The following is a 57671-nucleotide window of genomic DNA, read 5'->3' on the forward strand; positions in this document are numbered from 1 at the left end:
GGGGTGGGCTCAGAAGACCGGGAGTCCGTCGATGCTGGCTGCGTTCTTGGTCGCGCGGTAGGTGACCAGATCCTCGGTGGTCCGTCGGGAGTGTGACGTGAGCAACAGGTCGCGGTCGCCGCGATAGTCCATCAGGGGCACCGCGTAGCCGCAGGAGTCGCTGACCCGTTGCACCGTGACCCCGATCACCGCGCGGACGGCGTGCACGTCGGGCGGCTCGGGGAAGTCGGCCAGCCGGGCCGCGAAGTCGGGGTCGGTGACCGGGGTGGCGACGCCCCGCCCGTGCAGTCGGACGATCTTCGGTGGGCCGTCGAAGGCGCAGAACATCAGCGTGATCCGGCCGTTTTCCCGCAGGTGGGCGATCGTCTCCGCGCCGCTGCCGTGGTAGTCGAGCCAGGCCACCCGGTGCGGGCCGAGCACGACGAAGGTGCCCCGCATGCCCTTGGGGGAGAGGTTGACGTGCCCGTCACCGCCGGTGGGCGCGGTGGCGACGAAGAACATCGGCTGCGCCTCGACGAACTCCCGCAGTCGCCCGTCCAGCGCCGGATATACGGTCCCCATGCTGCCATCCTCCCGCCGCCGACCGCATTTCGAGACAGATTTCCCACCTGGCAGGAAGCGTCAGCGGTCCCGGGCCGCCCTCACCAGGGCGGTAACCGGGCGCGGGTCGTCGTCGTTCTCCGGATGCCACTGCACCCCGAGCAGAAACCGTCGCGCCGGGTCCTCCACCGCCTCCACCACCTCGTCGTCGGCCCAGCCGGTGACCGTGAGCCGCCCCGGATCGGCCACCGCCTGGTGGTGGTACGAGTTGACCCGGTCCACCCCGGCCAGCACCGACGCCGTCCGGGTCCCCGACGCGAACCGCACCGGATGCGCCCCGTACACCCCCGGGGCGGGGCGGTGCCGGTCGTGACCCACCACGTCCGGCAGGTGCTGGTGCAACGACCCGCCGTACGCGACGGCCAGCAACTGCATGCCCCGGCACACCCCCAGCACCGGCAGGTCCACGGCGAGGGCGGCAGCCAGCAGGGCCGACTCCCCGGCGTCCCGGTCGGGGCGGGGCTCGGTACGCGGGTCCACCGGCTGGCCGTAGCGCTGCGGGCCGACGTCCGCGCCGCCGGCCAGCAGCAACCCGTCGAGCACGTCCACCACGTCGGCGTCCAGCTCGTCCGGGGGCAGCACCACGGCCCGCCCCCCGGCGGCGGTCACCGAGCGGACGTACGCCTGCGGGACCAACGACGCCGGCACGTCCCGCCAGACGGCCCAGCTCGCCGGCTCGACGTACCCGGTGATGCCGATCAGCGGACGCGCCCGCCGGCCGGTCTCCCGACGCCCGGCGGCACGGACCGCCGGGGCGGGCCGATCGGACCCGCTCACAGGGGGGTGACGTACGCGCCGGTGATGCCGCCGTCGACCACGAACTGCGCGGCGGTCATGAACGACGCGTCGTCGCTGGCCAGGAACGCCACCGCGGCGGCGATCTCCTCCGGTGCGCCGAACCGGCCCATCGGCACGTGCACCAGCCGACGGGCGGCCCGCTCCGGGTCGGCGGCGAACAGCTCCATCAGCAGCGGGGTCGCGACCGGGCCGGGGCAGAGCGCGTTGACCCGGATGCCCTCCCGGGCGAACTGCACGCCCAGCTCCCGGGTCATCGCCAGCACCCCGCCCTTGCTCGCGGTGTACGCGATCTGCGAGGTGGCCGCCCCCATCAGCGCCACGAACGAGGCGGTGTTGATGATCGAGCCCTTGCCCTGCCGGCGCATGTGCGCAATCGCGTACTTGCAGCACAGGTAGACGCTCGTGGTGTTGACCCGCAGCACCCGTTCCCAGGCGTCCAGGCCGGTGTCGAGGATGGAGTCGTCGTCGGGCGGGGAGATGCCGGCGTTGTTGAACGCCACGTCGAGGCGGCCGTGCCGCTGCACGACCCCGTCGAAGAGGTCCCGGACGGCCGCCTCGTCGGCGACGTCGGTGTGCACGTACTCGCCGCCGACCTCCTCGGCGGCCCGCCCGCCGGCCTCGTCGTCGATGTCGACGCAGACCACCCGGGCCCCCTCGGCGGCGAACCGCCGCACGGTGGCCAACCCGATCCCGCTGCCCGCCCCGGTCACCACGGCGACCCGGTCCTGTAGCCGACCCTGCACGCGCCTCACTCCTCTGTGCTGATGAAGACGTTCTTGACGTCGGTGAAGGCGTGCAGCGCGTCCGGTCCCAGCTCACGGCCGAGCCCGGAACGCTTCATCCCACCGAACGGGGTCCAGTAGCGCACCGAGGAGTGCGAGTTGACGCTCAGGTTGCCGGCCTGCACCGCGCGGGCCAGCCGCAGCGCCCGCCCGACGTCCCGGGTCCAGATCGAGCCGGACAGGCCGTACTCGGTGTCGTTGGCGAGCCGGACCGCGTCGGCCTCGTCGTCGAAGGGGAGCACCGAGACGACCGGCCCGAAGATCTCCTCCCGCCAGTGCCGGTCGGCCGGGGAGTCGGCGAGCAGCACCGTCGGCGCGTGCCAGAAGCCGGGGCCGTCGGGGCGGGTGCCGGTGAACGCGACAGTCGCGCCGTCGACGTAGCCGGCGACCCGGTCCCGGTGGGCTGCGGAGATCAGCGGGCCCATCTCGGCGGTCTCGGCGGCCGGGTCCTCCACCCGCAGCGCCTGCACCGCTGGTTCGAGCAACTCCAGGAACCGGTCGTAGACCGGGCGCTGAACCAGGATCCGGGAGCGGGCGCAGCAGTCCTGCCCGGCGTTGTCGAACACGGCGTACGGTGCGGTGGCCGCCGCCTTCTCCAGGTCGGCGTCGGCGAAGACCAGGTTGGCGCTCTTGCCGCCCAGCTCCAGGGTGACCCGCTTCACCTGGGCGGCGCAGCCGGCCATGATCCGGGTGCCCACCTCGGTCGAGCCGGTGAAGCAGACCTTCCGCACGGCCGGGTGGGTGACGAACCGTTCGCCGACCACGTCGCCGCGACCGGGCAGCACGGTGAACACGCCCTCCGGCAGGCCGGCTTCGCGCCCCAACTCCGCCAGCCGCAGCGCGGTCAGCGGGGTCAGCTCGGCGGGCTTGAGCACGACCGTGTTGCCGGCGGCCAGCGCGGGGGCGAAACCCCAGGCGGCGATCGGCATCGGGAAGTTCCACGGCACGATCACCCCGACCACGCCGAGCGGTTCGTGGAAGGTGACGTCCCAGCCGCCGGGCACCGGGATCTGCTGCCCGGTCAGCCGCTCCGGCGCCCCCGCGTAGTAGTCGAGCACGTCACGGACGTTGCCCGCCTCCCACCGCGCATTACCGATGGTGTGCCCGGAGTTACGCACCTCCAGCTGGGCCAACTCCTCCAGGTGCGCGTCCACCAGCCCGGCGAACCGCCGCAGAACCCGCCCCCGCTCCCCCGGCGCAACCTGACGCCACGCCTCGAACGCAACAGCCGCCCGCGAGATAGCCGCATCCACCTCCCCCGGCCCGGTGGCCGCCACCTCCCCCACCACATCCCCACTAGCCGGATCGACCACCTGCGTCACGCCCCACCCCTTTCCCCGTCGATCATGGAGTTGTGGTGCCCCGCACAGACCACATACCGCCACACATCGTCCACCACAACTCCAAGATCGACGCAGACAGGGGGTGGAGGTCAGAGGCGTTCGAAGCCACGGGTCAGTTCCCAGTCGGTTACGGCGGCGTCGAAGGCGGCCAGCTCGACCTGGGCCTGGTTGGCGTAGTGGGCGTGCACCTCGTCACCGAAGGCGGTGCGGGCGATGTCGGAGTTCTGCCAGAGGGTCAGGGCGTCGCGGAGGGTGGGTGGGACGCGTTCGGCGGCCGGGTCGTCGTAGGCGTTGCCGGTGCACTCGTCGGCCAGCTCCAGCTCCTGCTCGATGCCGTGCACCGCCCCCGCGACCAGGGCGGCGATCGCCAGGTACGGGTTCACGTCCGCGCCGGGCACCCGGTTCTCCACCCGCATCCCCTGCCCGTGCCCGACCAGCCGCAGCGCGCAGGTGCGGTTGTCGGTGCCCCAGCGCAGCGCGGTCGGCGCGAACGAGCCGGGCTGGTAACGCTTGTAGGAGTTGATGTTGGGGGCGAACAGCACGCTCATCTCCCGCATGGTGGCGAGCAGCCCCGCCAGCACCCGCTGCCCGGTGACGCTGAGCTGCGCCGGCCCGTCGCCGAGCATCGCCGAGCGGCCGTCGACGTCACGCAGCGAGAAGTGGATGTGGCAGGAGTTGCCCTCCCGGGCGTTGGGCTTGGCCATGAACGTGATCGACACGCCCTCCTGGGCGGCGATCTCCTTCGCCCCGTTCTTGTAGATCACGTGGTGGTCGGCGCAGGCCACCGCCTCGTCGTAACGGAAGGCGATCTCGTGCTGGCCGAGGTTGCACTCGCCCTTGGCGCTCTCCGGGGTCAGCCCCGCGCCGGCCATCTCGGTGCGGATGCGCCGCAGCAGCGGCTCCACCCGGGCGGTGCCCAGCAGCGAGTAGTCGACGTTGTACTGGTTGGCCGGGGTGAGGTCGCGGTAACCGCGCCGCCACGCCTCCTCGTACGAGTCGCGGTAGAGGACGAACTCCAGCTCGGTGCCGGCGTACGCGGTCAGCCCGTGGTCGGCCAGCCGGTCGAGCTGCCGGCGCAGGATCTGCCGGGGCGAGGCGACCACCGGGCCGGAACCGTCGAGCCACTCCAGGTCGGCCAGGAGCAGCACGCTGCCCGGCTGCCACGGCATCCGGCGCAGGGTGGACAGGTCTGGGCGCATGGCGAAGTCACCGTAGCCGCGTTCCCAGCTCGACATTGCGTACCCGTCGACGGTGTTCATGTCGACGTCCACGGCGAGCAGGTAGTTGCAGCCCTCGCTGCCGTTGGCGACCACCTGGTCGAGGAAGAACGGGGCGTGGAACCGTTTGCCCTGCAGGCGGCCCTGCATGTCGGTCAGGGCGAGCACTACCGTGTCGATCTCGCCATCGGCGACGGCGACCCGGAGCTGTTCCAGCGTGAGCGGGGCTTTCCTCATCCGTGCGCCTCCATCACCAAGGTCTACCGGGCCTAGCGGATCACCGTCAATGCCCCGTTCGGGCGTCCCGGCAAACCCCCGCCCCGGGGTCCGCCGACCGGTCCGGGTCCGGTCGTCGGCCGCACCCGGCGGGTGGCGGGGGGCGCACCCGGACGCACCGGTCCGGTGGGGGCGTTCCCGCCGACCCTCGTGTTCCCGCCCGCATCCCGACGCCAGGCGACCCGGGCGGGAATTGCAGCAGCACGCCACACCGGAAACAGTTCTTGCACGCGCGGGAAAGAACTGCGGCGACACGCCGGTCATCCGTTCGGACAAACCATCGACACAACTATCCGTAATCACGCAGTGACCTTGCGGGAGAGTCGCCGCGTTGCCAGAATCTGACCGATCGGGTGCGACGCTCGACACTTTCCCGAATGGCCCGTCCGTCTTTTCCGTCGACCACCTGCGCGGGTGCGCGCGATGCGCAGGTGCGTTCGTCGGGAAAACGGCTGGTCGGCGCACCGGTGACACCCGACGGTAATTCCGCACCGCCCGAACTGCTCCATCACGACGCACAAAGGACGCGTAATGACGAGAGTACGTCTGCGTGGCACGCCCCGCTCCTTCGCCGCCCTGGTGGCGATCGCCCTGTCCACCGTAATGCTCGCGGTGGCCGCCCCGGCCCAGGCAGCACCCGCCTCCGGTGCCGAGTCGACCGGCCACCTGATTCCCCTTTCCAGCGGATCCGCCGGCCGGTCGGCGAATTCCTACGGCACGCTCGCCTCGACCTCGATAACGGGAACCGTCGGTTCCATAACTGTCACCTGCACGCTGACGCCGAGCACCCCGTTCATCTACTACGGCGGCCTGTACGGTGGCGGCGAGGAGGGCCTCGCGACGGTCCGGTGCACCTACCCCGTCTACGCGGCCCAGGTCGAGGTCGCCCTGTTCCGCTACGGCACCCAGATCACGTACGGCACCCACACGAACTACAGCACCACCACCACGACCGCCGACACCGAATACCCTCGGTCCAGCGGCCAGTACCAGACGGGCGCGGACGCCTACATCACCTGGACCTACGGCGGGCCGACCAGCTTCATTCCGCTCACCTTCAGCAACAGCATCAACCTCTGACCTGCCCCGCACCGGCGGAAACGCCCGCAGGCGACCGGGCAGCCCCGGGCGGGACCCTCCTCGGAGGAGGTCCCCGCCCGGGGCTGCCCACCGTAAGACCCGGACGGTCGCGGTCAGGCCGGCCCGTCGGCCCGCGCGGCGTCCGCCGTCGCGTGCGGCCCCGGCCCGGGTACGTCTACGGTGCGGCGCGGGCCGGTGAACCACGTGCGGGCCGAGGCGTACCACCAGATGCCGACCCCGAGCAGCACCCCGCCGACGGCCAGCGGCGCGTAGTTCACCGCCGACCAGCTGAACTCCGGGTTGCCGGGCACCCCGGCCGGCACGATCGGCAGCACGAAGTAGACCGAGATGATCACGATCTCGACCACCGCGATCCAGCCGAACACCTTGTACTTGCGCCCGAGCGTCCACGGCCCCGGCTCGAACCGGTCGCCGAGGCGCAGCCGCAGCGCGATCGGGATGACGAAGGACAGGTAGAGCCCGATCACCGCCACCGACACCACCGCGTAGAAGGCGACCGGGACGCCGTCACGCTGGTAGAGCGCCGGCAGGGTGAGCACCAGGCCGGCCAGCGTCGCCCCGATGATCGCGTTGGCCGGGGTGCCGTTGCGGTCGACCTTCGACCACAGCCGCCAGCCGGGCACCGCGCGGTCGCGGCTGAAGGCGTACGTCATCCGGCTCATCGAGGTCACGCAGCTCATCCCGCAGAAGAACTGCCCGATGGTGGAGATGATGATGACCGTCTTGAAGAAGAACGGGGTCAACGCGGATTCGAAGATGGCGCCGGAGAACCCGTTGGCCGCGTTGATCGCGTCCACGTCGGTGGCGGCGAACAAAAACGCCAGCAGCAGGATCCACCCGCCCACCGCCGAATAGAAGATCGACCGCCACAGCCCCTTGGCCGCGGCCTGCGACGCGCCCCGGGTCTCCTCGGACACGTGCGCGCAGGCGTCGAATCCGGTGATCGTGTACTGGGTGAGCAGGAATCCCAGCGGCAGCACGTAGAACCAGAACGTCAACCCGCCGGTGTCGCCGTCACCGAACCCGGAGTTGTTGAACCGCTCGGTGAAGACGAACTGGAAACTCTGGTGCCGGTCGGGCACCAGCAGCAGGATGGCCACCACGGCGGCGGCGCCGGCCACGTGCCACCAGACCGACACGTTCTGGAGTACGTCGATGATCCGGTGCCCGAAGATGTTGATCAGCCCGTGCAGGGCCAGGATGATCACGAACAGGACGAATGCCTGCCGCAGCGTCCCCTCCCACCCGTCGAAGAGCGCCGACAGGGTCAGGTTGAGGAAGGTGGCGCAGCCGTAGTCCACCGACGCGGTGACCGCGACCAGGCCGATCAGGTTGAGCCAGCCGGTGAACCAGCCGTGCACCGGCCGGCCCATCTTCGCCGCCCACCAGTAGATCCCCCCGGCCGTCGGGTACGCCGACACCAGCTCGGCCAGGCAGAACCCGATGATCAGGATGAACAGCGAGATCAGCGGCCAGCCCCAGGAGATGGCGACCGGTCCGCCGTTGTTCCACGCCTGCCCGAAGGTGGTGAAACAGCCGGCCAGGATCGAGATGATCGAGAACGAGATGGCGAAGTTGGAGAAGCCGCTCCACGTGCGGTGCAACTCCTGCTGGTAGCCGAGTTCGGCGAGTCGTCGGGCGTCGTCGTCCGGCGCGTGCGGTTGCCCGACGGTCGGCGGTTGCCCGTTCCCGGCGGTCGGCGGTTGCCCGGTGGTCGGCGGGGGCGTTGTGGCCACAGCACACCTCCCTGAGGTGGTACCCGGTACTGCCCGGGTGGTCCCGGTGCGAGTGCGCCCGAGTCTCGTCCCGCCGATCACCACGGTCAATCCGTCGCCGGTGCCGAACTCGTTAATTCGCGTCATCCCTGGCGGGCGGTGGTCAGGTCGCCCGGGGGCGGTAATCGGGTTGCCCCGGGGCCGGCACCGACGGATGCTTGAGCCCGTGACCAGGCCCGATCGCGACGGGCCGACGCCGGGCGCTCGGCAGGAGCCCGGCACCACGGCGGCGCGGGGCGTCCACCTCTCTCTCACGTACGGCGTCGTGCCGTACCCGACGGGCGTCCCGCTCCGCCACCCACTCCCGCCCCGATCCACCCGCCTGGGTAGATGTTGCGGAATCCGCCGGGCATGGACGGCACAACTTCGGCCCAGACGAGTCGATCTTGCCGCCGACCGCCCCTGGTAGATCCCTCAGCCTCGGGCCCTGGCCCAGGAGAGGAAGCGTTCGGTCATGCCGGTGGGCGGGTGGGCCGGGTGGAGTTGGGTGAGCTGGTTGGTGGCCTCGTGCATCAGGGTGCCGAGATAGATCAGCAGGGACATCCGGTCGTTGCGGTACTCGGTGAGCAGCGCGAGCTTGGCCGGCTGGCAGGGCCACTGCCGGCCGCAGTTGCGGCAGCGCCACAGCGGACGCATCGCGACGTGCGGGACGGGCGGACGGACCACCACCATCACCGCCCCCACAGCGCAGCGGCCTGCGCCTCGTCGTCGATCAGGTCAGGCGACCACAGGAACCGCTTGACGCTCCCGAGCACCCGGCAGGGCGGCGTCCTCATGATCCTCCACCACATGACCGAACCCTTCATGTCGACCTCCTCGCGTGCCTGGGAAGGGGCCGCTCCCACTGGCCAGAAAGGGAGCGGCCCCCGCGAAGTCGGCCCCGACACCGTTCCGTCAGAGCCGACCCACCTGGGGCAACCTTGCCCAGAGCGACGGGATCAGTACACGACGTTAATCTATGCTCAGGGACGTTCGTGACATCCACGATGGAGGCGGGATGAACCACGCGCTTCAGGAGGCCATGGCCGAGGCCGGCGAGACAGCAGAGAGTCTTGCCGCTCAAACAGGAGTCGACCCCAAGACGGCAGCGCGGTGGATATCTCCGGGACGTGTGCCGCAACCGCGTCGACGGGTGACCGTGGCCGCGATCCTCGGCCGGGACGTTGGTGACCTATGGCCCGATGTCCTCAAGCGCCGCGAGCCACAGTGGCTGAGAAAATGGGTCGACTGGGAGCGTGAAGCCTTGGCCCTGCGCTGGTTTGAACACTGCTGGATACCTGGCCTACTCCAAACCGAGGCGTATGCGCGGGCCACTCTGGCACACAACCTGCTGCCTGCGGACGAGATCGAGGAGCGCGTGGCGTCCCGGCTTGAGCGCGGCTCCATTCTCACCAGCGGCAGACCCCCGCAACTCGTCGCCGTCATCGACATGGCGGCGTTACGTCGCCCGATGAAGAGTCACCCCGCCGCAATGAAGGAACAGCTCACCCACCTGGCCGATGTGGCTGAGCTACCGCACATACAGATCCTCGTGGTGAGTGAGGACACTGGGCTCTATCCTGGACTACAGGGCGGCTTCATTCTTGCCACCCTTGGTGACGGCTCAGTAGTGGCACATCTCGATCATCAAGTGCGAGCGCAGGTGGTGAATGAGGCCGATGACCTTGTTACCCTCCAGCAGACCTGGGAGATGATCAGAGGCGAAGCCTTCTCCCGCAGGCAGTCACTCAACCTCCTCAAGGAAGCGGCGAGCACATGGACCTGACCGGCGCACAATGGCACAAGAGCACCAGGAGCGGCAGCAACGGCGGCTCGTGTGTCGAGGTGGCCGACAACCTGACCGGCGTCGTCCTGGTGCGGGACACCAAGGACCGCGACGGCGGGACCCTGACCTTCGCGCCGGACAGCTGGCAGGCGTTCGTCGACCTGGCCAAGCAGATCGACCCGGCTGCCTGACCTGCCGCCCGACCACCACCGCCCCGCCCACGTGGGTGGTCAGGTGAAGAGGAGGCCGGCGACCCAGAGGGCGGCAATCACCAGGCCGGCCAGGAACTCCACCATCATCGACAGGCCGGCCGCCTTCAGCGCCTGCACCGTGGCCGGCCAGGCGAGCTGGTTGCTGCCCAACCGCAGCCGCTCGGCCCCCCACACCCCGCCGACGAAGCCGATCACCAGGCCGATCACCGGGATGACGAAGAACCCGACCAGCCCGAGCAGGCCCCCGACGAGCAGCGACGACGTCGGCACCCCGGTGCGCTTGAGGTTGCGCCCCGGCCAGGCGTACTTGATCACGGCACCGGCGGCGGCGACCACGGTGGCCGCGCCGAGCACCGCCCAGCGGCCCGGCCCGGCGTCGCCGAAGACCGCCCAGAGCAGCACCCCGCCCCAGCACAGCGGCAGCGCCGGCAGGCCGGGCACCACCACCCCGGCCAGTCCGGCCACGATCGCGATCGCCGCGACCACCGAGACCGCCGCCCCACCATCGGTCAGGCTCACCCCGCCACCTCTCCCCCGCCCGGTTCCGCCCCGGTCACCTCGTCACCATGCCAGAGCACCCGGCTCCCCGCCGGCCACCCGTACCCGACCGGCCGCTTCCGGCCGCCCCACCCCGAACGACCACGCCCCACCCCGAACGACCACACCTCGCCCGGCACCACCGCGCGCCGACGACGCCCCCGAACCGGCCGGGGAGCAGGTCACTCCGTCGTCGCCCCGCGCAGGCGGGCGGTGATCTGGTCCGCCGGGGCGGGTGGGCCGAACCAGCGGCCCTGCCCGGTGTCGCAGCGCAACGCCCGCAACCGCTCCGCCTGCTCCCCGGTCTCCACCGCCTCGGCGGTCACCCACAGCTCCAGCGCGTGCGCCAACCGGACCAGGGCGTCGACGATCCGTTCGTCGCGGTGGTCGGGCGGGGAGTCGTCGCCGCCCCGGATGCCCTCGACGAACGGGCCGGCCAGCTTCAGGCAGTGGATCGGCAGCCGCCGCAGGTAGACCAGGTTGGAGTAGCCGGTGCCGAAGTCGTCGATGGCCAGTCGTACGCCCAGGTCCGCCAGCCGGTGCAGCGACCGTAACGGCTCCCCGGCGGTGCCCATCACGGCGCTCTCCGTCAGCTCCAGCTGCAACAGCTCCGCCGGCAGGCCCGTGCGGCTCAGCGCGCTGGCGACGGTGTCCACGATGGCCGGGTCGTCGGCCTGCCGGGCGGCCAGGTTGACGCTGACCACCAGTTTCGCCTCGGGGAACTCGCGGTGCCAGGCTCGGGCGTCGCGGCACGCCTGGCGCAGCACCCACTCGCCGAGCCGGACGATCAGCCCGGTCTCCTCGGCCAGCCCGATGAAGCGGTCCGGGCCGACCAGGCCCAGCTCCGGATGGGCCCACCGGACCAGGGCCTCCACCGCGATCATCGAGCCGTCCAGCAGGGAGACGATCGGCTGGTAGTGGACCACGAACTCGCCCCGGTCCAGGGCCGCCGGCAGGCCGGCGGCCAACGCGGACCGGGCGATGTCGGCGGCGCTGCGCTCCGGGTCGTACACCGCCCAGCAGCCCCGGCCCTCGGCCTTGGCCCAGTACAGCGTGGTGTCGGCGGCCTTCATCAGCTCGGAGACGCTGGTCTCGCTGGCCGGGCACTCGACCACCCCGATGCTGGCCGAGACGGCGAGCTGGTGGTCGCCGACAAGCACCGGGGCGGCCACCGCGGCCAGCGCCAACTCGGCGACACCGACCGCGTCGTCGATGCCCTCGCCCTCGTTGACCAGGATGACGAACTCGTCGCCGCCCATCCGGGCCACCAGGTGCCCCTGACCGATGACACAGTCGGAGAGCCGTCGGGCGATGGTGATCAGCAGCCGGTCACCGAGGTCGTGGCCGAGGCTGTCGTTGACCGCCTTGAAGCCGTCGAGGTCCAGGAAACACACGCCGATCCGCTGCTCCGGCCCGGCGTCGGCGAAGACCTGACCGAGGGTCTCGAAGAACAACGTCCGGTTGGGCAGGCCGGTCAGCGGGTCGTGCAGCGCCTGGAAACGCAGCCGCTGCTGGAGTTCGTACCGCTGGGTGATGTCCTCGATCATCGCGACCGTGAACCGGGGGCGGCCGTCGTCGTGCCGGATCAGCGAGACGGCCAGGTCCGTCCACACGACGGTGCCGTCCTTGCGGTAGTAGCGCTTCTCCACCCGGGCGGTGTCGTGCTTGCCCTCGATCAGCTCCTGGTACAGCTCCCACATGCCGGCCGCGTCCTCGGCGTGGAACAGCGACGACACGTTGGTCTGCTGCAGCTCCTCCCGGCTGTAACCGAGCATGTCGGCGAACGACTGGTTGACGTCGATGATCTGGCCGTCGATGCCGGCGATGCCGATGCCGATGGCCGCGCCGGTGAAGACCGCCCGGAACCGGGCCTCGCTGTCACGTAGCGCCCGCTCAACCGCGTCCCGGGCCTGCCAGGCCGATCGGGCGATCCGCTCCTGCTGACTGAAGGTACGGTCGCGTAGGGCCCGACCGAATCCGGCGGCCAGCCCACCCTGCACCGCCGCCACCCGGGCGGGCAGATCGGGCGGCAGGTCCACCGGAGGCAGCACCCGCTGCGGCAACTGCTCGCCGAGCGCCCGCACCGACCAGTCGAGGATGCGCGGTTCGGTCAGGTGCGCCTCCACCAGCGCCCGGCCCACCTCCTCCGCCGGGGTGGCGGAGAACTCCTCGGCGAGCAGGGCCTGCGCCAGCCGTACGGTGTGCACGAGCAGCAGCCGCTCGGTCTCGTCCGCGCTCATCGGCACGAACCCGAGCCGGCGTACCGCCCGGGCCCAGTCGGCGGCGTAGCCCTGGGCACCCGGACGGGCCGCGTCGGTGCCGCCGGGGTCCGGAACGGCGGACATGGTCGACTCAGCCGGCTGTGCGGTCGTACCGGGCGACGCCGCCGAACGCCCCGAACCGCTCGGGGTGCTCGTCCACGTCGGACGGAGAGTCGGGCCGCCACAGCGGCATGTGCACCACGCCGGGCTCGAGCAGCGTCCAGTCCCCGAAGAAGCCGGTGATCTCGGCGCGGGACCGCAGCGTGATCTCGGTGTCGGTACGCGCCGAGAGGCGCTGTGCGTCGAGCATCTCCTGGGGCTGGTCCTCGAAGGTGGAGTGCGAGACGACCAGGAAGCTGCCGGGTGCGGCGGCGGCCCGGAGGGTGGCGAGAATGTCGGCCGGCCGGTCGGCGTCGGGGACGAAGTGCACGACCCCGGCGAGCAGGATGCCCAGTGGACGGTCGAAGTCGATCAGGCCGCTGGCGCGTGCCTCGTCCAGGATCAGCTTCGGTTCCCGCAGGTCGGCGTGCACGGCGACGGCCCGGTCGTTGCCGGCGAGCAGTTCCCGGCTGTGCGCCACGGCGACCGGGTCGATGTCGACGTAGACGATCCGGGCCTGCGGGTCGGCGGCCTGGGCGACCTCGTGGACGTTGCCCACGGTGGGGATGCCCGAGCCGATGTCGAGGAACTGGTCGATGCCGGCGTCGAGCAGCACCCGGACCGCACGGCGCAGGAACTCCCGACCGGACCGCATGGTGTCGGCGAGGTTCGGGGTCATGCTGGCGATCTGCTCGGCGAGCCGCCGGTCGATCTCGAAGTTGTGCGCGCCGCCGAGGAAGTAGTCGTAGACCCGGGCGGCGCTGGGCCGGCTCAGGTCGATCTCGGCGGGAAGTCCGTCCGGCGTCTGCATCGCTGTCTGGCCCCCAGTTCGTCGCCGCGGTGCGGGAGGGCACCGGTGTCGACGGCGTGCGCGGGCACGCGGAGCCGCACCGGCCGACCCGCGGATCGTGTGGTGCTGACCACTCTAGGCCCGTCCGCCCAGGTGCGGGAGATCAGCTGACCCCGATCTGTGGCCGGCCGGGCGGCGCGAACAACCCGGACGCCCCGCCGTCACCCTGGGCTGCCACCCGCACACCCGACGGTGACACCTCCACCTCCCGGCTCGGCCGGCCGGCCGGGCACCCGGCGTCGGCCGGTCGGTCGGTCCCCGGGCATTCCCCACCGGCCGGGCCCACTCGACGCCGGTCGACCCGCCGGGCCCACTCGACGCCGGTCGACCCGCCGGGCTCAGTCCACGGATTCCAGCAGCAGCGAGATGCCCTGGCCGACCCCGACGCACATGGTCGCCAGGGCCCGCCGGCCACCCCGGCGACGCAGCTCCAGGGCAGCGGTCAACGCCAGCCGGGCCCCGCTGGCCCCCAGTGGATGCCCCAGGGCGATCGCGCCGCCGTTCGGGTTGACGTGCTCGGCGTCCTCCGGCAGGCCCAACTCGCGCAGCACCGCGATCCCCTGCGCGGCGAACGCCTCGTTCAGCTCGACCACGTCCACGTCGGCCAGGGCGACGCCGAGCCGGCCGAGCAGCCGACGGGTGGCCGGCACCGGACCGATCCCCATGATCCGGGGCGGTACGCCGGCCACCGCCGCGCCGCCGATCCGGGCGAGCGGGGTGAGGTCGTACCGGGCCACCGCCGCCTCGGACGCGACCAGCAGGGCCACCGCGCCATCGTTGAGGCCTGAGGAGTTGCCGGCGGTGACGGTGCCGCCGGACCGGAACGGGGTGGGCAGCGCGGCCAGCTTCGCAAGCGAGGTCTCCCGGGGGTGCTCGTCGACCTCGACCAGCTTCGTCTCCCGCCGGCCGGCGGGCACGGTCACCGGCACGATCTCCTCGGCGAACCGGCCGTCGGCCTGCGCCTTCGCGGCCCGCTGCTGGGAGCGCAGGGCGAACTCGTCCTGGGCCCGCCGGTCGACGCCGAACTCGGCGGCCACGTTCTCGGCGGTCTCCGGCATCGAGTCGGTGCCCCAGCCGGCCGCCATCAGCGGGTTGACCAGCCGCCAGCCGAGGGTGGTGTCGTACACCTCGGCGGCGCGGGAGTAGGGGGTGGTCGCCTTCGGCATGACGAACGGGGCCCGGCTCATGCTCTCCACGCCACCGGCGAGCACCAGGTCGGCCTCGCCGGCCACCACGGCGCGGGCGGCGATGGCCAGCGCGTCCAGGCCCGAGCCGCAGAGCCGGTTGACGGTGCTGCCCGGCACCTCCTGTGGCAGGCCGGCCAGCAACGCCGCCATCCGGGCCACGTTGCGGTTGTCCTCCCCGGCCTGGTTGGCGCAGCCCAGCACCACGTCGTCGACCCGGGACCAGTCCACCGCCGGGTGCCGGGCGACCAGTTCGCGCAGCACGTGGGCGGCCAGGTCGTCGGGGCGCACCCCGGCGAGGGCGCCGGCGTACCGGCCGATCGGGGTACGGACTCCGGACACGAGGTAGGCCACGGTCATCGACGCACGTCCTTCGGGGGTGGGAAGGGGCTGGCGGTGCCGGCGTCGCCCGGATCACAGGGACGCCGGCCGTCAGGATATCCACGCCCGTGCCGAACGGCCCCCGGCCGGGGGTTGCGCCGACCCTCCCGAGCCGGATGGCGGCCGGGACGGCCCGTGACGCCGGCCCGGCGGGCGGACGCCGGATAGGTTGGCGTCATGACCCGGGCCCAGTTCAGCGCAGAGACCTCCGGTGGTGGGGCGTTCGTCCGCCAGCCCAACCGGTTCACCGGCCGGGTCACCCCGCACTCCACCTCGCCCGAGGGCGGTGGGCCGGACGACCAGGGGCGCTGGCCGTTGGAGGCCGGCCGGTACCGGCTGATCTGGTGCCGGGCCTGCCCCTGGGCGCACCGGGCCATGATCGTGCGCGGTCTGCTCGGCCTGGACGGGGTGATCTCGCTGGGCACGGTCGACCCGATCCGCGACGAACGCGGCTGGCGGTTCACCCTCGACCCGGACGGCTTCGACCCGGCGTTGGGCATCGGCTTGCTGTCCGAGGCCTACCTCACCACCGACCCGGACTACACGGGCCGGGTGACCGTGCCGGCACTGGTGGACACACTCACCGGCCGGGTGGTCACCAACGACTATCCGCAGCTCACCCTCGACCTCTCCACCGAGTGGCGACGCCTGCACGCCCCGGACGCCCCCGACCTGTACCCGGTGGCGCTGCGTCCCGAGCTGGACGCGTTGATGGCCGAGATCCACACCGACGTCAACAACGGCGTGTACCGGTGCGGCTTCGCCACCTCCCAGCAGGCGTACGACGAGGCGTACGCGGCGCTGTTCGCCCGGTTGGACGTGCTGTCGCGGCGGTTGGCCGACCGGCGTTACCTGATGGGTGACGCGATCACCGAGGCGGACGTGCGGCTGTTCACCACCCTGGTCCGCTTCGACGTGGCCTACCACGGGCACTTCAAGTGCAACCGGCAGAAGCTGACCGAGATGCCGGTGCTCTGGGCGTACGCCCGGGATCTGTTCCAGACCCCGGGGTTCGGCGAGACGGTGGACTTCGACCACATCAAGCGGCACTACTACGCCACGCACCGTGAGATCAATCCCACCGGGGTGGTGCCGGTGGGCCCGGACACGTCCGGCTGGCTCACCCCGCACGGCCGTGCCTGAGGCCGCCCGTGCGGTCGCCGGCCGGGTCGCCGCCGGCTGTGTGCTGCTCGGCGCGGTCGCGGTGACCGTCGCCGTCGGGGCCGGTCCGGGTGGCCCGTGGCGCGGGTACGTCAGCGAGGCCGGCGTCAGCGACAGCGCCTTCGCCTCGACGTACCGGATGGGGGTGTTCGCCCTGGCGGCGGCGCTGTTGTCGCTGGCCGCGGCGCTGCCGGTGACGTTGCGGCTCGCGGCCGGCCTGCTGCTGGCCGGCGCGGCCGGCACGGTGGTCTCCGGCGCGGTGACGTGCAGCGCCGGGTGCCCGCTGCCGCCGTTCGAGGCGGCGACGCCGGCCGACCTGGTGCACGCCGGGGCGAGCATCGTGGCGGCCGGGGTGACGGTGCTCGCCATGCTGGTGGTCGGGTTCCTCCGGCCGGCGACGCCGGGGCTGCGCCGGGTGGCCCGGGTCGCCGGGGTGGTGGCGTTGCCGGTGGCCGGGGTGGTCGCGCTGGGCCTGCTGACGGTGGGCCGGGGCGACCTGGTGGCCGGGCTGGAACGGGTGTTGCTGGTGGTCTGTGCCGGCTGGGGCCTGGGCACCGCTCTGCTGCTGGCCCGGCACCGGCCGGCCGCCCCCGGACCGGACGACCGGGCTGTGCCCGGCGCGCGGGAGCACGCCGTACGTGACGAACGGATCACCAGGTCGAGAACCTCCGTGTAAGGAGCCTCACGGGGATCGCTCCTTCCACCTGTCGGCCGGCCGGGAGTAGCGTCGACAGGCGATGACCAATGTCTGGCACCTCACCGTGCGCCTGTACGTCGACCTCCGACGCCAGGCCAGTGGAGTCTGTCCGGCGCAGCCGCGCTCCTGACGCCGCCCGCCGACCGACCCCTACCGACCTTGGACGCATCCTGATGGCTTCCACCCTGCGCAAGTTCCCCTTCTCCGCCCAGATCCTGCTCGGCCTCGTGCTCGGCGCGGCGCTGGGCTTCCTCGCCCGCGAGGGCGACCTGAGCTGGCTTGCCGGCACCCTCGACACCGTCGGCGGGCTCTTCGTCCAGTTGCTCAAGCTGGCCGTCCCGCCGCTGGTCTTCACCGCGATCGTGGTCAGCGTGGTCAGCCTGCGCGGGGTGGCCAACGCCGCCCGGCTGGCGCTGAGGACGCTGCTCTGGTTCGGCGTCACCGCGCTGATCGCGGTGAGCCTCGGCATCGGCATCGGTCTGCTCACCAACCCGGGCCGGGGGGTGAGCCTGGACGTCGGCGGCGCGACCGCCCCGAAGACCACCGGCTCGTGGACCGACTTCCTCACCGGCATCGTGCCGACCAACCCGGTGGGCGCGTTCGTCGAGGGCAACGTCCTCCAGATCGTCTTCCTCGCCCTCGTCGTCGGTGCCGCCGCGCTGCTGGTCGGTGCGGCTGCCGAACCGTTCGTCGAGCTCAACCGCGCGGTGCTGGCCATCGTGCAGAAGGCGCTGTGGTGGGTGATCCGGCTCGCCCCGATCGGCACCCTCGGGCTGATCGGCCACGCCGTCGCCGCGTACGGCTGGGACCTGCTGGCCCCGCTGGCGAAGTTCACCACCGCCGTCTACGTCGGCTGCGCCGTCGTCCTGTTCGTGGTCTACCCGTTGCTGCTGGTCACCGCCGGCCGGCTCAACCCGCTGCGGTTCTTCGCCGGTGCCTGGCCGGCGATCGAGTTGGCCTTCGTGTCCCGCTCCTCGGTGGGCACCATGCCGGTGACCCAGCGTTCCGTCGAGCGGCTCGGCGTCCCCCGCGAGTACGCCTCCTTCGCGGTGCCGTTCGGTGCCACCACCAAGATGGACGGCTGCGCCGCGATCTACCCGGCGCTCGCCGCGATCTTCGTGGCCCAGGTCTTCGGAGTGGACCTCGGCGTCGGCGACTACCTGCTGATCGCCTTCGTCTCGGTGGTCGGTTCGGCCGCCACCGCCGGCCTGACCGGTGCCATCGTCATGCTCACCCTGACCCTGAGCACGTTGGGCCTGCCGCTGGCCGGAGCCGGTCTGCTGCTGGCCATCGACCCGATCCTGGACATGATCCGCACCGCCACCAACGTGGCCGGGCAGGCGGTCGTGCCGACCATCGTGGCCGCCCGCGAGGGCATCCTGGACCGCGACGCCTACGCCAACGCCGGCCGGCGCGACCTGACCGACGCCGACGGGACCGACGCCGACGGGACCGACGCCGACGGGACCGCCGACCGGCCGGCCCACCGCGACGACCTGACGCCGGCGCCCGCCTGACCTCGACGGCTGCGATCCCTGCCCCGTCCTGCACCGCCATCAGCCCCTACCGGAGGATCACTCGCATGAGTGCCCTGTTCACCCCGCTCGCCCTGCGCGGCGTCACCCTGCCCAACCGGATCGCCCTGGCCCCGATGTGCCAGTACAGCGCCGGCCCGGACGGCCTGCCCACCGACTGGCACCTGGTGCACCTCGGCTCCCGGGCGGTCGGCGGTGCCGGACTGATCGTCACCGAGGCCACCGCGGTCGTCCCCGAGGGGCGGATCAGCCCCCAGGACACCGGCATCTGGTCCGACGCGCACGTCGACGCGTGGCGTCCGGTCACCGCGTTCGTCGCCGGCCAGGGGGCGGTGCCCGCCGTGCAGCTCGCCCACGCCGGGTTCAAGGCCAGCACCTGGCGGCCGTGGGCGGCCGAACGCGGCGGGGTGCCCGACGCCGAGGGCGGTTGGACGCCGGTCGGGCCCGGGACCGAACCGTTCCTGCCCGACTACCGGCAGCCGACGGCGCTCGACGAGGCCGGGATCGCCGGGGTGGTGTCGGCCTTCGCCACCGCCGCCAGCCGGGCCGTCGACGCCGGCTTCGCCGTCGTGGAGATCCACGCCGCGCACGGCTACCTGCTGCACGAGTTCCTGTCCCCGCTGACCAACCACCGCACCGACGGGTACGGCGGCGACCGGGCCGCCCGGATGCGGCTCACCCTGGAGGTGGCCCGCGCGGTCCGCGCCACCGTCGGCGAACAGGTGCCGGTGCTCACCCGGATCTCCGCCACCGACTGGGTCGACGGCGGTTGGACGGCGGACGACAGCGTCGCGCTCGCCGCCGAGCTGGCCGCGACCGGGGTGGACCTGGTGGACGTCTCCTCCGGCGGGGCGTCGGCCCGGGCGGCCATCCCGGTCGGTCCCGGCTACCAGGTGCCGCTGGCCGCCCAGATCCGCCGCGAGGCGGGCGTGCCGACGGGTGCGGTCGGCCTCATCGTCGAGCCGGAGCAGGCCGAGCAGGTCGTCGCAGCCGGTGAGGCCGATCTGGTGCTGCTCGGTCGGGAACTGCTGCGCGACCCGTACTGGCCGCGCCGCGCCGCCGCGAAGCTCGGCGCCACCCCCGACTGGCCCGACCCGTACGCCCGCGCCTTCTGACCGTCTGCCGACCGGCCTGCGTCGACCACTGCGGGGAGAGTTGTTGTCGCTGGAGCGACAACAACTCTCCCCGATCCCGGGTGGCGCGAGCGGGCGGGCGCGGGACGCAGGACGCGGGTGACCTGGTCAGCCGGCCAGGTGGCCCCAGTCGTCCTCCAGGTCACGCCACGGACCCTGGGCGACGGCCGTGCCGTCGATGAGCACCACCACGTGGTCGGCGCGGACCAGCGCCGCCCGTTTCGAGGTGGAGCCGACCACCGTCACCCCGTGCTCGCGCAGCGCCGCCCACAGGGCCAGCTCGGTGGTGACGTCCAGGGCGGACGACACGTCGTCGGCGACCAGCAGTTCGGTACGCGGGGCGAGCGCCCGGGCCAGCGCCAGCCGCTGCAACTGCCCGCCGGACAGCCGGGTGCCCTTGTGCCCGATGAGCAGCCCCAGCCCACCCCCACCCGCCAGGTCGTGCTCCAGTTGGGCGGTGCTCACCGCACCGGCCGCGTCCACGTCGTGCCCGAGGGCGATGTTGTCGGCGACGGTGCCGGAGAGCACCCGGGGCAGCTGCCCGACGTAACCGACCTGCTGGGGGCGCAGGAACAGCTCCGGTTCGGTCACCGGGTCGCCGTTCCAGCGCAGTTCGCCGACGTGGTGCACGATCCCGGCCAGCGCCCGCAGCAGCGACGACTTGCCGGACCCGACCGGCCCGACCACCAGCACCAACTGGCCCCGGTCGACGGTCAGGTCGACGTCCCGCACGGCGAGGGTGCCGTCGGAGTGCAGTGCCCCGTAGCCGGTCAGCTCCAGCCGGCGCAGTGGCCGGCGCGGCGGCGGCTCCGGCGCGGGGGCGGTGCCGGCGGCGATGTCCACCCCGGGCACCTCCGCCGAGTACGCCCCGATCCCGGTCATCGCCACCGTCCGCCGGGTCCACACCCGAGCCGACGGGTACTGCGAGACCAGGGACGCCGTGGTCCAGGCGAACCAGCGGGCCGCCCCGAGGGTGGAGACGGCGACCAGGGTGGCACCGGCGGAGAGCCCGCCGGTCAGGTAGAGCGCCCAGGCGGCGATCGGCAGCAGGCCACTGGCCACCGACGGGGTGGAGCGGGCCCACACCTGCGCGGCGATCTCCCGCCGCTGCCGATCGCTGCGGACCAGGTCCAGGGCGGAGAGGTGGTCGAGCACCGGGCGGGTCGCCCCGGCCAGTTTGACCGTACGGGCCGCCGACAGCGAGGAGACCAGCGCGGTGGCGAAGGCGGCACGGGCGGCCACGGTGTCCCGGGCGGAACGCTCCAACCGGGGGCCGAACAGGGTGGCAGCCAGCCCCGAGACGGCCATCGTGCCGACGAAGAACAACGCCGGCACCAGGCTGCCCGTGACCAGCGTCATGGTCACCAGGGTCACCAGGGCGATGAGCTGGTCCATCAGGTTGTCGGCGAGCTGCACGACCCGTTCGGTGTCGCCGCTCTGGGCCACCACCTCGGCCGGGGTGTGCCGGCTGGACCGGCGCGGGCCGGTCTGCCCGTGCACCAGCCGCAGACTCATCCGCAGCATCTGCCGTACCCACCACTGGGGGAACCGCAGGTTGGTCCAGTAGGGCAGCGGCAGCACGATCACCAACGCGGCGGCGATGCCGATCGCCGGCAGCCACGGGTCGCCGCCGTCGACGACGTCCGCCCAGAGCCAGGGCAGCACGGTGCCGTCCAGGCCGAGCACGGTGATCACCATGAACAGCGCGACCGAGAGCAGGCCGAAGCGCGGGTCGTTCAGGCCCAGCCGCAGGATCTCCCGCATCGTCCGGGTGGGCGGCAGGGGTGGCAGCGGCGGCGGGTCCCCCTTGGGTACGGCGACCGCCGCCCGCCCGGACACCCCGGCCCCCTCGACACCGGCCCGCCCCGGCCCGACGCCACCCGTCCCGGTGCCGTCCGCCGTGATGCCGCCATCCGGCCCGGTGCCGTCCGGCCCGGTGCCGTCCGGCCCGGTGGCGTCCGCCGTGATGCCGTCCGTCTCGGCCCGGTTCGGCGCGGCCCGGTTCGGCGCGGCGGCGTCCGCCCAGGGGGTGTCGGGCCCGTCCGGGTACAGGTCGCCCGGCCGGCCGGCCTGCGGCCAGGCGGGGCCGGAGGCGTCGGCCTGCGGCCAGGTGCCGCCGGATGCATCGGCCTGCGACCGGGCGGGGCCGGAGGCGTCGGCCCGCGGCCAGGCGGGGCCCGGGCCGTCGAGCAGGTCCACCCCGCCCCGGGCGGTGCCCGTCGGGGCCGCACCCACCGGGGTGTACGCGGCGGCGCGGCTGCTGGCGAGCAGCTCGGCGAAGCGGGCCGAGGAGTGCAGCGGCCCCGCCTCCAGGACCGCCCCGTCGGCCATCACCACCACCTCGTCGCAGCGCCGCACGGAGGAGAGCCGGTGCGCGATGATGATACCGATCCGGTCGTTGAGCAGGCGTTCGGTGGCCTCGCGTACCCGGATCTCGGTGACCGGGTCGAGTCGCGCGGTGGCCTCGTCGAGGACCACCACGTGCGGATCGCGGACCAGGATCCGGGCGAACGCCACCAGCTGCTCCTGACCGGCGGAGAGCACATACCCGCCCTCACCCAGCCGGGTGCGGATACCGTCGGGCAGCTCCGCTACCCAGCCGGTGAGCCCCAGCTCGGCCAGCGCCCGGGGGGCGGCGTCGAGCAGGTCCGGGTCGAACAGGGCGACGTTCTCGGCGAGGGTGCCGGCGAGGATCTCGGTACGCTGCGGCACCACCGCGATCCACCGACGCAGTTCCTCGACGTCCAGGTCACACAGGTCGGTGTCGCCGAGCAGTACCGTGCCGCGCGGCACCTCGACCGCCCGGGTGAGCACCTTGGTCAGGGTCGACTTGCCCGAACCGGTCCGCCCGACCAGCGCGTACGACCGTCCCCGGACGAAGCTGAGCCGGACGTCGCGCAGCGCGGGCGCCCGCTCGTCCTCGCCGGTGGCCGGGTAGCGGAAGGTGAGCCCGCGCAGGGTCAGGTCGCCGTCGGTGGGGGTGACCCCGCCGGAGGGTTCCTGCGGGGCGTCGGAGAGCAGCAGCACCCGGGCCCAGGCGCCGAGGGCGTACTGCAGGTGCGGCACCCAGCGGGCGAGATGTTCGACGGTCGCGCCGAAGCTCAACGCGAGCAGCCAGATCGCGGTCAACCGGGCCCCGTCGACCCGGCCGGTGGTCAACGCCCACGCCCCGGCGAGCACCACCCCGGCGATCCCGACCCGGATGGCACCGGCGGCGACGGCGGTGACCCGCGCCGACATCAGGAAGACCCGGCGGCAGCGGTTCAGCACCTCGGCCGCCCGCCGGGCGTACAACCGCAGCACGTACGGCTGGGCGAGGCTGGTGCGGACGTCGTCCTGGCCGTGCACCGCCTCCTCCATCACGGCGGCCAGGTCGGACCAGGCTTCCTCCTCGAACATCCGGGCCGGGGCGATGGCGGCGGTGGGACGGCGCAGCAGCACGATGAGCAGCACGGTGAGCAGCAGCATCGCCACCCCGGCCGGCCACCAGACGAACAGCGCGCTGAGCGTGGCGAGCAGGCAGAGCACCAGACCCTGCACCAGCCGTACGCCGGTGTTGCGCAGCTCGGAGGCGACCTGGTAGACGTCGTTGTCGATCCGGTCGAGCAGCTCGCCGACCGGGGTGCCCTCCAGGGTCGGCAGGTCTTGCCCGAGGGCGACCCGGCAGAGCCGGCGACGCACGTCGGCGGACCAGTCGGCGGTGATGCCCGCCATCAGCAGCGCGATCACCAACTCGCCGAAGACTGCCACGACCAACGCGACGACCAACGCGACGAACCAGCCGGCCGAGCGGTGCACCAGCACCGGGCCGGCGACCGCCGAGGCGGCGGCCTGACCGGCTGCCCCCAACACGACGAGCACGATCACGACCGTCATGCGACGTGGCGCGGACGCCCAGAGATCACGGAGCAGGCGCATGGAGATTCCCTCCGGAACTCGGGGTGGCGGTACCCCCCAGCCTGACCCCCCGCCCCCCTCCCCTCAACGCATTTACCACCCACCCTCCCCCTCCCCTCTCCCCCCACCCCTCCCCGCCTTACCCCTCTCCCCCCACCCCTCCCCACCCCGCCCCACCCCTCCCCGGTGATCAAGAGGTTTACGTCAAAGTTGATCTTCAAAATGACGTAAACCTCTTGATCAACTGACCTAAAGCTCTTGATCACTGGGACGAGCCGGTGAGCGGCGGGGGCAGGGGGCGGGGGCAGGGGGCGGGGGCGGGGTGGGGGCTAGAGGGTTGGGGGTGGGGTGTTCGGTGAGGTGGGAGGGCCGGGGCGGTCAGAAGAGGATGGTGGCGAGGGTGCCTACGGGGCGGAAGCCGCAGTGTTGGTAGACCCGGCGCGCGGGGAGGTTGAAGTCGTTGACGTAGAGGCTGACCGTCGGGGCGACCCGGAGCAGCGCGTCGCGTACCACGGCGGCCATCGCGGCGGTGGCGATGCCACGGCCCCGCCACTGCGGTGCCACCCAGACCCCCTGGATCTGGGCGGTCCGGCGGGTCACCACCGCCAGCTCGGCCTTGAACACGACCTCCCCGTCGATCATGCGGGCGTACGCCCGACCGGCTCGGACCAGGTCCTCGACCCGTCGGCGGTAGGCCCGGCCGCCGTCGTCGGCCAGCGGTGACACGCCGACCTCCTCGGCGTACATGGCGACCGCCGCCGGGAAGAGGCGGGGCACCTCGTCGGGCCGGACCCGGCGCACCTCGGGGTCGACCGGGATGCGGGGCGCGGTGTCGGTGGCCAGTAACGGCTGGTTGGGGCGTACGTCACGGGCCGGCCCCCAGTGGTCGGCGAGCCGGTCCCAGAGTCCGAGCACCGCGTCGGCCCGCCCGACGATGGACGAGCAGAGCCGCTCCTCGCCGGAGAGCTGCTCGGCGAAGGCGGCGACCGCCGACTCCGTGGCGAGGATCGGGGTGAGGTTGCCGCCGAGCCAGCAGATCGACTCCAGGTTGCGACGGGTGCCGTAGCCGAGAATGCGCCCCTCGGCCCGCCACCAGGCCAGCCCTCGGGCGGAGACCCGCTCGGCGACCTGCGCGCCCGCGAACGGGTCGAGGTCGAGCAACCGCTCGACCGCGCGGCGCTCCGATTCTCCCAGTTGGCGTACGGGCACCGTCAGCACGGTTCCAGCCTGCCAGATGCGGGTGGTGGTCCGCCGGGCGACCGGCGCAGCCGCGCGACAGTCGACCCGGACCGGGCCTCATCGTGAACACTCTTGTCGACGACACTTTGGCGATATATCGTTGATGCATCAGCGACACTCCACGGAAGGAACGACACGATGGGATTCCACCGACGGATGCAGGCCCTGCAAGAGGCACGGCAACGCGGCTTCGGCTTCCCGCCCATGCCACCCGGCCCGCACGGGCACGGGGGTTGGGGCGGCGGCCGGGGTGGTCGCGGGCGCGGCCGGGGACGCCGGCCCAACGTCCGGGCCGCCGTGCTGGCCCTGCTCACCGAGCGGCCGATGCACGGCTACGAGATGATCCAGGAGATCGACTCCCGCACCGGCGGGGCCTGGCGGCCCAGCCCCGGATCGATCTACCCGACCCTGCAACTGCTGGAGGACGAGGGCGTCATCGCCGCCAGCACCGACCCGGCCGGCGGCGGGCGCAAGCGGTTCGGCCTCACCGACGCCGGTCGGGACGAGGCCACCACGGCCGCGCAGACCCCGCCCTGGGCCGAGTTCGCCGAGGACACCGTCAACAGCTGGCACGACATCCGCGACGCGGGCGCGCAGGCCATGCACGCGCTGCGCCAGGTGATGATGACCGGCACCGACGACCAGCGGGAACGCGCCGCCCAGGTGCTCGACGAGACCAGACGCAAGCTGTACGCGATCCTCGCCGAATCCGAGTGACCGCCGGGCACGACCCGGCGACCCGGCCAACGGCCACCCGCGACGTCCGGGCCCGGCACGGCGAACCCCGCCGGCCGGCCCGGACCGCCGCCACCCATCAGCCCGGCCCTCGCCACCATCAGCCCGGACCGCCACCATCAGCCCGGACCGCCGCCACCATCAGCCCGGCCCTCGCCACCATCAGGCCAGACCGGACCACCACGACCCCGAGCCGGGTCACCGGGCATCCCGGCGACGATCACCTCGTACCGACGAAGGCGGCCCTCCCACCGGGAGGGCCGCCTTCGTCGACGGTGGATCAGTGCACGGTGACGGTGGGGCCGGGGACGAGGTCGCGCAGCTCCTCGGGGATCTCCGCGCCCATCTCGTCGGCGATCCGCAACGCCTCCTCGATCAGCGTCTCGACGATCTGCCCCTCGGGGACGGTCTTGACGACCTGCCCCTTCACGAAGATCTGCCCCTTGCCGTTGCCGGAGGCGACACCCAGGTCGGCCTCGCGGGCCTCGCCGGGCCCGTTCACCACACAGCCCATCACGGCGACCCGCAGCGGGACGGGCAGCCCCTCCAGGCCGGCGGTGACCTCCTCGGCGAGCTTGTAGACGTCCACCTGGGCCCGGCCGCAGGACGGGCAGGAGACGATCTCCAGGCCGCGTTCGCGCAGGCCCAGCGACTCCAGGATCTGGTTGCCGACCTTGATCTCCTCGACCGGCGGGGCGGACAGCGACACCCGGATCGTGTCGCCGATGCCCTCGGCGAGCAGCGCGCCGAAGGCGACGGCCGACTTGATGGTGCCCTGGAACGCCGGGCCCGCCTCGGTCACCCCCAGGTGCAGCGGGTAGTCGCACTGCTCGGCGAGCTGCCGGTACGCCCGGATCATCACCACCGGGTCGTTGTGCTTGACCGAGATCTTGATGTCCCGGAAGCCGTGCTCCTCGAACAGCGAACACTCCCACAGCGCCGACTCGACGAGCGCCTCGGCGGTGGCCTTGCCGTACTTCGCGAGCAGCCGCTTGTCCAGCGAGCCGGCGTTGACGCCGATCCGGATCGGCGTACCGGCGGCGGAGGCCGCTGCGGCGATCTCCTTGACCTTGTCGTCGAACTGGCGGATGTTGCCCGGGTTGACCCGGACGGCCGCACAACCGGCGTCGATCGCGGCGAAGACGTACTTCGGCTGGAAGTGGATGTCGGCGATCACCGGGATCTGCGACTTGCGGGCGATCGCCGGCAACGCCTCCACGTCATCCTGACTGGGTACGGCCACCCGGACGATCTGACAACCGGACGCGGTCAACTCCGCGATCTGCTGGAGCGTGGCGTTGACGTCGGAGGTGAGGGTCGTCGTCATCGACTGCACCGAGACGGGGGCACCCCCACCGACCGGCACCGAACCGACCATGATCTGGCGACTGACCCGGCGCGGGGCGAGCGGCGGGGGCGGTACGGCGGGCATACCGAGACTGACAGCGGTCACTTGGGCACTCACCTCGTGAAGAGCGTGATCGGGTTGACGATGTCCGCGGTGGCGGTGAGCAGCGTGAACGCCCCACCGATGAGGATCACCGCGTACGTGATGGGCATCAGCTTGAGGTAGTCGACCCGGCCCGGGTCGCGCCGGCCGATCCGGGCGTAGAGCCAGGAGCGGGCCCGTTCGAACCAGGCGATGGCGATGTGGCCGCCGTCCAGCGGCAGCAGCGGCAGCAGGTTGAACACGCCGACGAAGAAGTTCAGCGAGATGAACAGCAGGACCAGCAGCTGCCAGACGCCGTTCTCCAGCGCTTCGCCGCCGAGCCGGCTGGCCCCGACGACGCTGATCGGGGTGTCCTTGTCGCGTTCGCCGCCGGTGACGGCGGTCCACAGGGCGGGGATCTTGTCGGGGATCCGCTTGAGCGCCTCGTAGGTGCCGACGGCCAGGTCCTTGGTGTAGCCGGCGGTGGCCGGGATGGCCTCGACCGGGCCGTACGTGACGTTCGCCGGGACGCCGGGCGGGAGCATCGGGCCGGCGACGCCGAGGGCGGAGACGGTGACCGGGGCGCCGTTGGGGTCGTCGAGCGGCTTGCGTTGCACGGCGGCGAGATCGGCGCGGACCTCACCGGCCACGCCGTCGCGCTCGTACCTGATGGTCGCGGGCTGGCCCGGCGGGAGGTCGCGGACGGTCTTGACCAGCGCGGTGTAGTCGGCGACGGCGACCCCGTTCACCGCGACGATCTTGTCGTCGTCGCGCAGCCCGGCCTGTTTGGCGGGGCTGACCGGGTCACCGGGGGCGCACTCGCGGGCGGCGTCGGTGGGGATGACGCAGTCGACGACCTTGACGTGCGCCGGCAGCGGGTTGGGCAGGTCCTTGTTGGGCAGGCCCATGAACATGGCGGCCAGCCAGATCGCGATGATCGCCAGCGCGAAGTGGGTGACCGAGCCGGCGGACATCACGATCGTCCGCTTCCAGACCGGGTAACGCCACATGGCCCGCTTCTCGTCACCGGGTTCGACGTCGTCGTCCTGCGGCGTCATACCGACGATCTTGCAGAAGCCGCCGAGCGGGATGGCCTTGAGGCCGTACTCCGTCTCACCCCGGCGGAACGACCAGATGGTCGGCCCGAAGCCGACGAAGTAGCGGGTGACCTTCATGCCGAACGCCTTGGCGGTCAGCATGTGACCGGCCTCGTGCAGGCTCACCGAGATGAGGATCGCCAGGGCGATCACCACCACCCCGAGCAGATAAAGCATCAGGCTTCCTTCCCCGACCCCGCGATGATCTCCTGCGCGTGCGCGCGCGCCCACGATTCGGCGGCGAGTACGTCCTCGACCGTACCCGGTTCGCCGAAATCGGGGGCCTCCTCCAGCACCCGTTCCAGGGTGTCGACGATGCCGAGGAACGGTAACCGGCCGGCGACGAACGCCGCCACGCACTCCTCGTTGGCCGCGTTGTAGACCGCCGGTCGGCTGCGACCCGCCTCGCCGGCCGCCTTGGCCAGCGCCACCGCCGGGAACGCCTCGTCGTCGAGGGGGGCGAACTCCCAGGTGTGGGCGGTGGTCCAGTCCACGGCGGCGGTCGCGTCGGGCACCCGGTCGGGCCAGCCGATGCCGAGCGCGATGGGCAGCCGCATGTCCGGCGGGCTCGCCTGGGCCAGGGTGGAACCGTCAACGAACTCGACCATCGAGTGGATCACCGACTGCGGGTGCACCATCACGGTGATGTCGGCGTAGGGCACGTCGAACAGCTCGTGCGCCTCGATCACCTCCAACGCCTTGTTGACCATGGTGGCCGAGTTGATCGTGACGACCGGGCCCATGTTCCACGTCGGGTGGGCGAGCGCCTGCTCCGGGGTGACAGCGGTCAGCTCGTCGCGCCGCCGCCCCCGGAACGGTCCACCGCTGGCCGTGACGACCAGCCGCCGTACCTCGCCGCGGGTGCCGCCGCGCAGACACTGGGCCAGCGCCGAATGCTCCGAGTCGACCGGCACGATCTGCCCCGGCCGCGTCACCGCGGCCTTCACCAGCGGGCCGCCGGCCACCAACGACTCCTTGTTGGCCAACGCGAGGGTACGACCACAGCGCAGCGCGGCCAGCGTCGGCGCGAGCCCGAGCGACCCGACCACCCCGTTGAGGACCACGTCGCCGGGCCACTGCGCCAGCTCGGTCATGGCGTCCGGACCGGCGATGATCTTCGGCAGCCTGAAGTCCCCGGTGGCCCAGCCGCGCCGACTCGCCTCGGCATAGAAGGCGAGCTGGAGATCCTGCGCTGCGGACGCCTTGGCCACCCCGACCGCGTCCACGCCCAGCTCGAGGGCCTGGGTGGCGAGCAACTCGACGTTGCCGCCACCGGCACCGAGCGCCACCACCCGGAACCGGTCCGGGTTGCGCCTGACGATGTCGATCGCCTGGGTGCCGATCGAGCCGGTGGAGCCGAGCAGTACGAGATCCCGGGGAGTTGTCACGCGGCCATTCTGCCCCGGCCCCGCTGTACTCCCGCTGGGAGCCTCACCCCTGAACGTCCGCCTCCCCGCCCGACTTCTCCCCGCCGGGCGGTTCCGCCTCCTCGACCGGTGCCTCCTCGCCGAGCGGTTCCGCCTCCTCGACCGGTGCCTCCTCGCCGAGCAGGTCGGCCGGATCGATACTGAACGCGAAGGGCTGCCGCATGACGAACGTCGTCCCGGCGGCAGCGGCCGCGACCGGCCGGTACTCCCCGTCGGTCAACTCGAAGAGCGCGATGGTGGGCACCCGGTTGCGCAGGTCGACGCGGAGGAAGAACGGGACACCGGCGGCGGCATACTCGCGGGGCCGGTCGATCACGTCCTTGCGCCGGTTACCCGGCGAGACGACCTCACCGAGCAGCACGGCGTGGCCGATGTCCATCGTCGTCCGCCCACCACCGGGAACGTCGAGGATCACGATGTCAGGAATGAAGAGGTCGGCACCAGAAATGATGTTGGCTTCGGCGTAGAGCCACAGCTTTTCTCGGCGGGCCGCCTGCTTGAGCAGGTAGGCCAGATCCAGCTCGGCATTCTGATGGTCGTATCCGGCATGTGGTGTCACGATCACGCTTCCGCTCAGGACCTCAACCTTGGGGCCGTTGGTCTCCGGCAACAGGTCGAGGGCGAGCTGGGCGGTCCACGGCTCGTCGTGCCAGCGCAGCACGTCGAACGACGGCCCGGTCGGCCGGTCGGTCGACCCTTGCGACTGACCGCCGGACTCGGGCCTCTGGGACGTCGGGTCGGGCGACTGCGGCGCGGGCTCGGGCACGAATGCGGCCTGGGCCATCCGGGCTCACCCCCTCAGCGGAACATCCTGCTGGTCCCAGCCTAATCGCCGCAGCCCCCGGAGCCGCCCGTCGCACCGCCAGTGCGTCTCCCTACACCTGCCCGCCCGCGTTGATCAACACGACGGGGCCGATGTGGGGGTGTCCGGGCAGCGTGGACGCCCCCACATCGGCCCAACTGAGTCGATCACCACGTCGGGGCGGGCGCGGCGGCCTCGTCGCGGTGACGGGTGACCACCCCGGCGTCGGTGCGCCGACGACACCGCCGAGCCGCCGACGGTGGGCGCTTCGGCAGCGGTACGGCTCAGGTGCGGGCGGAGTTCAGGTCACCCGAGCGGGTCACGGCGACGAAGCCGGCCCAGGCGGCGGGGGCGAAGGTCAACACCGGGCCGCCCCGGTCCTTGCTGTCCCGCACCCCGACCACCTGCGGCAGATTCGTCGCCACCTCCACACAGGTGGAGCCACCGTTGTCGCTGCGGGTCGACTTGCGCCAGACTGCGCCGCTCAAGTCCATGACTTCGCCAACTCCCGTATGAGATCCCGGGACGCCCTGCGTGGCAGTGCTTCGCCGCGAAGGCTCTCCCATCTGCGCTGAAGGCTATCAACGTCATCCGGCCGGTCCGTGATGTGAGCGCGCAGCGCGCTGTCCAGATGCGCCACCTCTCCGCCGTCGGGCACGCGGACCAGGATGAACGGGCCGGCCAGCCCGGCGTGCATCCCCGCATCCGCCGGCACCACGTGCAGGCTGATGTGCGAGTGCTCGGTCAGCCGCAACAGATGCTCGAACTGCTCGACCATCACCGCGGGCTCACCGATCGCCCGGCGCAACACCGTTTCGTCGATCACTGCCACCACCTCGGGCGGGTGCTCCCGGGTCAGCACGGTCTGCCGTTCCATTCGGGAGGAGACACGCTGCTCGACCTCACTCTCCCGGAGCATTCCACCGCCGTGCAGCACCGCGCGGGCGTACGCCTCGGTTTGCAGGAGGCCGGGGATGAGAGACGGCTCGAACCAGCGGATCAAGGTCGCCTCCCGCTCCACGCTGATCCACTCGCGCAGCCACGGGGGTGCGGAGTCGGCGCGGACCAGGGCGAGCAGCCGCTCGAAGAGGCCGCCGGCCTCCAGGGCGGCGTCCGCGCGGGTGACGAAGTCCTGCGACGGCGTCCGGTGGCCGATCTCCACCATGCCCACTAGCGACGACGAGTAGCTGATCTGCTGGGCCAGATCCTCCTGGCTCAGCCCGCGTTCCCTGCGCGCCCGGCGCAACTCCGCGCCGAGGAATTCCAGGGTCGACATCGGTCCGCCGGTCATCACACCTCCACCACACGTCTGCCAGCGCCGGCCACCTGCCCGGACCCGGTCGGCACAACCGACGCTGAGGTCCCGCGCCGTCTTCCGACAGTAGTCGCGTCCACAGCAGAGTGTGAACAGGCGGCAGGTCGCTGGTGGCCCCGGCAAGGCGTCCGGGGCGCGGCAGCGCAGGCGGAAGGAATAGGCGGATGAGGAAGCGCGACAGGCCCGTACCGACGACGCCCCGGCACCGGCGGGACTGGTCCCGGTGGGGTCGGCACTGCACCTGCGGGCTGCGCTGGCCGTGCCCGGACCGGCTGGCCGCCGTACCGCTGCGGGAACCGCCACCGCCCCCGTTGCCCGCGCCCCGACACCCCCGGTGGAACGGCCCCACCGCCGTCTACTGGGTGGGCGCGGCGGGCCTGGTCACCCGGGGTCAGGCCCGCCGGGCGAACGGCCGCCACCGGTGACCCCGCCGGAGCACCGCGCGCGGCAAAGGCGACCGACAGCCACCCCATTGGCGGACGACGCGCAACGAAGGCAATCGGCGGCGACCCCGCTGACGGACGACACGCGGCGGGGGCAACCGGCGGCGGTCCGGCCGGAAGGTGCCGGTCGGCACGTCGCCGCCCGGCCGGCCTGGCGGTGCCGGGCCTGCGCCGCCCCGTGGCCCTGCCAGCCGGCCAAGCTGAGCCTCCGCTGGGAGTACGCCCACGACCGGCCGGCGTTGGCGATCTACCTGTGCCTGCTCATGCACGACGCGATCACCGACGCGCTGCGGGTCGGCACCGGCACGGTCGACCCGGCCGCCTACTTCGCCCGCTTCCTCGCCTGGACCCGCCACGACCGGCCACAGCCCGGGGCGTCGCCCGCGACCTCGGGAGAGGGTTGATCATCACAACGGGGCCGATGTGGGGGTGTCCACGCCGATCGGACACCCCTACATCAGCCCCATTGAGTTGATCACCGCTTCGACGGGCCCGGCTCGGACCCACGGCGGCCGGGGAAGGCGGTCAGCGACCCGGGGACGGCTGGAGGAAGGCGATCACCGCCCCGGGACCGCTGGGGTAGGCCGTCAGGCGTAGGTCTCGAATTCGGCCACCTTCGGGGTGGCAGCAGAGCTGTTGATCCGGAAGGTGACCTTCTTCAGCGAGGTCCGGGCGAAGGTGATCACGCCGGCCCGGCTGCCGGAGGCCAGCACCGCGCCGGTGTCGCCGTTGAGGACCTGCCAGGAGGTGATGCTGCCGGCCGAGCCCGACGCCTCCCGGATGTTGATCGAGGAGATGCCGGTCGCCGAGCCCCACTTGATCGAGATGTCACCGGTCGACCCGGCCGGCGACCAGAAGGTGCCCATGTTGCCGTCGCGGACGTCGCCGTAGCTCGTACCGCTGGCCTTGCTGGAGCCGTCGGAGCCGGCGCCGATGCTGAGGTTGGTCCCGCCGGGGTTGCTGGTGGGCGGCGGGGTGGTCGGGGCGGGGGTGGTGGGGGCCGGCGTGGTCGGCGCGGGCGTGGTCGGTCCCGGGGTGGTCGGGGTCGGCGTGGTCGGCGAGCAGCTTCCGTTGGACTCCTTGAGGCCGGTGTTCGCGCCGGCCGTCTGCCGGACGATGTCCGGCACGCAGCTCGCCCCGTCCAGCCGGTAGGAGTACGGGATGCTGACGCTGGTGTTCGACGGCATACCCGGCCCGGCGGGGTTGGTCTCGCTGCCGGGGCTGGACCAGGTCACGCTGTCCAGGATGTTGCCGCTGGCCTGCCAGTAGCCGGCCTCGCTGGTGTAGAAGGTGCCCAGCACGTCCCGGGAGTTCTTGAAGTAGTTGTTCTCCACCTTGGCCCGCGCACCGGCCCGGGAGTTGATCCCCGACTCGTTGAGCTGCACGTACGAGTTGTTGTAGATGTGCGCGATCCCGCCCCGCAGCAGGGGCGTACGGGAGTCGATGTTCTGGTAGAGGTTGTGGTGGAAGGTGACGAAGCCGTTGCCCCGGTCGCTCTCGCTGGAGCCGATCAGGCCGCCCCGGCCGGAGTTGCGCAGGATGCTGTACGACAGCGTCACGTACTGGACGTCGTCCTTCATGTCGAACAGCCCGTCGTAACCGGCCGACTCGCCGCCGGACGCCTCCAGCGTGGTGTGGTCGACCCAGACGTTGCGCACGCTGCTCTCCATGCCGATGGCGTCACCGCCGTTGGAGATGGGCGAGCCCGACTTCTTGACGTTCCGCACCGTCACGTTCTGAATGATGATGTTGCGGGAGTCGCGGATGTGGATGCCGAGCTGGTCGAAGACCGCACCGCTGCCGACCCCGACGATGGTGACGTTGCTGATCTCCTTCAGCTCGATCTTGTCGGCTGCGGTGTTGCAGCTGTTGCCGGAGACCTTCGTGGTGTTGCCGTGGTTGATCGTGCCCTGCACCTCGATGACGATCGGGGTGCTGCTGCTGGCCCGATTGCACAGGGCCGCGTGGATCGCGGTGCCCGTGCTGGCCCGTACCGTCTGGCCGCCCGCGCCGCCGGTGGTGCCGCCGTTCTGGGTGGCGTAGCCGCTGGCGCTGCCGGCCGCCGCCGACGCCTGGTGCACCGGCAGGGCCACGCAGATCGCGGCACCGACGGCGGCCGTGGCCAGCCCCGCCTGGACTCGTCGTGCAACTGGTCGTCTCATCCTCGCGTCACCTTTCTCAGTACCTGGTGGTGGTGCCGCCGCCGGGGGGTGTGGTGCCTGGTGTGGTGCCCGGCCGGGCGGCGGTGATGGTGGTGATCCTGCGAACCTCTGCGCGCCGGGGACGGGCCGGGCCTTCGCGGCCGTCGGGCGGAGTCGCCGGTCGGCCAGGGTGGTTGCGCCGGGTACCGGATCGACCCGCTCACCGTGCTGCCGCGCACGGCGAACTGATGCCTCCGGCGGCAGCAGAACTCGCCGGGACACCCGCACTGAGCATCTGGAAAGCGCTTTCCACAAGCGAGGATAGGACGACGTCGATCGATACCGCAAGATGTCGTCCGGATTGCGGGCTAATGACCGCCTGAGGTGGCTATCGGCCACCTGGGGAGCCCGGGAGCGCCCGGCGCACGAAGGTCTCCAGTTCCTCACCGCCGTACCAGTCGGTGCGCCGACCCAGGTGGGTCATCCCGAGCCGGCGGGCCACCGCCATCGACGCCCCGTTGCCGGGGGCCACCACCGCGTACACCTGCCCGGTGCCGGTGGCGAGTTCCCGGTCGACCAGGACGCGGGCCGCCTCGGTGGCATAGCCGTGGCCCCACGAGTCGGGGTGCAGGTGCCAACCCACCTCGATGTCGGCGGTGGGCACCTGCTCGTCCCGGCCGGGCAACGGCTTGAGCAGGATCGTGCCGACCACCAGGCCGGTGTCGCGCACCTGCACCGCCCAGGTGCCGTACCGGTCGCCATGGTCGGCGTGCCGGGCCCGCCAGAGCGCCAACCGGTCGGCCGCCTGCGCCGGGTCGGCCAACGGCAGACCGGGGGCCGCGCCCAGCCAGCGCACCACCTCGTTGCGGGAGTAGATGTCGAAGATCCGGGCCAGGTCGGCCGGCGAGTCGGTCCAGTTCCGCAGGATCAGCCGGTCGGTGGTGAGCACGGTCATGTCGCGGGATCGTAATGCGTGCCGACGGACGTGAGGGGGAAGAACACCACGATGGGCGCATGGCAGCGTACGAAGCGGATCACCAGTGCCGCGTTCCGGCCGGTACGCGGGCGGGACCTCTCCCTGCACGCCGCCGCGATCACCTTCTACGGGGCGATCGCCGTGGTGCCGGTGGCCCTGCTGGCGATCTGGCTGACCTCGCTGCTGGCCGGCGCGGACCGGGTACGCCGGCTCACCGCGTACGCCGTGGAGACGCTGCCGGACGCGATCGGTGCGCCCGAGGCGGTGGACGCGCTGGTCAACGCCGGGGTGCAGTTGACCCCGCTGCTGGCGCTGGCCTCCCTGCTGCCCGCCTCGCTCTACGGTGAGGGGCTGCGCCGGGCGTTCGTCTCGGTGGCCGTCGCCCCCAACCCGGACGAGTCGCTGGTCGGCTGGCGGGGGCGGTTGCTGCTGCTGCCGCTGCTCGCCCCCGCCCCCGCCCTGCTGCTGTCGATCCTCATCGCGCTGCCCACCACCACCCGGCTGATCCGGCAGGGTGGCTGGGTCGCCGCCCTCGGCATCGTGCTGTCGTTCCTGGCGGTGTGGCTGGTGCTCACCCCGGTGCTGATGTGGGTGTTCCGGGTGGTCGGGCCGGCCTCACCGGACTGGTTGTCGACGCTGGCGGTCGGCTCGTTCACCGCCGCCAACCTCTCCGGCTTCCTGCACGGCTTCGTGCTGTTCTGTTCGCTCCCGCTGGACCTCGGTGTCCCGTTCGGCGGCTTCGACCCGGTGGGGGCCGGCGTCGCGGTGCTGCTCTGGCTCTACCTGTTCCACGTGATCGTGCTGGCCGGCTACTCGGCCACCCTCGCGTTGTCCCGCTGGCGGGCCCGCCGCGTCGCCGCCTCCGGGTCGACGTCCGGCTCGGGGTCGACCGCCGGCTCGGGGTCGACGTCCGGCTCCGGGAGCGCGTCCGCAGGCGTCGATGCCGCAGCGGCCACGGCGAACCAGCCCGAGGCATCCGCCGACCCACCCCGGGTGCCCGCCGCCGGGGCGGGCGGCACCCGCGGAGCGGGCGGCGGCGACACGGGCGACGCCGACGCTGACGTGTCCGGGGTCGTCGGCGGATCCGCCGGGTCGTCGGTCTCGCGCAGGCCGTAACGGGCCCAGAGCCGGGCCAGGGGTGCCGGGGCCCACCAGTTCCACCGACCCAGCAGCCGCATGGTCGCCGGCACGAGCAGCGCCCGGACCAGGGTCGCGTCCACCACGATCGCCACGATCATGCCGACACCGATCAGCTTGATGTAGGCCATCCCGCCGGTGGTGAAGCCGGCCACCACGATGATCAGCAGCAGCGCGGCGGCGGTGATGATCCGGCCGGTGCGTTGCAGGCCGGTGGCGACCGAGGCGGTGTTGTCGCCGGTGCGGTCCCACTCCTCGCGTACCCGGCTGAGCAGGAACACCTCGTAGTCGGTGGCCAGCCCGAACAACACCGCGAGCATGAGGATGAGGTTGCTCGGCTCGATGAACCCGGTGGAGGTGAAACCGAGCAGACCGGCCAGGTGGCCGTCCTGGAAGATCCAGACCACCACGCCGAACGACGCGCCGATCGACAGCAGGTTCATCAGCACCGCCTTGACCGGCAGCACCACCGAGCCGAAGGCGAGGAACAGCAGCAGCAGGGTCGCGCCGGCCATCAGCAGCGCCATCCACGGCAACCGGTCGCCGAGGCTGTCCAGCAGGTCCACGTCGGCGGCGGGCCGCCCGCCGACCAGCACCTGCGCCCCGGCCGGGCCGGGCAGGTCGCGCAGCGTCCGGACCAGGTCGCGGGCGTCGTCGCCGGTCGGCTCCCCCGGGTAGCTCACCGACAGCAGGGTCGACTCCCCCTTCGCCGCCGTGACCTGGACCCCGGTCACCCCGGGCAGCGCCGCGATCCGGTCGGCGAACGGTCGCACCGCGTCGGCCGCAGCCCCGGAGACCAGCACCTCGATCGGGGCGATCGTGCCGCCGGGGAACTCGGCGGAGATCCGCTCGGAGACCACCCGGGGTGCGGCGTCGGCCGGCAGCACCCGCTCGTCGACCCCGCCGAAGGTGATCCGCGCGAACGGGGTGGCCAGCACGGCGAGCAGCACCGCGACCCCCACCAGGTAGAGCGCCGGCCGGCGCATCACGCTGCGCGCGATCCGGGCCCAGGCACCACCCTCGTCACCCGTCGCCCGCCGGTCACCCCGCGTCCCCCGCCGCCACGGCAGCGGTACGCGCACCGCGTCCACCCGGTGGCCGAGCACCACCAGCAGGGCCGGCAGCACGGTGAGCGCCGCCAGCATGGCGATCAGGACGGCGGCCATCCCGCCGAAGCCCATCGACCGCAGGAACGGCTGCGGGAAGATCAGCAGGCTGGCCATGGCGAGCGCGACGGTCAGCCCGGAGACGAACACGGTACGGCCGGCGGTGAGGATGGTGCGCCGGATCGCCTCGGCGGTGCCGTGCCCGGCGGCCAACTCCTCCCGGAATCGGCTGATGACGAACAGCGCGTAGTCCACCGCCATCCCGAGCCCGATCAGGGTGATCACGTTGATCGCGAAGATCGACACGTCGGTGACCAGGTTGACCAGGCGTACCGCCACGAATGCGCCGAGGATGGCCAGGCCGCCGACGAGCAGCGGGGTGCCGGCGGCGACCAACCCGCCGAAGATCAGCACGAGCAGCACCAGTAGCACCGGCATGGACAGCAACTCGGCCCGGGTGATGTCCTCGGTGCTCTGGGTGGTGGCCTCCGCCTGGAACGCCACCAGCCCGCCGACGTCGGTACGCAGCCCGGGTGCATCCAGCGCGGGGCGCAGCGCCGTGAACTGCGCCGAGCGGGCGTCCTCGTCACCGCCGGTCAGCTTGACCAGCGCGTAGGTGGCCCGCCGGTCCTCGGCGACAAACGCGGGCGCGGGCGTGTCGTACCAGGTGGTCACCTCGGCCACCTCGGCGCGCTGGCGCAGCCCGGCCACGGTGGAGGTGACCGGGTCGCGGAACTCCGGGTCGTCGACGGACGCGGTACCGCTGGACCAGAGCACGATCACGTCGGCACCCTGCCGGCCGAGTTCGGCGGTGACCCGCTGCACGGTACGGCTGGACTCGCTCGACGGGTCGTCGAACCCGCCCCCGGTCAGCTCCCCGAACACCCCGGCGCCCCAGGTGGCCCCGACGGCCACCAGCACCCCGGCGGTGGCCAGCACCACCCACCGGGCACGCACCACCACCCGCCCCCACCAGGCGAACATCCACCTCTCCCCTCGTCGACCCCCACCGACCCGCCGTCACCCACACCCGGGCCGTCGACCGGCGGAGACCGGTGTCGGCCCCGCAGCGATCGCCGTCCACTATCGCAACAACCGTTCACGTTCGACGGGCCGGCCCGGACCAACCGGCCCCGCCGGTCCAGCCGGCAGACGGACGCCGCGCACCGCACTAGGCTGCCCAGGCATGAGCGATGCGAGTGAGCTGCCGTCCCGCGCCGACGTCGTGATCATCGGATCGGGGCACAACGGGCTGGTCTCCGCCGTCCTGCTGGCCCGCGCCGGGCTGGACGTGCTGGTGCTGGAGGCGGCGGAGGTGATCGGCGGGGCCACCCGCACCGAGAACCCGTTCCCGAAGGTGCCCGCGCTGCGCCACTCCACCGGGTCGTACCTGCTGGGGCTGATGCCGCCGGAGCTGCTCGCCACCCTCGACGTGCGCATCCCGGTGCTGCGCCGCGACCCGCACTACTTCCTGCCCACCCCGGGCGGGCCCGGAGCGCCGTACCTGCTGTTCGGCAGCGACACCGCCGCGACCCGGCGGCAGCTCACCGAGTTCTTCTCCCCCGCCGACGTGGCCGCCGACGACGCGCTCCAGGCCGAGCTGGCGCAGCTGCGCGCCGACCTGGCCCCGGCGTGGCTGGCCGAGCCGCTGCCGGTGGAGCAGACCGCCGAACGCTACGTCCGCCCCGAGCTGCGGCAGGTCTTCGTCGACCTGGTCCGTGGTTCCGTCGCCGACTACCTGGCCCGCTTCGACTTCCGCTCCGAACTGCTGGTCAGCATGTACGCGGTCACCGACGGGCTGTCCGGCCTCAACGCCGGCCCGGACGACCCCGGCACCGGCCACAACTTCCTGGTGCACAACATGTGCCGGCTGCCCGGCGCGGACGGCACCTGGATGATCGCCGAGGGCGGGATGGGCACCGTCTCGCGCACCTTCGCCGAGGCCGCCCGCGCCGCCGGGGCGACCATCCTGACCGGTGCCCGGGTCGACGCCGTCACCCTGACCGGGGGCGCGGCGTCGGGCGTCCGGCTCGCCGACGGGCGGGAGGTCGCCGCCGAGGTGGTGCTCGGCGCGTGTGACCCGTACCGGCTGATGGAGCTGGTGCCCGACGGCGCGCTCCCGGCGGAGCTGGGCGCGCGGATGGCGGCGGTCCGCCGGCCCGGCACCACCCTCAAGCTCAACCTGGCGCTGACCGGGTTGCCCCGGTTCTCCTGCCTGCCGGCCGACGCGCCCAGCCCGTTCGGGTCCACCATCCACCTGCTGCCCGGGTCGGCGTCGCTGGTCGGGGCCGGCGGCGAGTCACCGATGGCGGCGCTGCGGGCGATGTGGGCCGACGTGCAGGCCGGGCGGCTGCCCGACGAACCGACCATCGAGTGGTACCTGCACACCACGGTCGACCCGTCGCTGTCCGACCCGGCCGGGCACCACTCGTCGGCGCTGTTCGTCCAGTCGGTGCCCTACACGCTGGCCGGCACCGACTGGGACAGCGCGCTACCCGGCTACGTCGCCCGGCTGGTGGAGATCTGCGAACGGTACGCCCCGGGCACCGGTGACCTGATCGCCGACGCGGTGCCGCTGCCCCCGCCCGGCATCGAGGCGCACTTCGGCATCACCGGCGGGCACATCCACCACGTCGACAACACCGTCTCGTTCACCGACCGGATGCCGTACGCCACCGGCATCGACGGGGTGTACGCGGGTAGCGCCGGCTGCCACCCGGCGGGCAGCGTGATCGGCGCGGCCGGCCACAACGCCGCCCGACGCATCCTCGCCGACCTGGGCCGCTGACGCCCACCGGCCCGTCCCGGCAGGCGGACCGGGTGACACCGTCGCCGTCCGGCCGGGCCGGGTGAGACCGCCGCCGGGCGGGCGGGCCGGGTGACACCGTCGCCGTCCGGACGGGCGGAGACGGGCCTGCCCGGCTCAGGCGGGAGCTGGACGGGAGGACGGCAGGTCGCCGGGGCCCCGGATCAGATAGAGCCCGGTGAGCAGGAAGTACGCCGCGAGGCTGAGCACCGGGTCGACGAAGGAGATGCCGAACGCCACCAGGTACAGGACCGGGCCGAGCAGGAAGCGGCGGGCCACGGCGCGGGCCAGCCGGGGATCCAATCCCGGGTCGAGCAGCCGTCGGCGGCGGGCCCACCACCAGCTCAGGTTGAAGAACAGCGCCTCACCGAGCACCGTGCCGACATAGAGGGCGGCGGTCAACCGCTGGTCGGCGACGGTGCCCCGCAGGTTGTCGGCGAGCAGGCTGGCCGCGAACGGAATGGCCGCCACGAACAGCAACAACAGCAGGTTGAGGACGAGCAGCAACTGGTCGACCTTGACGACGTACCGCCACATGTTGTGGTGGGTCAACCAGACCTGACCGACGATCACGAACGTGATCACGTACGCCAGGTAGGCGGGCCACTCGTGGAACAGCGCCCCGGGCAGATCCTGCCCCTCGGGCCGCTGCGGGCTGAGTTGGAGCAGCTCCACCGCCATCAGGGTCAGCACGATCGCGATCACCGCGTCGCTGAACGCCTCCACCCGGGAGGCGTCCCGCTCCTTCTCCCGCCGGTGCCCGAACTCGTACTCCTCCTCGTCCACCACCCCGCCCCACCCGCCCTGTCGGTCCTGACGTCACCGTGCCCGGAGTGCACCGGTCAGCCGGGCCGGCACCACGTCATGGTCGCCGGAAACGGGGGATGGCGGGGTGGGAACGGGGTCAGTTGCCGCCACCCCATCGGGCGGCAGCGAGGACGGGAGCGGCCGGGCGCGGCCGGTCAGTTCGCCGGGGCGGGAGCTTCCGCGTCCACCCGGGCGGCGCGGATCTTGTGGCCGACGCTGGTCAGGCAGCGGCCCGACGGCAGGTCGAACTTCCAGCCGTGCAGCTGGCAGGTGAGCTGGTCGCCGTCGACGATGCCGAACCGGGTCAGGTCCGCCTTGAGGTGGGGGCAACGGCGCTGCACCACCCAGTCACCCAGGGTGATGTCCTCGGCGTCGACGGCCCGCTCGTGCTCGTCGTACCAGCCCTCGGCGTACTGGAGGCGCTCGGTGGACAGGCACTTGAAGAAGGCGTAGACGAACTCGTTGTACTGGCCGATCCGGGCCGCCGAGAACCGGCAGGACAGGAAGAGCGAGTTGACCCAGTCCACCTCGTCGATATGGAGCAGGTGCTCGATGAGCGCCCGCTCGGTACGGAACCGGTACCTGACCTTCTCGTCGGCGTACGGCCGGACCTGCTTGCCGGGGAAGTCCACCACGATGGATTCGACGCTGTCCCCGTCGTAGCCGACCAGGTCGAAGCGGACCGGGCCGCCGACCCCCTTGGCCAGGTAGATCGACTCGTCGAGCAGCGGCTCGATCCGGCGTTTCATCCCGGCCAGCACGTCGATCTCGGGGTGCCGCCAGGACGCCTTCTCGGCCTCGATGACCGGGCGCTTGCGCTCCCGCATCTCCTCCAGGTGCGCGGTCTTGTTCGCGAAGAACTCCTCGACCGGCTGCGGGTGGGTGGTGGTCGCGCCGGAGGTGGTCACCTCGGCGACGCTGCCCGGCAGCAGCACGATGCCGTTGGTGCCGCCGACCTTCGCGTACTCCGACAGGAACACCGACTGGTCCGGGAAGATGTTGCCCTCGTCGCCGTGAATGTCGTTGAACTGCCACAACGCGTCGTCGAGGAAACACGGCGGGCCGGCGATCGGGAAGACGTGGTCGGCCTTCAGGTCGTCGATGTAGCGCCAGGTCCGGTCGAACTGCCGCTCCCGCTTCTGCTTGCCGAACGCGGTCTTCGCCGACTGCGGCAGCTCGTAGACCATCGGGTACCAGATCGCGCCGGAGAACTGGAGCAGGTGCGCGTGCACGTGGCCCAGCTCGGCGAAGACGGTCAGGTCGGTGGGGCGGGCGTCGTTCTGGTTGAGCAGCCGGACCCCGTCGTACTCCACCCAGAGCGACGAGTCGCCGATCGGGCCGTCGGTCGGGCTGGTCAGCGCCTGGATCATGATCTTCAGGCCGCCGGGCAGCTCCACCACCTGCTCGTTGGGGGCCCGCAGGAACTTCGTGAAGCCCAGCGCCCGCAGCTCGTCGGCCATCTCCGAGGTGGGGAACTCGGGCAGCAGGACGGTGGCGTCCTTCGAGACGAACTCCCGCAGGTGCTTGGCGTCGAAGTGGTCCCGGTGCAGGTGCGACACGTACAGGTAGTCGACCTGGCCCAGGGCCTCCCAGTCGAGCAGGGAGTTGTCGGGGAACGGGAACCAGGAGGCGAAGTAGGCCGGATTGACCCACGGGTCGCACAGGATGCTGCCCGCAGCCGTGTCGATCCGCATGCTGGCATGTCCCGTACCGGTCACTCGCACCGCAGTCCCCCTCAAACAGACAATCAAGGTGTACGCCCGAACGCTACCGGAGGCAGTGTGGTCGACGGCCCGCGACGCCGGTAGAGCCGACCCGCCCCACCGGGCCGGGGTCTTTCGGCCCGGTCCCCGGCCAGCCCTGCCCACTCCTGCCCGGCCCGGCCACCCGGCACCCCGATCCTGCCGGCCCGGCCCCCGGCGGCCCGGGCGCTGCTGGTCAACAGCCGGCCGCGCGCCACGAGTTTCCCGGTCCGCCGGGCTTCGGCAGGGCGGACCCCGCACCGGGGCCGGGGCAGGGCGTGCCAGACTAGCCGGAGATCCGATCGCGAGGGAAGGACCGACAGTGGCAGGAAGCGAGCCGGTAACCGCGCCAGATCAGCACAGGCCCGGGCACCGCAAGGCCGGACGGATCGGCGCGGTGCTCTCCGCGTTGGCGCTGCTGGCGATGCTGTGCGGCAACCACGAGGGCAAGGTCGAGGACATCTGGCTGGTCGGCCTGGCCGTGCTGTTGCTGGCGATCGTCATCGGCGACGCCGTGCTGCGCCGCAGCGGGCTACGCTCCTGACGCACCGCCCCACAGACGTACGAGGGCCCACCCCGGTCGGGGATGGGCCCTCGTCACATCTGCTGGATCAACGGCCGAAGAGGATGTCCTGGACGTCCTTGAGCGCGGCGTCGACCTCCGCCTCGAAGTAACCACCGGGCACCAGCCCGAACCGCAGCGTGTCCAGGTCCTTGGGGTTCACCGGCATCTGGTTACGGCCCTGCATCCCACCGAGCAGGCTCTCGAAGAACCGGTCCACCTGGTCGGGGTCGTACCCGCTGCCGAAGCGGCGCACCTGGAAGCTGCGCCGGATCTGGTCGACCCGGTACAGCTCGCTGCCGGGCGGGCCGGCCATCGGCGGACCCACCATCGGCGGGCCACCGGCCGGCGGGCCCATCGGCGCGGGCCCGCCCATCGACGGGCCACCCATCGGCGGCGGGCCTCCCGGACCACGACCACGCATCTCCCGCGGGTCCCGCTCGGGCATCCGGTCCCGCTCGGGCATCCGGTCGCGTTCCGGCATCCGGTCACGCTCGGGCATCCGGATCTCGGCAGTCATGTCGGTACGACCGTGCCGGCCCGCCTCGAAACCGTCGAAGCGCTGCTCGTCCGGGGGGCCGTAGCCACTACCCGGGCCGGCCGGCAGACCCCGCGGCGGTGGGCCACCGTGCCCCATCGGCCCGCTCGGACCGGGGCCCATCGGCCCGCCGGGGCCCGGGCCCAACTGGCCGCGCGGCGCGTCGTACCCACCACGAGGCGGGTCGTACCCACCGCGCGGCGCGTCGTGTCCGACGGCGAAGGCGCCGCTCGGCTCGTCGTACCCACCGCGAGGCGCGTCACGTCCGACGGCGAAGGTGCCACTCGGCTCGTCGTACCCACCGCGAGGCGCGTCACGTCCGACGGCGAAGGCGCCACTCGGCTCGTCGTAGCGGCTGCCGTAACGGTCCGGCGGACCAGGCTGGGCCGGCATCGCGCGGGGCGGCATCGGCTGCGGCACCGGCGACATACCCCGGTGGTCGTCGCGCATCGGCGGGGCGAGCCGGTCCGCGCCACGCGGGTCGGCGACCCGGCCACCGGGGGCGGCGCGCTCCTCCAGCTCGGCCAACTGCCGCTCCACCCGATCCAGGTGCAGGTCGACCTGCCACTCGTCATAGCCGTTGAAGCGGACCCGGAAGACGACGTCGTGGACCTCCTGGGAGGCCACGGGGGCACCGACCGGCTGACCGGCGAGGGTGGCCTCCACCCGGTCCAGGAAGGCGTCGACCTCGTCGACCTTGTAGCCCCGGCGGAGCGCCTTACGCCGGAAACGCTGACCCTGACTCGCCACTATGTCTCCTGGTCTCGTACCGCTACGCCCGGTCGCGCCCGCGCGGCGCTTCGATGTCACTGTCCACCGCGGCAGCCAACTGCCCGCACGCACCGTCGATCTCACGCCCCCGGGTGTCACGCACCGTGGTGGAGACGCCGGACTCCCGCAACCGTCGGACGAACTCCCGCTCCACCGGCTTGGCGCTGGCGTCCCACCGGCTACCCGGTGTCGGATTGAGCGGGATGAGGTTGACGTGCGCCGACCTACCGGCCAACAACCGCCCGAGCAGGTCGGCCCGCCACGGCTGATCGTTCACGTCTTTGATCATCGCGTACTCGATCGACACCCGGCGCCCCGTCGTCGCCGCGTAGTCCCACGCTGCGTCCAGCACCTCGGCTACCTTCCAGCGCTGGTTGACCGGCACGAGTTCGTCGCGCAGCTCATCATCGGGCGCATGCAGCGACAACGCAAGGGTCACCGCGAGGTCTTCGCTGGCCAGTCGGCGGATGGCCGGCACCAGACCGACCGTGGAGACGGTGATGTGCCGCTGCGACAGACCCAGCCCCTCCGGGGCCGGCGCGACCAGCCGCCGGATCGCCGTGACGACCCGGGAGTAGTTGGCCAGCGGCTCACCCATGCCCATGAACACGACGTGCGACAACCGGGGCGGCGACCCGGCCACCGCGCCCGAGGCGGCGACCCCGGCGAGATAGACCGCCTGGTCGACGATCTCGGCGGCGGACAGGTTGCGGGTCAACCCGGCTTGGCCGGTGGCGCAGAACGGGCAGGCCATGCCGCAGCCCGCCTGGCTGGAGATACAGACGGTGACCCGGTCCGGGTAACCCATCAGCACGCTCTCCACCAGCGACCCGTCGTGCAACCGCCACAGCGCCTTACGGGTGGCCCCGTCGTCGCAGGCCAGCTCGCGGACCGGGGTGAGCAGCCGGGGCAGCAGCGCCCCGGCCAACCGGTCCCGGGTGGCCGCCGGCAGATCGGTCATCTCGGCCGGGTCGCGCACCAGTCGCCCGAAGTAGTGGTGGGAGACCTGCTTGGCCCGGAAGGCTGGCTCACCCAGCTCGGTGACGAGCGCCCGCCGGCCCGGCAGGTCCAGGTCGGCGAGGTGTCGGGGTGGCATCGCCGGGCGGCGGCCGGGGGCGTCCGGGTCAACGGGGATCACAGGCAGGCTCGTCATGGCTGGTCCAGTCTGTCACGCCGGTCGCCGGACCCACCCGTCCGGAGGTGCCGAATCGGCCCCCACCAGGGGGACCACCCGGGTGGCGCGGCGTGATTCATCCCTCAGCCCACCACCGGCACGAGGATCGCCAGCAGCAGGTAGGCGGTGGGTACGGCGAACAGGATCGAGTCCAGCCGGTCCATCAGGCCACCGTGCCCCGGCAGCAGGGTGCTCATGTCTTTCACGCCGAGGTCCCGTTTGATCATCGACTCGGCGAGGTCGCCCAGCACCGCCGCGACGGAGACCGCCATCCCGAACACCGCACCCCACCAGGGCGCCACGTCGAAGAGCAGCCAGATCAGCAGGGCACTGCCGAGCGCTGCGGCGGCGACCGAGCCGGCGAACCCCTCCCAGGATTTCTTCGGGCTGATCCTGGGTGCCATCGGGTGCCTACCGAAGGACACCCCGGCGGCGTACCCGCCGGTGTCGGAGAGCACCACGCCGACCACGGTGACCAGCACCCGCAGGTGGCCGTCGCCCGGAGCCGCCGCGAGCATCGCCGCGAAACCACCCAGGAACGGCACGTAGACCGCGATCAGGGTGGCCGCGGTGATGTCCCGTTGGAAGCCGGCCGGGCCGTCACCCAGCCGCCAGACCATCGCGCCCAGCACGGTGACCAGCAGCCCCAGGCTCAGCGCGTCCGGCCCGGCGAACCAGGCCAACCCGATGGTGAGCACGCCACCGGCGAGCAGCGGCACCAGCGGCGGGTGCGCGCCGCTGCGCCGGACCGCGCGGGTCATCTCCCAGATGCCCACCCCGATCGCGCCGGCCAGCACGGCCAGGAAGCCGGGCAGGAAGAAGAAGAGCGGCACCAGGACCAACGCGCCGAGCCCCAGCCCGACGCCGATGGCGGCCGGCAGGTTACGACCGGCCCGCCCGGTCGCCGGCAGTGGGGTGGCCGGCCGGTCGGCACTGGCCCGCCGTCGGCCCCGGAACCGTCGACCGGCCGGTGGCTCCGGATCCGCCTCGGCATCGGGCGACGGCAAGCGCGACCCGGTACCGCCGTCGTCACCGACCGGGACGAACTGGGGGGTCGGCAGGTCGCCGTCGCGCACCGGCGTCAGGTGCGCGGTCGGGGCGTCGTCGTCGCGCACCGCGGCGAACTGCGCGGTCGAGGCGTCGTCGGCGAGCGGCCCGCCCGGGTGATCGGCACCGAAGAGGTCACCGACCGGTTCGTCGTACGGCCCGCCGTTCGGCTCGTCGTGGCCACGCACCGGTGGCCGGAGCGGGGCCTGCGGCCCGGCCGACAATCCGGGGCCGGACTGCCGGGGCGACCACGGTTCGACCTCCCGTTCCGGCCAGGGCAGGGCCGGGGGACGGTCGGACCGCTCCCAGCCACGGGGCTCGGTGCCGCTGTAGGGGTCGAGGGGGGACATCACGCACCGGACGAGGGTACGAGTGCCACCACATGACGCAAGACCACAACCATCCCCTACCCGCGTGACTACTTCCGGTTGACCGGCCCGACGACCGATCGATCCCCGCCGTTCACCGCCCGGTGGCCAGGAATCCTGCCGAGCCTACTGCACCGGCCAGCCGGGCACGGTGGACGTCGGCCCGGCCGTCCGGCCGACGGACGACGACGGCACCGGCGCTGCCTCCGCAGAGCGGTGACGCGCCGGTGCCGTGGGCCGGGCTCAGACTTCGAGCAGCTCCGACTCCTTGTGCTTGACCAGCTCGTCGACCGTGGCGACGTAACGCTGGGTCATGTCGTCGAGTTCCTTCTCGGCGCGGCGGCCGTCGTCCTCGCCGACCTCACCGTCCTTGACCAGGCGGTCCAGCTCTTCCTTGCCCTTGCGGCGGACGTTGCGGACCGCCACCTTGGCTTCCTCGCCCTTGTGCCGAGCCACCTTGATCATCTCGCGGCGACGTTCCTCGGTCATCTGCGGGAGCAGGATGCGCAGCTGGTTGCCCTCGTTGTTCGGGTTCAACCCCAGGTCGGAGTCGCGGATCGCCTTCTCCATGGCGTTGATCTGCGAGTTGTCGTACGGCTTGATGATGGCCATGCGCGGCTCCGGCACCCCGATGGACGCCATCTGGGGCAGCGGGGTCGGCGTGCCGTAGTAGTCGATGATGACCTTGGAGAACATGGCGGCGTTGGCGCGACCGGTACGGATGGCGCCGAACTCCTCCTTGGCGTGCTCGACCGCACGCTCCATCTTCTCCTCGGCCTCGAGGAGGGTGTCGTCGATCACCGGTCTCCTCGCCTCCTTCTGTTGCTCGTCGTGGGCTGAAGCTGCTGCTCTGGTGCGGAGGACCGCTCGGGTCGCCGGGACCGGTCAGGCGGTGATCAGCGTACCGATCGTGTCGCCGCCGACGGCCCGGATGATCGTGTCCTCGCCCTGGGCGCCGAAGACCAGCATCGGCAGCCCGTTCTCCATGCAGAGGCTGAACGCCGCCGCGTCCGCCACCCGCAGGTTGCGTTGCAACACCTCGGAAAAGGTGATCGAGTCGAACTTGCTGGCGGCCGGGTCGATCCGCGGGTCGGCGCTGTAGACGCCGTCCACGCCGTTCTTGCTCATCAGCACCACGTCGGCGCGGATCTCCAGCGCCCGCTGGGCGGCCACCGTGTCGGTGGAGAAGTACGGCATCCCGGCGCCCGCACCGAAGATCACCACGCGTCCCTTCTCCAGGTGCCGGATCGCCCGCAGCGGAATGTACGGCTCGGCGACCTGGGCCATCGTGATCGCGCTCTGCACCCGCGTCTCGATGCCCTCCTTCTCCAGGAAGTCCTGCAACGCCAGGCAGTTCATCACCGTGCCCAGCATGCCCATGTAGTCGGCGCGGGCCCGGTCCATGCCGCGCTTCTGCAACTCCGCCCCACGGAAGAAGTTGCCGCCGCCGACCACCACGGAGACCTGCACACCACGGCGGACCACGGTGGCGATCTGCCGGGCGATGGCCTGCACGACGTCCGGGTCGACACCGATCGCCCCACCGCCGAAGACCTCACCCGAGAGCTTCAGCACCACCCGGCGGGCGCGGCCGGCCGGCGGCGCCGTCGGGTCGTCCGCCTCCAGGCTCCGGTCGTTCACAACCTGTGTCATCCGCCCCGCCCCTCCCGCGTGCGCGTCGACCGCGCCGCGTCACCGCGTACCTGCCCGTTGCCGACCCTATGCGACGAGGAGGCCGCGGTGCCTGTCGCGTACACCTGCGGCCTCCTCGTCGACGTTGCGTGCCCGTCCGGGCGCGGCACGCGCGCCCGGACGGTGGCGGCTCAGGCCTGGCCGACCTCGAACCGGACGAAGCGGGTCACCTCGATGCCGGCCTCGGCCAGCACCTGCTTGACGGTCTTCTTGTTGTCGGAGACCGACGCCTGCTCGATCAGGACGTAGTCCTTGAAGAAGGCGTTCACCCGACCCTCGACGATCTTCGGCAGGGCCGCTTCGGGCTTGTTCTCCTCGCGGGCGGTCTGCTCGGCGATGCGCCGCTCGGACTCGACGACCTCGGCCGGCACCTCGTCACGGGTGACGTACTTCGGCCGCATCGCGGCGATCTGCATGGCGGTGCCCCGGGCGTCGGCGTCGCCGGCCTCGTCGGTCTTGCCGCTGTACTCCACCAGCACACCGACGGCCGGCGGCAGGTCCTGGCTCTTGCGGTGCAGGTAGACCGCGACGGTGCCGTCGAGCTTGGCGAAGCGGTTGAGCACCAGCTTCTCGCCGATCTTGGCGGACTGCTCCTGGATCAGGTCGGCGACGGTCTTGCCGTCCAGCTCGGTGGCGAGCAGCTCCTCGGCGGTGCCGACGCCGCTACGCTCACCGTGCTCGACCAGCTGCTGGGCCAGCGCGACGAACGCGTCGGTCTTGGCCACGAAGTCGGTCTCGCAGTTGAGCTCCAGCAGCGCCTTGCCGGAGTGCGCGACGAGGCCGTTGGCGGCGGTCCGGCCGGCCCGCTTGCCGACGTCCTTGGCGCCCTTGACGCGCAGGATCTCGACGGCCTTGTCGAAGTCGCCCTCAGCCTCGGTGAGCGCCTTCTTGCAGTCCATCATGCCGGCGCCGGTGAGGTCGCGGAGCTTCTTGACGTCCGCGGCGGTGAAGTTGGACATGACTCTCTCTTCGGGTGTTGAGTCTGCGGTGGGTGGTCTGGGATGCCGGCTACCCGGAACAGGCCGGATGCGCCCGGCGGTGACCGCCGGACCCCGCCGCCCGGACGAGCGGCGGGGATCCGGCGGTACGGGTCACTCGGCGGCGGCGGCCGCCGGCTGCTCGGCCGGCTTCTGCTCGGCGGCAGGCTGCTCGGCGGCGGCAGGCTCGGCGGCCGGCTGCTCGGCGGCGGCGGGCTGCTCGTCGGCCTTCTTCGGCTCCAGCAGCTCACGCTCCCACTCGGTCAGCGGCTCGTCGCTGCCGACCTGACCCGCCTCCGGCTTCTCGTCGCCACCACGACGACGGCCGGACCGGGCGATCAGACCGTCGGCGACGGCGGCGGCCACCACCCGGGTCAGCAGCTCGGCGGAGCGGATCGCGTCGTCGTTGCCCGGGATCGGGAAGTCGACCTCGTCCGGGTCGCAGTTGGTGTCCAGCACCGCGATCACCGGGATGCCCAGCTTGCGGGCCTCGTCGACGGCGATGTGCTCCTTCTTGGTGTCGACGATCCAGACCGCGGCCGGGAGCTTCTGCATGTCCCGCAGGCCACCAAGGGTCTTGGTGAGCTTGGTCTTCTCGCGGAACAGCTGCAGGGTCTCCTTCTTGGTGTAGCCGGCGGCGGTGCCGGTCAGGTCACCGAGCGCCTCAAGCTCCTTCATCCGCTGGAGCCGCTTGTACACCGTCTGGAAGTTGGTCAGCATGCCACCGAGCCAGCGGTGGTTGACGTACGGCTGGCCGACCCGGGTGGCCTGCTCGGAGATGGCCTCCTGAGCCTGCTTCTTGGTGCCGACGAACAGGATGCTGCCGCCCTCGGCCACCGTGTTGCGCACGAAGTCGTACGCCTTCTCGATGTAGTCGAGGGTCTGGCGCAGGTCGATGATGTAGATGCCGTTGCGCTCGGTCATGATGAAGCGCTTCATCTTCGGGTTCCAGCGCCGGGTCTGGTGCCCGAAGTGGACACCGCTCTCCAGCAGCTGACGCATGGTCACGACGGCCATGGTGGGGTACTCCTCAAGATCCCTGGTTGTCACGCCCGGCCGGTGGCCGGGCGTCCTGGTGCCTGGTCGCCGGCCCATGGTGGGCCCGAAGGAGATCGGGACCAGGGAGGCCGTCGCCCCACGACGAGACGTGGAGAGGGCACGCGAGGTCGACCGCCGAGGCGGTCGCCAAGAGGCCAGTGTACGCCCCCGCCCTGCCACCCGACCCCCGCCCCACCATCCAGCCGCGCATCCGGTTCCCGCCCCCAGCTCTCGGCTCTCGGGGCTCAGCTCCCGGCTCCCGGCTCCCGGTCTCGGGTCTCGGGTTGGATCGGGTGGGTGCCGAGGTGTCGGCAGGCGACGGGGGTCCAGCGGGTCGGGGACGGTGACGGTTCTCCGCAGGCCGCCGTTCGACGGGCGGTCCGGGGGCGGTTCAGGGGCGGTCCGGGGGCGGTCCGGGGGCGGTTCAGCGGGCGGCGAGGGCGGCGGCGAGGAAGAGGACCAGCCCGACGGTGAGGTAGGCGGTCGGCGGGCGCAGCCAGCCCCGGGCCCCGTCGGCCATCGCCAGGCCACCGGTGCGCAGCCCGTACAGGCCGCCGGCGAAGACCGGCAACCCGATCACCAGGAAGGTGCCCACGACGACGTGCGACGCCGAGACCGGGTCACCGGTGAGTCCGTGCAGCAGCACCCGCAGCGCGGGAACCTCGAAGACCAGGGCCGACAACCCCAGCAGCACCGCCAGCGCCGGCCGCCGGGTGCGGTACACGCCGTCGGAGGTCGGGCCACCCGTGCGGTACGCCCCGTCCGGGCTGGCCAGGTCATCCGCCCGCGGCGTGACCGGCACCATCGGGCCGGTCGGCACCTCCAGGGGGGAGGGCTCCGCCGGTCGGGTGGGTTCGACGATCGGGTAGTTGCCCAGCGCCGCCGGCCGGACCGGATCGGTCCCCGCCAGCGGGCCGACCCCGCTGACCCCCAACAGTCCGGAATCGGCGGTGAACCGGCCGGTGCCACTGTCACCGCTGCCGAGCCGACCACCCCCGGTACCACCCAACCGACCCGTACCGGTATCGCCGACACGCCGCCCGGTGCCGGTGTCGGACAAGCGGCCGGTGCCGGTGTCGGCCAGGCGGCCGGTGCCGGTGTCGGCCAGGCGGCCGGTGCCGGTGTCGGCCAGGCGGCCGGTGCCGGTGTCGGCCAGGCGGCCGGTGCCGGTGTCGCCAACGCCCCGGCCAATACCGGTGTCGGACAGGCGGCCGGTGCCGGTGTCGCCCACGCCCCGCACCGGGATGCCGCCGAGCGGGCCCGCACCGGTGTCCCCGAGCGGGCCGACGCCACTGACTGCGGCCTCGCGGGCGGCGCGTCGACCCACCCGGTCACCGGGCAGTTCGCCGGAGACATCCGGGTCGTCCCGGCGGGACCGGGTCGGCCGGTATCCGGTGCTCTCGCCCCCGGCGGCACCCAAGGGATCAGCCGTGTCGAGGCGTCCCGAGTCGAAACGGCTGGCGTCCCCGTACCGGCCTTCCTCGGCAGCTCGTTGGTCGGGGGTGCGGGCCTCGTCGTCGCGCCGGCGCACCCCGCTCGCCGTCCGCCAGTCGGAGTCGTCGTACGCGCGTTCCCGGCCGGCCGGGTACCAGCGTGACTCCTGATCTTCGGGGTAGCTCCGTCGTGCGTCCACGTCCGGCACCGTATGCGACCGACCCGCCCGGCGCCATTCGCAAGTCGTACCGGCGCACGGGACCGATCGGACGGGTCGACGGACGATCGCCGGCCACCCCCCGGGAGCAGGGCATCAGCAGATCACATAGCAGGTCTGGGCCTTGATCGTCCGCTCGTCCACAGGGCGTCGAGTTGTCCACAGGTGCGGCCTCGGATGTCGCGCCCACCCCCGCCCCACCCGCAGCCTGACGGGCATGACGAAGCGGAACCAGGCGATCGGCGCGTACGGCGAGAGGTGCGCCGTACGGCATCTGATCGGGGCCGGGCTGCGCCCGGTGGCCCGCAACTGGCGCTGCCGCGAAGGTGAGATCGACGTCATCGCGTGGGACGGCCCGGTCCTCGCCTTCTGCGAGGTGAAGACCCGACGCGGCGACGCCTACGGCAGCCCCGCAGAGGCGGTCGTCCCGGCCAAGGCCCGACGGCTGCGGGGGCTCGCCGCCCGCTGGCTGGCCGAGACCGGGACGACCACCGACGAGGTGCGTTTCGACGTCCTGTCGGTCCGGTTGCCGCCGGCCGGCCCGGCACAGGTCGAGCACCTCAAGGGGGCCTTCTGATGATCCCGACCCGCCACCGCGCCCGGTCGGCTCTGGCCCGCCACCGCGCCCGGTCGGCCCCGACTGGCCACCGCGTCCGGCCGGCCCTGGCCCGTCACCGCGCCCGTCGGGTCATCCGGCACCACGCCGGGCGGCCGGGGGCGGGGGTGGCACGGTGAGCTACGCCAAGGTGCACGCGGTCGGCCTGGTGGGGGTCACCGGCCACCTGGTCGAGGTGGAGGCGGACCTCTCCCCCGGGCTACCGGCCGTGGTCATCTCGGGGCTGCCGGACACCGCCCTGCACGAGGCCCGGGACCGGGTCCGCGCCGCCGTGGTCAACTCCGGCCAGCGCTGGCCCAACCGCCGGATCACCCTCAACCTGCTTCCCGCCACGCTCCCCAAGTACGGCTCGGCGTTCGACTTGGCCATCGCGGTCGCCCTGCTCGGTGCCGCCGGTGAGCTGCCGCTGCTGCCTATGGAGGGGGTGGTTGTCCTGGGCGAGTTGGGGCTCGACGGCACCGTCCGCCCGGTCCGCGGCGTGCTGCCGATGGTCACCGCGGCGGTACGCGCCGGGCTGGGCCGGGTGGTCGTGCCGGTGGGAAACGCGGCGGAGGCGGCGGTGATCCCGGGGGTGAAGGTGCGCGCCGTCGACACCCTGCACCGGCTCGTCGCCTTCGTCCGGGACGGCGCTCCCCTGCTGGAGCCGCCGCCGGCTGCTCCCGCCGGGACGCCGTCCGGGCCGGATCTCGCCGACGTCGCCGGGCAGGGGCTGGGTCGGCGGGCGTTGGAGGTGGCGGCGGCCGGCGGGCACCACCTCTGTCTGCTGGGGCCGCCCGGCGCCGGCAAGACGATGCTCGCCGAGCGCCTGCCGTCGATCCTGCCGGAGCTCGACGACGAGGCCGCGTTGGAGGTCACCGCACTGCACTCGATCGCCGGCACACTGCCACCTGACGGCCGGTTGCTGCGTCGGCCGCCCTTCCAGGCACCCCACCACTCGGCGACCGTGCCGTCGCTGGTCGGCGGCGGCTCGGGGCTGGCCCGGCCGGGCGCGGTGTCGCTGGCCCACCGGGGGGTGCTCTTTCTCGACGAGGCAGCCGAGTTCAGCAAAGGAGCCCTGGAGGCGCTGCGCCAGCCGTTGGAAAGTGGGCAGGTCCATCTCACCCGGGCCCGGGGCAGCACCCGTTACCCGGCCCGGGTTCAGTTGATCATGGCGGCCAATCCCTGCCCCTGTGCGAAGCCCGGTGGCGACTCGCTCTGCGAGTGCAGTCCGCTGGTGCGACGGCGCTACCTCGGCCGGCTCTCCGGTCCCCTGCTCGACCGGATCGACGTACAGGTCAGGGTGCTGCCGGTACGGGCGGCCGAACTGATGGGCGTCGACCCGGACGGCGAACCGTCGGCGGTGGTCGCCGCCCGGGTGGCGGTGGCGCGCGCGGCTGCCGCCGAACGGTGGGCCCCGGTCGGGCACCGGCTCAACGCGGAGGTGCCGGGCCCGCTGCTGCGCCGACCACCGTGGCGGCTCGCCGCCCAGGCCACTGCCGAACTACGGGGGCGGCTCGACCGGGGCTCGCTGTCGGCCCGGGGCTTCGATCGCATCATCCGGCTCGCCTGGACGATCGCCGATCTTGACGGCCGGCCACGGCCCGATCTTGAGGACGTCCGGGAGGCCACCGGCCTGAGAACGGGGGAGGAAGTGTGAACAGCACCGAGGATCTGCACGCCCGGGTGGCACTGACCTGGCTGACCGAGCCGGGCACCCGGTTGGTGCACCGGCTGGTGTGCCGGCTCGGTCCGGTCGCCACGCTGGACCTCCTGCTCGACGGTGGGGCACCCGACGAGACGTTGCGGGCGGCGGTGGCGGCCCGGCTGCACGCGGGCGACCCCCGGGCGGCAGCCGCCGAGGCGGTGGCGCTCACCGACCGGCTCGGCGCGCGGATCGTCTCCCCGCACGACGACGAGTGGCCCGCCCCGCTGGGCGACCTGGAAGGGCTGGTGCTGCCCGGGGCGAGCCGGAAGGTCGACCGGGAGACCGCCCCACCGCTCTGCGTCTGGGTACGCGGCGGGTGGCCGTTGGCCCAGGTGCTGGACCGCTCGGTGGCGGTGGTCGGCGCGCGGGCCGCCACCGGGTACGGCGTACACGTCGCCACGGAACTCGGTTACGGCCTGGCCGACCGGGAGTGGACGGTGGTCTCCGGCGGCGCGTTCGGCATCGACGCCGCCGCCCACCGGGGCGCGTTGAACGCCGGTGGGGTGACGGTGGCGGTGCTGGCATGTGGGGTGGACCGCCCCTATCCGATGGGCAACTCCGCCCTGTTCGACCGGATCGCCGAGACCGGGTTGTTGATCAGCGAGTGGCTGCCCGGTGCGGAGCCGCTGCGTCCCCGCTTCCTGATCCGTAACCGGGTGATCGCCGCCGGCACCCGGGGCAGCGTGCTGGTGGAGGCGGCGGCCCGCAGCGGCGCAGCCCAGACCATGCACCGGGCGATCGCCCTGCGACGACCGGCGATGGTGGTGCCCGGCCCCGTCACCTCGGCGCTGTCCGTCGGCGCGCACGAACTGCTCCGTGAATACGAGCGCACCCGACTCGTGACCGGGCTGGCGCACGTGCTGGAGGAGGTGGGCCGGATCGGAGCGGACCTGGCACCACCCGCCCGGGGCGCGGACCGTCCGACGGACGTCCTCGACGACGAGGCGGCCATGCTGCGCGAGTCGATGCCCCGGCGCGGTGCGATCGGCGCGGACGCGCTCGCCGCCCGGGCCGGCGTGCCGATCCGCACGGCGTTGCGCAAGCTCGCCCTGCTGACGGAGCTGGGCCTGGTGAGCCGGCACGACGACGGCTACACCCTGGTCCGACGGTAGGCGGTCGACACGGCGGCTCTCCGGCCACGCCGCTGCGCACGCACCGGTCAGGCCAGGACCGCGCAGACGACCACCGGGCGCTCCGGCCGTCGATCGCGCTGGCCCGAGAGCAGTACGAATGCGATGATCGCTGCCGTGTCGATACCCCGCCGTTCCGCGCTCGGTCTAGGATTCGCCGCCGCCCTCGGGTTGGCCGGTTGCGCACCGAACCCACCTGCCCGGACTGCGGGAGCCTGGGCCACTCCCGCACCGGGCGACGGGGCACAGGGCGGCCAGGGCGCGGCGGCGACCGGCCGACCGGGAGCCACAGCCCGGCGTTCCGCCCCGACCGCAGCCGCGAAGCCGCGCACGCTCGCCGCGGCACTCCAGCGGCACCTCCAGCCGACCCCGGAGAACCCCAAACACCCGACGTACGCCGGGGCGGTGGTGCTGGCGGTGACCGACGGTGAGCCGACCGACCACCTGGCGGTCGGTGAGGCGCTGCGTTACGGGGCCGGCCCGGTGCTGCTGCCCGCGGCGAAGCGGGTCGCCATGCGTCCCGACTCGATCTTCGACCTGGCCTCGCTCACCAAGGTCTACACCGCGATCCTCACCCTGCAACAGGTCGACAGCGGCCGGATCGACCTGGACGCGCCCGTGGTCCGCTACCTGCCCGAGTTCACCGGCACCGGCAAGTCCACCGTCACCGTGGCGATGCTGCTGGCCCACACCAGCGGCCTGCCGGTCGGTGCGAAGGTCACCGGTTACGCGACGATGGCGCAGCGGTGGCGTGCGGTGCTGGCCACGCCACTGGTCAGCGGCGCCATCCCGGGCACCAAGTTCCGCTACTCCAGCGTCGGCCTGATGGTGGCCGGGAAGATCGTCGAGAAGGTCACCGGGCTCAGCCTCGACCGGGCCCTGAAAACCAACCTGACCACCCCGTTGGGGCTGCGCCACACCGGGTTCAACCCCAACACCTGGCTCGGCACGGCCGACCGGGCCAACCGGCTGGTCGCCACCGACGCCCGCTCCTCCCGGGGGTTGTTGCGGGGCGTGGTGCACGACGACGTCGCCAACCATCTCGGCGGCATCGCCGGCCACGCCGGCATCTTCGCCCCCGCCGAGGAGGTGGCGGTCATCGGGCAACTGCTGCTCGACGGCGGCAGCTACGGCGGGAAACGGATCCTCGCCGAGAGCACCGTCGCCCGGATGCTGCGCAACGCCAACACCGGGCTGCCGGCCGTCGACCCGGACCGGCCGGGCCGCACCTCCGACCACGGCCTCGGCGTGGTGCTCAACCAGCCCTGGTTCATGGGCAGGCTCGCCCGACCCACCACCTTCGGACACACCGGGTTCACCGGCACCTCGTTCCTGGTCCAACCCGACCGCCGCCGGGTGCTGGTGCTGCTCACCAACCGTGCCCATCCGAACTGGAGCTGGGCCGACCCGGACCCGGCCCGGGTCGCCGTGGCCGACACGTTCGCCTGACCCCGGGGGACCACCCACCTCCCCACCCGCCGGTCATCCCTGCGGCCAGCTTCGCCGGGCCCGTCGGGGCTGCCAGTCGCCCTCCGCCCGCCGGCATGCTGCTCCCGCCGGCCCTCTCCCCCACCAGCGCGCTCCCCCCGCCAGCCCTGCCGCCGGCCCATCCCTGCC

At 72.5% G+C, this 57671-nt stretch carries 49 protein-coding genes and 1 pseudogene; 17 read left to right on the forward strand and 33 right to left on the reverse strand.

The features are described 5' to 3' along the window. Nucleotides 1-9 precede the first annotated feature (9 nt). The 5 genes from AB0C22_RS09890 to AB0C22_RS09910 all read right to left on the reverse strand — a co-directional run bounded on the left by AB0C22_RS09890 (nt 10) and on the right by AB0C22_RS09910 (nt 4977). Entirely contained in the window at nt 10-561 is a 552-nt protein-coding gene (locus AB0C22_RS09890; protein ID WP_219468441.1) for a pyridoxamine 5'-phosphate oxidase family protein, read from the reverse strand. 60 nt (nt 562-621) lie between these two features. Beyond that, on the reverse strand, nt 622-1302 hold the full coding sequence (locus tag AB0C22_RS09895) for a gamma-glutamyl-gamma-aminobutyrate hydrolase family protein (RefSeq protein WP_208569366.1): 681 nt from the start codon (nt 1300-1302) through the stop codon (nt 622-624). Between the two features lie 71 nt (nt 1303-1373). Further along, nucleotides 1374-2141, reverse strand: coding sequence for a 3-oxoacyl-ACP reductase (locus AB0C22_RS09900; protein WP_219468438.1), 768 nt, complete (start codon nt 2139-2141; stop codon nt 1374-1376). Between the two features lie 5 nt (nt 2142-2146). Further along, nucleotides 2147-3493: an aldehyde dehydrogenase family protein gene (locus AB0C22_RS09905; RefSeq protein WP_357534865.1), complete on the reverse strand. Its 1347-nt coding sequence runs from the start codon at nt 3491-3493 to the stop codon at nt 2147-2149. 119 nt (nt 3494-3612) lie between these two features. Beyond that, entirely contained in the window at nt 3613-4977 is a 1365-nt protein-coding gene (locus AB0C22_RS09910) for a glutamine synthetase family protein (protein WP_219468431.1), read from the reverse strand. Between the two features lie 570 nt (nt 4978-5547). Between AB0C22_RS09910 and AB0C22_RS09915 the strand changes: the two genes are divergently transcribed. Further along, nucleotides 5548-6096 (forward strand): hypothetical protein, encoded by a 549-nt coding sequence (locus tag AB0C22_RS09915; protein ID WP_219468429.1) that lies wholly within the window; start codon nt 5548-5550, stop codon nt 6094-6096. A 113-nt stretch (nt 6097-6209) separates the two neighbouring features. Here AB0C22_RS09915 and AB0C22_RS09920 read toward each other — a convergent pair whose 3' ends face one another. The 3 genes from AB0C22_RS09920 to AB0C22_RS09930 all read right to left on the reverse strand — a co-directional run bounded on the left by AB0C22_RS09920 (nt 6210) and on the right by AB0C22_RS09930 (nt 8698). Further along, complete coding sequence (locus AB0C22_RS09920; RefSeq protein WP_357534507.1) at nt 6210-7853, reverse strand: amino acid permease; 1644 nt, start codon at nt 7851-7853, stop codon at nt 6210-6212. Nucleotides 7854-8306: 453 nt separating this feature from the next. Further along, entirely contained in the window at nt 8307-8558 is a 252-nt protein-coding gene (locus AB0C22_RS09925) for a flavin reductase (protein WP_357534509.1), read from the reverse strand. Between the two features lie 5 nt (nt 8559-8563). After that, complete coding sequence (locus AB0C22_RS09930; protein WP_255597924.1) at nt 8564-8698, reverse strand: hypothetical protein; 135 nt, start codon at nt 8696-8698, stop codon at nt 8564-8566. A 191-nt stretch (nt 8699-8889) separates the two neighbouring features. On the opposite strand from AB0C22_RS09930, the gene AB0C22_RS09935 reads away from it, so the two are divergent. Together AB0C22_RS09935 and AB0C22_RS09940 are read left to right on the forward strand one after the other, a co-directional pair. Further along, nucleotides 8890-9657: a DUF5753 domain-containing protein gene (locus AB0C22_RS09935; RefSeq protein ID WP_219468425.1), complete on the forward strand. Its 768-nt coding sequence runs from the start codon at nt 8890-8892 to the stop codon at nt 9655-9657. Beyond that, complete coding sequence (locus tag AB0C22_RS09940) at nt 9654-9848, forward strand: DUF397 domain-containing protein (protein ID WP_357534867.1); 195 nt, start codon at nt 9654-9656, stop codon at nt 9846-9848. Before AB0C22_RS09935 ends, AB0C22_RS09940 begins: the two co-directional genes overlap by 4 nt. Nucleotides 9849-9887: 39 nt before the next feature. Here AB0C22_RS09940 and AB0C22_RS09945 read toward each other — a convergent pair whose 3' ends face one another. From AB0C22_RS09945 to pcaF, 4 genes are all read right to left on the reverse strand, one after another. Beyond that, nucleotides 9888-10388, reverse strand: coding sequence for a DUF456 domain-containing protein (locus AB0C22_RS09945; RefSeq protein WP_219468422.1), 501 nt, complete (start codon nt 10386-10388; stop codon nt 9888-9890). A 200-nt stretch (nt 10389-10588) separates the two neighbouring features. Continuing rightward, entirely contained in the window at nt 10589-12751 is a 2163-nt protein-coding gene (locus AB0C22_RS09950) for an EAL domain-containing protein (RefSeq protein ID WP_357534512.1), read from the reverse strand. Between the two features lie 7 nt (nt 12752-12758). Beyond that, entirely contained in the window at nt 12759-13577 is an 819-nt protein-coding gene (locus tag AB0C22_RS09955) for an SAM-dependent methyltransferase (protein WP_208569286.1), read from the reverse strand. Nucleotides 13578-13954: 377 nt separating this feature from the next. Next, the gene (gene pcaF / locus AB0C22_RS09960; protein WP_219468417.1) at nt 13955-15160 is read right to left on the reverse strand and encodes a 3-oxoadipyl-CoA thiolase; all 1206 of its coding nucleotides are present in this window, start codon (nt 15158-15160) and stop codon (nt 13955-13957) included. A gap of 198 nt (nt 15161-15358) precedes the next feature. Between pcaF and AB0C22_RS09965 the strand changes: the two genes are divergently transcribed. The 4 genes from AB0C22_RS09965 to AB0C22_RS09980 all read left to right on the forward strand — a co-directional run bounded on the left by AB0C22_RS09965 (nt 15359) and on the right by AB0C22_RS09980 (nt 19689). Continuing rightward, nucleotides 15359-16324 carry a glutathione S-transferase C-terminal domain-containing protein gene (locus AB0C22_RS09965; RefSeq protein WP_357534514.1) on the forward strand — a complete coding sequence of 322 codons (966 nt, stop codon included), beginning with the start codon at nt 15359-15361 and terminating at the stop codon, nt 16322-16324. Then, nucleotides 16317-17018, forward strand: coding sequence for a DUF998 domain-containing protein (locus tag AB0C22_RS09970; protein ID WP_357534516.1), 702 nt, complete (start codon nt 16317-16319; stop codon nt 17016-17018). The genes AB0C22_RS09965 and AB0C22_RS09970 overlap by 8 nt, the downstream gene beginning before the upstream one ends. Nucleotides 17019-17224: 206 nt before the next feature. Continuing rightward, nucleotides 17225-18556, forward strand: coding sequence for a dicarboxylate/amino acid:cation symporter (locus AB0C22_RS09975; protein WP_357534869.1), 1332 nt, complete (start codon nt 17225-17227; stop codon nt 18554-18556). Nucleotides 18557-18621: 65 nt separating this feature from the next. Next, a complete protein-coding gene (locus AB0C22_RS09980; protein WP_357534517.1) occupies nt 18622-19689 on the forward strand; it encodes an NADH:flavin oxidoreductase/NADH oxidase in 1068 nt (355 codons plus the stop codon). Between the two features lie 126 nt (nt 19690-19815). Here AB0C22_RS09980 and AB0C22_RS09985 read toward each other — a convergent pair whose 3' ends face one another. Then, the gene (locus AB0C22_RS09985; RefSeq protein ID WP_357534518.1) at nt 19816-23625 is read right to left on the reverse strand and encodes an ATP-binding cassette domain-containing protein; all 3810 of its coding nucleotides are present in this window, start codon (nt 23623-23625) and stop codon (nt 19816-19818) included. Between the two features lie 357 nt (nt 23626-23982). After that, nucleotides 23983-24822 carry a DUF4081 domain-containing GNAT family N-acetyltransferase gene (locus tag AB0C22_RS09990; RefSeq protein ID WP_219468403.1) on the reverse strand — a complete coding sequence of 280 codons (840 nt, stop codon included), beginning with the start codon at nt 24820-24822 and terminating at the stop codon, nt 23983-23985. Nucleotides 24823-24981: 159 nt separating this feature from the next. Between AB0C22_RS09990 and AB0C22_RS09995 the strand changes: the two genes are divergently transcribed. Next, nucleotides 24982-25560, forward strand: a complete 579-nt coding sequence (locus AB0C22_RS09995; protein WP_219468400.1) for a helix-turn-helix transcriptional regulator — start codon at nt 24982-24984, stop codon at nt 25558-25560. A gap of 298 nt (nt 25561-25858) precedes the next feature. On the opposite strand, the gene ispG is transcribed toward AB0C22_RS09995, so the two are convergent. The 6 genes from ispG to AB0C22_RS10025 form a co-directional block, all read right to left on the reverse strand. Continuing rightward, nucleotides 25859-27031 (reverse strand): flavodoxin-dependent (E)-4-hydroxy-3-methylbut-2-enyl-diphosphate synthase, encoded by a 1173-nt coding sequence (ispG, locus tag AB0C22_RS10000; protein WP_219468397.1) that lies wholly within the window; start codon nt 27029-27031, stop codon nt 25859-25861. Nucleotides 27032-27039: 8 nt separating this feature from the next. Then, nucleotides 27040-28281, reverse strand: coding sequence for a site-2 protease family protein (locus tag AB0C22_RS10005; protein WP_219468394.1), 1242 nt, complete (start codon nt 28279-28281; stop codon nt 27040-27042). Continuing rightward, complete coding sequence (dxr, locus tag AB0C22_RS10010; RefSeq protein ID WP_208569277.1) at nt 28281-29492, reverse strand: 1-deoxy-D-xylulose-5-phosphate reductoisomerase; 1212 nt, start codon at nt 29490-29492, stop codon at nt 28281-28283. The genes AB0C22_RS10005 and dxr overlap by 1 nt, the downstream gene beginning before the upstream one ends. Before the next feature lie 43 nt (nt 29493-29535). Further along, on the reverse strand, nt 29536-30315 hold the full coding sequence (locus AB0C22_RS10015) for a Uma2 family endonuclease (RefSeq protein ID WP_357534521.1): 780 nt from the start codon (nt 30313-30315) through the stop codon (nt 29536-29538). 302 nt (nt 30316-30617) lie between these two features. Next, nucleotides 30618-30827 carry a DUF397 domain-containing protein gene (locus AB0C22_RS10020; protein WP_219468388.1) on the reverse strand — a complete coding sequence of 70 codons (210 nt, stop codon included), beginning with the start codon at nt 30825-30827 and terminating at the stop codon, nt 30618-30620. Then, nucleotides 30818-31624 (reverse strand): helix-turn-helix transcriptional regulator, encoded by an 807-nt coding sequence (locus AB0C22_RS10025; protein ID WP_357534523.1) that lies wholly within the window; start codon nt 31622-31624, stop codon nt 30818-30820. The genes AB0C22_RS10020 and AB0C22_RS10025 overlap by 10 nt, the downstream gene beginning before the upstream one ends. Before the next feature lie 188 nt (nt 31625-31812). On the opposite strand from AB0C22_RS10025, the gene AB0C22_RS10030 reads away from it, so the two are divergent. After that, nucleotides 31813-32073, forward strand: a complete 261-nt coding sequence (locus AB0C22_RS10030) for a hypothetical protein (RefSeq protein ID WP_219468385.1) — start codon at nt 31813-31815, stop codon at nt 32071-32073. An 89-nt stretch (nt 32074-32162) separates the two neighbouring features. Continuing rightward, on the forward strand, nt 32163-32495 hold the full coding sequence (locus AB0C22_RS10035; RefSeq protein ID WP_357534871.1) for a hypothetical protein: 333 nt from the start codon (nt 32163-32165) through the stop codon (nt 32493-32495). Nucleotides 32496-32678: 183 nt separating this feature from the next. Here AB0C22_RS10035 and AB0C22_RS10040 read toward each other — a convergent pair whose 3' ends face one another. Both AB0C22_RS10040 and AB0C22_RS10045 read right to left on the reverse strand, forming a co-directional pair. Then, nucleotides 32679-34253, reverse strand: a complete 1575-nt coding sequence (locus AB0C22_RS10040) for a pectate lyase (RefSeq protein ID WP_357534525.1) — start codon at nt 34251-34253, stop codon at nt 32679-32681. Between the two features lie 367 nt (nt 34254-34620). Continuing rightward, on the reverse strand, nt 34621-35187 hold the full coding sequence (locus tag AB0C22_RS10045) for a GNAT family N-acetyltransferase (protein ID WP_357534527.1): 567 nt from the start codon (nt 35185-35187) through the stop codon (nt 34621-34623). Nucleotides 35188-35238: 51 nt separating this feature from the next. Between AB0C22_RS10045 and AB0C22_RS10050 the strand changes: the two are divergent. Then, nucleotides 35239-36060 (forward strand): annotated as a pseudogene (locus AB0C22_RS10050) (YhjD/YihY/BrkB family envelope integrity protein); the annotation flags it as partial. Here the strand turns inward: AB0C22_RS10050 and AB0C22_RS10055 are convergent. Further along, nucleotides 36018-38435: an MMPL family transporter gene (locus AB0C22_RS10055; RefSeq protein ID WP_357534529.1), complete on the reverse strand. Its 2418-nt coding sequence runs from the start codon at nt 38433-38435 to the stop codon at nt 36018-36020. The pseudogene AB0C22_RS10050 and the gene AB0C22_RS10055 overlap by 43 nt on opposite strands. A 202-nt stretch (nt 38436-38637) precedes the next feature. Here AB0C22_RS10055 and AB0C22_RS10060 point away from each other — a divergent pair, with 202 nt between their 5' ends. Then, the gene (locus tag AB0C22_RS10060) at nt 38638-40239 is read left to right on the forward strand and encodes an NAD(P)/FAD-dependent oxidoreductase (protein ID WP_357534531.1); all 1602 of its coding nucleotides are present in this window, start codon (nt 38638-38640) and stop codon (nt 40237-40239) included. A 135-nt stretch (nt 40240-40374) separates the two neighbouring features. Here the strand turns inward: AB0C22_RS10060 and AB0C22_RS10065 are convergent, their stop codons facing one another. After that, the gene (locus tag AB0C22_RS10065) at nt 40375-41046 is read right to left on the reverse strand and encodes a TMEM175 family protein (RefSeq protein WP_219468375.1); all 672 of its coding nucleotides are present in this window, start codon (nt 41044-41046) and stop codon (nt 40375-40377) included. A 173-nt stretch (nt 41047-41219) separates the two neighbouring features. Then, entirely contained in the window at nt 41220-42788 is a 1569-nt protein-coding gene (locus AB0C22_RS10070; RefSeq protein WP_219468373.1) for a Rieske 2Fe-2S domain-containing protein, read from the reverse strand. A 340-nt stretch (nt 42789-43128) separates the two neighbouring features. Between AB0C22_RS10070 and AB0C22_RS10075 the strand changes: the two genes are divergently transcribed. Continuing rightward, nucleotides 43129-43350 (forward strand): DUF2631 domain-containing protein, encoded by a 222-nt coding sequence (locus tag AB0C22_RS10075; protein ID WP_091245943.1) that lies wholly within the window; start codon nt 43129-43131, stop codon nt 43348-43350. Nucleotides 43351-43417: 67 nt separating this feature from the next. On the opposite strand, the gene AB0C22_RS10080 is transcribed toward AB0C22_RS10075, so the two are convergent. The 8 genes from AB0C22_RS10080 to AB0C22_RS10115 all read right to left on the reverse strand — a co-directional run bounded on the left by AB0C22_RS10080 (nt 43418) and on the right by AB0C22_RS10115 (nt 52606). After that, nucleotides 43418-44656, reverse strand: a complete 1239-nt coding sequence (locus AB0C22_RS10080; RefSeq protein WP_219468369.1) for a DivIVA domain-containing protein — start codon at nt 44654-44656, stop codon at nt 43418-43420. 22 nt (nt 44657-44678) lie between these two features. Beyond that, a complete protein-coding gene (gene rlmN, locus AB0C22_RS10085) occupies nt 44679-45830 on the reverse strand; it encodes a 23S rRNA (adenine(2503)-C(2))-methyltransferase RlmN (protein ID WP_357534534.1) in 1152 nt (383 codons plus the stop codon). Nucleotides 45831-45934: 104 nt separating this feature from the next. Beyond that, nucleotides 45935-47248, reverse strand: coding sequence for a phosphatidate cytidylyltransferase (locus tag AB0C22_RS10090; RefSeq protein WP_219468362.1), 1314 nt, complete (start codon nt 47246-47248; stop codon nt 45935-45937). Between the two features lie 261 nt (nt 47249-47509). Continuing rightward, the gene (gene frr / locus AB0C22_RS10095; RefSeq protein ID WP_219468359.1) at nt 47510-48067 is read right to left on the reverse strand and encodes a ribosome recycling factor; all 558 of its coding nucleotides are present in this window, start codon (nt 48065-48067) and stop codon (nt 47510-47512) included. A gap of 84 nt (nt 48068-48151) precedes the next feature. Beyond that, nucleotides 48152-48919 carry a UMP kinase gene (gene pyrH, locus AB0C22_RS10100; RefSeq protein ID WP_219468356.1) on the reverse strand — a complete coding sequence of 256 codons (768 nt, stop codon included), beginning with the start codon at nt 48917-48919 and terminating at the stop codon, nt 48152-48154. Between the two features lie 170 nt (nt 48920-49089). Beyond that, nucleotides 49090-49917 (reverse strand): translation elongation factor Ts, encoded by an 828-nt coding sequence (tsf, locus tag AB0C22_RS10105; protein WP_208567177.1) that lies wholly within the window; start codon nt 49915-49917, stop codon nt 49090-49092. A gap of 132 nt (nt 49918-50049) precedes the next feature. Further along, nucleotides 50050-50952: a 30S ribosomal protein S2 gene (gene rpsB / locus AB0C22_RS10110; protein WP_357534537.1), complete on the reverse strand. Its 903-nt coding sequence runs from the start codon at nt 50950-50952 to the stop codon at nt 50050-50052. 445 nt (nt 50953-51397) lie between these two features. Beyond that, nucleotides 51398-52606 carry a hypothetical protein gene (locus AB0C22_RS10115; protein WP_357534539.1) on the reverse strand — a complete coding sequence of 403 codons (1209 nt, stop codon included), beginning with the start codon at nt 52604-52606 and terminating at the stop codon, nt 51398-51400. 235 nt (nt 52607-52841) lie between these two features. On the opposite strand from AB0C22_RS10115, the gene AB0C22_RS10120 reads away from it, so the two are divergent. The 4 genes from AB0C22_RS10120 to AB0C22_RS10135 all read left to right on the forward strand — a co-directional run bounded on the left by AB0C22_RS10120 (nt 52842) and on the right by AB0C22_RS10135 (nt 57503). Then, on the forward strand, nt 52842-53201 hold the full coding sequence (locus tag AB0C22_RS10120) for a YraN family protein (RefSeq protein ID WP_208567180.1): 360 nt from the start codon (nt 52842-52844) through the stop codon (nt 53199-53201). A 154-nt stretch (nt 53202-53355) separates the two neighbouring features. Further along, nucleotides 53356-54876 (forward strand): YifB family Mg chelatase-like AAA ATPase, encoded by a 1521-nt coding sequence (locus AB0C22_RS10125; protein WP_208567181.1) that lies wholly within the window; start codon nt 53356-53358, stop codon nt 54874-54876. Further along, nucleotides 54873-56036: a DNA-processing protein DprA gene (locus AB0C22_RS10130; protein WP_357534542.1), complete on the forward strand. Its 1164-nt coding sequence runs from the start codon at nt 54873-54875 to the stop codon at nt 56034-56036. Before AB0C22_RS10125 ends, AB0C22_RS10130 begins: the two co-directional genes overlap by 4 nt. A 135-nt stretch (nt 56037-56171) precedes the next feature. Next, nucleotides 56172-57503, forward strand: coding sequence for a serine hydrolase domain-containing protein (locus tag AB0C22_RS10135; RefSeq protein WP_308291050.1), 1332 nt, complete (start codon nt 56172-56174; stop codon nt 57501-57503). Nucleotides 57504-57671 lie beyond the last annotated feature (168 nt).

The organism is Micromonospora sp. NPDC048894 (assembly GCF_040649765.1).
GTDB classification, from domain to species: Bacteria; Actinomycetota; Actinomycetes; order Mycobacteriales; family Micromonosporaceae; genus Micromonospora; species Micromonospora antibiotica.

Coding starts and splice junctions, on each gene's coding strand:
- AB0C22_RS09980 (WP_357534517.1), top strand. CDS start 18,622: ATGAGTGCCCTGTTCACCCCGCTCGCCCTGCGCGGCGTCACCCTGCCC.
- AB0C22_RS09965 (WP_357534514.1), top strand. CDS start 15,359: ATGACCCGGGCCCAGTTCAGCGCAGAGACCTCCGGTGGTGGGGCGTTC.
- AB0C22_RS09985 (WP_357534518.1), bottom strand. CDS start 23,625: ATGCGCCTGCTCCGTGATCTCTGGGCGTCCGCGCCACGTCGCATGACG.
- rpsB (WP_357534537.1), bottom strand. CDS start 50,952: ATGGCCGTCGTGACCATGCGTCAGCTGCTGGAGAGCGGTGTCCACTTC.
- pyrH (WP_219468356.1), bottom strand. CDS start 48,919: ATGACACAGGTTGTGAACGACCGGAGCCTGGAGGCGGACGACCCGACG.
- AB0C22_RS09995 (WP_219468400.1), top strand. CDS start 24,982: ATGGGATTCCACCGACGGATGCAGGCCCTGCAAGAGGCACGGCAACGC.
- AB0C22_RS10025 (WP_357534523.1), bottom strand. CDS start 31,624: ATGACCGGCGGACCGATGTCGACCCTGGAATTCCTCGGCGCGGAGTTG.
- AB0C22_RS10030 (WP_219468385.1), top strand. CDS start 31,813: ATGAGGAAGCGCGACAGGCCCGTACCGACGACGCCCCGGCACCGGCGG.
- AB0C22_RS09950 (WP_357534512.1), bottom strand. CDS start 12,751: ATGTCCGCCGTTCCGGACCCCGGCGGCACCGACGCGGCCCGTCCGGGT.
- pcaF (WP_219468417.1), bottom strand. CDS start 15,160: ATGACCGTGGCCTACCTCGTGTCCGGAGTCCGTACCCCGATCGGCCGG.
- AB0C22_RS09890 (WP_219468441.1), bottom strand. CDS start 561: ATGGGGACCGTATATCCGGCGCTGGACGGGCGACTGCGGGAGTTCGTC.
- AB0C22_RS10120 (WP_208567180.1), top strand. CDS start 52,842: ATGACGAAGCGGAACCAGGCGATCGGCGCGTACGGCGAGAGGTGCGCC.
- AB0C22_RS09915 (WP_219468429.1), top strand. CDS start 5,548: ATGACGAGAGTACGTCTGCGTGGCACGCCCCGCTCCTTCGCCGCCCTG.
- AB0C22_RS09935 (WP_219468425.1), top strand. CDS start 8,890: ATGAACCACGCGCTTCAGGAGGCCATGGCCGAGGCCGGCGAGACAGCA.
- AB0C22_RS10040 (WP_357534525.1), bottom strand. CDS start 34,253: ATGAGACGACCAGTTGCACGACGAGTCCAGGCGGGGCTGGCCACGGCC.
- AB0C22_RS10005 (WP_219468394.1), bottom strand. CDS start 28,281: ATGCTTTATCTGCTCGGGGTGGTGGTGATCGCCCTGGCGATCCTCATC.
- AB0C22_RS10020 (WP_219468388.1), bottom strand. CDS start 30,827: ATGGACTTGAGCGGCGCAGTCTGGCGCAAGTCGACCCGCAGCGACAAC.
- AB0C22_RS10060 (WP_357534531.1), top strand. CDS start 38,638: ATGAGCGATGCGAGTGAGCTGCCGTCCCGCGCCGACGTCGTGATCATC.
- tsf (WP_208567177.1), bottom strand. CDS start 49,917: ATGTCCAACTTCACCGCCGCGGACGTCAAGAAGCTCCGCGACCTCACC.
- AB0C22_RS10090 (WP_219468362.1), bottom strand. CDS start 47,248: ATGTCCCCCCTCGACCCCTACAGCGGCACCGAGCCCCGTGGCTGGGAG.
- AB0C22_RS10045 (WP_357534527.1), bottom strand. CDS start 35,187: ATGACCGTGCTCACCACCGACCGGCTGATCCTGCGGAACTGGACCGAC.
- AB0C22_RS09910 (WP_219468431.1), bottom strand. CDS start 4,977: ATGAGGAAAGCCCCGCTCACGCTGGAACAGCTCCGGGTCGCCGTCGCC.
- AB0C22_RS10015 (WP_357534521.1), bottom strand. CDS start 30,315: ATGGCCCAGGCCGCATTCGTGCCCGAGCCCGCGCCGCAGTCGCCCGAC.
- AB0C22_RS09955 (WP_208569286.1), bottom strand. CDS start 13,577: ATGCAGACGCCGGACGGACTTCCCGCCGAGATCGACCTGAGCCGGCCC.
- AB0C22_RS09930 (WP_255597924.1), bottom strand. CDS start 8,698: ATGAAGGGTTCGGTCATGTGGTGGAGGATCATGAGGACGCCGCCCTGC.
- rlmN (WP_357534534.1), bottom strand. CDS start 45,830: ATGACGAGCCTGCCTGTGATCCCCGTTGACCCGGACGCCCCCGGCCGC.
- AB0C22_RS10055 (WP_357534529.1), bottom strand. CDS start 38,435: ATGTTCGCCTGGTGGGGGCGGGTGGTGGTGCGTGCCCGGTGGGTGGTG.